Raw genomic sequence first — 54956 nt, forward strand, 5'->3', positions numbered from 1 at the left:
CCATGCCGACCTGCAGCGCCGCCTCGATGTGCCCTGCGCCCCCCCCCCCCCCCCACCCGCCCACCCCCCCCCCCCCCCCCCCCCCCCCTCCCCTCCCCCCCCCCCCCTCCCCCCCCCCCCCCCCCCCCCCCCCCCCCCCCGCCCCCCGTCGTCGTCCGGCGGCTGCGGGCACCTCGTGGTCCTGCTCGGCTGTGGGCCGCCGTGGCCGTCCCGGCTGCGGGCAGTCGTGCCGCCGATGCGGCACCGGTGGGCGCGGCGCCGGGTTGGGCGGCGGCCCTGTCACGCGACGGCTCCGAGCGCTCGGCTCACATACGCGACACGTTCCGCTCGTACACCAGCCGCAGCCCGATCAGCGTCAGCCACGGCTCGTGTTCGTCGATGACCGACGACTCGCCCAGGACCATCGGTGCGAGACCGCCCGTCGCGATGACCGTGACCTCGTCCGGGTCCTCGGACAGCTCGCGGGCCACCCGGTTGACGACCCCGTCGACCTGGCCGGCGAAGCCGTAGATGATGCCCGACTGCATCGCCTCCACGGTGTTCTTGCCGATGACGCTGCGGGGCCGGGCCACCTCGATCTTGCGGAGCTGGGCGCCGCGGACGCCGAGGGCCTCGACGGAGATCTCGATGCCGGGGGCGATGACGCCGCCGACGTACTCGCCGCGCGCGCTGACCGCGTCGAACGTCGTCGCCGTGCCGAAGTCGACGACGATCGCGGGGCCGCCGTAGAGCTCGACGGCCGCGACCGCGTTGATGATGCGGTCCGCGCCGACCTCCTTGGGGTTGTCCATGAGGATCGGGACGCCCGTCTTGACGCCCGGTTCGACGAGGACCGCGGGGACGTCGCCGTAGTAGCGGCGCGTCACCTCGCGGAGTTCGTGCAGGACCGAGGGGACGGTGGCGCAGATGGCGATGCCGTCGATGCCGTCGCCCAGTTCGTCGCCGAGGAGCGGGTGCATGCCCATCAGGCCCTGGAGGAGGACCGCCAGTTCGTCGGCGGTGCGGCGGGCGTCCGTGGAGATGCGCCAGTGTTCGACGATCTCGTCGCCGTCGAACAGGCCGAGGACGGTGTGGGTGTTTCCTACGTCGATCGTCAGCAGCATGGCCCGTACCCGCTCCCTACTCCGCCGGCCGCAGGTCGAGGCCGATGTCCAGGATCGGCGAGGAGTGGGTGAGGGCCCCGACGGCCAGGTAGTCGACGCCGGTGTCCGCGTACGCCTTGGCGTTGTCGAGGGTGAGGCGGCCCGAGGCCTCCAGGGCGGCGCGGCCCTGGACGACGGCGACGGCCTCCGCGCACTCGCCCGGCGCGAAGTTGTCCAGCAGGATCAGGTCCGCGCCGGCGTCCATGACCTCACGGAGCTGGTGCAGGGTGTCGACCTCGACCTCGATGGGGACGTCGGGGAAGCGTTCGCGGACCGCCTGGAAGGCCTGGGCGACACCGCCCGCGGCGACCACGTGGTTGTCCTTGACCAGGGCCGCGTCGGAGAGGGACATGCGGTGGTTGACGCCGCCGCCGCAGCGGACCGCGTACTTCTCGAGGGAGCGCAGGCCGGGTGTCGTCTTGCGGGTGTCGCGGACCTTGGCCTTCGTACCGTCCAGGACGTCCGCCCACGCGCGCGTGGCCGTCGCGATGCCGGACAGGCGGCACAGGATGTTCAGCGCGCTGCGTTCGGCCGTGAGCAGGTCGCGGGTGCGGGTGGTGACCGAGAGGAGCTTCTGGCCCGCCTCGACGCGGTCGCCGTCCTCCGCATGGCGCTCGATCTGCAGTTCCTCCGCGCAGACGACCGAGATGACGGCTTCGGCGACGCGGAGGCCGGCCACGACGCCCGCCTCGCGTGCGGTGAAGTCGGCGGTGGCGACCGCCTCCTCGGGGATGGTCGCGACCGTGGTCACGTCCACGCCGTGCGCCAGGTCCTCCTGGAGGGCCACGTTGGCGATGTCCTCGACCTCGACGGGGTCGAGGCCTGCGTCGACCAGGAGCTGGGCGAGTGCGGGGTCCAGGCCGCACTCCAGGTATGCCTCGTCGTCCGCGCCACAGGCGCAGCCGTCGCCGCAGCCTCCGGACGGGGCGAGGGGAAGGTCGGGGGTGCTCACGTCGGTCACTGCTCCTGGGCCTTGGGCGGGAAAGTCGTAGGGAAGTGTGTGCTGTCCGTGGTGTGCACGGCCAGCGTGCGGTCGGGGTTCAGGGTCACGACGATGTGGCGGCGCCAGCTCGTGTCGTCGCGCTCGGGGCGGTCCTCGCGCCAGTGGCAGCCCCGGGTCTCCTCGCGCAGCAGGGCGGCGGCGACCAGGACGCGGGCCACGCACAGGAGGTTGGTGGCCTCCCAGCTGTCGACTCCGGGCTCGGCCGTCTTGCCGTTCTCGGCGAGGGCCTCGCGGGCGTCGGTGTGCAGCTGCTGGAGCCGGTCGGCGGCCTCCGAGAGGGACTCCGACGAGCGCAGGACGCCTGCCCCGTTCGTCATGATCCGCTGGATCGTGAAGCGGGCCTCGGGGGTCTGGAGGGGGTGCTCGGGGGTCTCCGGGTGCGGGAGCGGCTGCGGCACGCGCGCGTGGAGGCCGGTCGCAGCGATGTCGGCCGCGATGCGCTCGGCGTAGACGAGGCCTTCGAGGAGGGAGTTGGAGGCCAGACGGTTGGCGCCGTGCACGCCGGTGCAGGCGACCTCGCCGCACGCGTACAGGCCCGGCACGGTCGTACGGCCGTGGGAGTCGGTGCGGACGCCGCCGGAGGCGTAGTGGGCGGCCGGGGCGACCGGGATGGGCCGGGTGACCGGGTCGATGCCGTGGGCGCGGCAGGCGGCGAGGATCGTCGGGAAGCGGTGCCCCCACATGTGGGCGCCGAAGTGCCGGGCGTCGAGGTACATGTGCTCGGCGCCCTGCTCCCGCATGCGGCGCATGATGCCCTTGGCGACGATGTCCCGGGGGGCGAGTTCGGCGAGTTCGTGCTGTCCGGCCATGAAGCGCACGCCGTCGGCGTCGACCAGGTGGGCGCCCTCGCCGCGCACGGCCTCGGAGACCAGGGGCTGCTGCCCCTCCGCTTCCGGGCCCAGGAAGAGGACGGTCGGGTGGAACTGGACGAACTCCAGGTCGCTCACCTCGGCGCCCGCGCGCAGTGCCAGTGCCACGCCGTCGCCCGTCGAGACCGACGGGTTGGTGGTGGCGGAGAAGACCTGGCCCATGCCGCCGGTCGCGAGGACCACCGCGGGGGCGTGGACGGCCCCCACGCCGTCGTGCTGTCCCTCCCCCATGACGTGCAGGGTCACGCCCGCCGTGCGGCCCTCGGCGTCCGTGAGGAGGTCCAGGACGAGCGCGTTCTCGATGGTGCGCATGGCCCGCGCGCGGACCGCCTCGACCAGGGCGCGGGAGATCTCGGCGCCGGTGGCGTCGCCGCCGGCGTGGGCGATGCGGCGGCGGTGGTGGCCGCCCTCGCGGGTGAGTTCCAGTCCGCCCTCGGAGGTCTCGTCGAAATGGGCGCCGGTCTCGATGAGGCGGCGTACGGCGTCGGGGCCCTCGGTGACGAGGATGCGGACCGCTTCCTCGTCGCACAGGCCCGCGCCCGCGACCAGGGTGTCGTCGAGGTGCTGCTCGGGGGTGTCGCCCTCGCCGAGGGCCGCGGCGATGCCGCCCTGGGCCCACCGGGTGGAGCCGTCGTCGAGCCGGGCCTTGGTGACGACCACGGTGCTCAGGCCCGCGGCCTCGCAGCGCAGGGCGGCGGTCAGGCCGGCGACGCCGGAGCCGACCACGATCACGTCCGCGTCGATGGACCACCCGGGCGCGGGCGCGTGCAGTCGTATGCCTGTGGTGGTCACGAGGCGGCTCCGAAGGTTCCGAAGGTGAGCGGGACGTTGTCGATCAGCCGGGTCGTTCCGACCCGGGCGGCGACGGCGAGGACCGCCTCTCCGGTGAAGTCGTCCGCGATCTCCGTGAAATCGGACGGGTCGACCAGGGCTAGGTAGTCCAGCGCGAGCGGCGGATCGAGGCGGGCGGCCTCGTCGAGGACCTGGCGGGCGGCCGCGCGTACGGCGGCCGGGCCGCCCGGGACGGCTGTCGCGACGGCGTGCGCGTCGGCCGCCGCGCGGGACTCCCCGATGGCGCTGAGCGCCTCGGCACGCGCGCGGGTGGCGGGCACTTCGCGGGCCCGGGCGCGCAGCGCCTCCTGCGCGGCGTGCCGGTCCTGGCCCGCGAACAGGGCCCTGGACAGCGCCAGGGCCGTGCGTCGCTCGCGGTCCGAGAGGTAGCGGTTGCGGCTGGACAGGGCCAGGCCGTCCTCCTCGCGGACGGTGGGGACGCCGACGATCTCCACGCCGAAGTTCAGGTCCCGCGCCATGCGGCGGATCAGGGCGAGCTGCTGGGCGTCCTTCTGGCCGTACAGGGCGACGTCGGGGCGGGTGAGGTGCAGCAGCTTGGCGACGACCGTGAGCATGCCGTCGAAGTGGCCGGGGCGGGAGGAGCCCTCCAGGCGCTCGCCCATGGGGCCCGCGGTGATGCGGACCTGGGGCTCGCCGCCCGGGTAGACCTCGTCGACGGCGGGGGCGAACACGGCGTCCGCGCCCGACTGTTCGGCGAGCTTGAGGTCGGCGTCCAGGGTGCGCGGGTAGCGGTCGAGATCCTCGCCCTCGCCGAACTGCAGCGGGTTGACGAAGACGGTGACGACGACCTCCCCGTCGGGGCCGGCGATGCCGCGCGCGGTGCGGATGAGCGTGGCGTGGCCCTCGTGCAGGGCGCCCATGGTCATCACCACGGCGCGGCGGCCCGTACGCGCGCGTACGTGCAGTTCACCGGCGGTGCGCAGCAGGGTGGTGGTCATCGGGCGTCCCCTTCGGTGCCGTCGGTCCCGTGGGCGAGTACCCCGAGGAGGTCCTCGGCGAGCTCCGGCTTCAGCAGGCCGTGGGCCAGGGCCCGGTCGGCGGTCGCGCGGGCCATCGCCAGGTAGCCGGCGACGGTCTGCGGGGCGTGCCGGCGCAGCTCCGTGACGTGCGCGGCGACCGTGCCCGCGTCCCCGCGCGCGACGGGGCCGGTGAGGGCCGCGTCACCGGAGCGCAGGGCGTTGTCCAGGGCCGCGCCGAGCAGCGGGCCGAGCATCCGGTCGGGGGCGGCGACGCCGGCCGCGCCGAGCAGCTCCATGGACTGGGCGACCAGGGTGACCAGGTGGTTGGCGCCCAGGGCGAGAGCCGCGTGGTAGAGCGGGCGGTTCTCCTCGGCGATCCACTCCGGCTCGCCGCCCATCTCGATGACCAGGGCCTCGGCGGCCAGCCGCAGTTCCTCGGGCGCGGTGACGCCGAAGGAGCAGCCGGCCAGGCGCTGGACGTCCACGGGGGTGCCGGTGAAGGTCATCGCGGGGTGCAGCGCGAGGGGCAGGGCGCCCGCGCGCAGGGCGGCGTCGAGGACGCGGGCGCCGTAGCGCCCGGAGGTGTGGACGAGGAGCTGCCCGGGTCGAACGGACCCGGTGTCGGCGAGGCCGGTGACCAGGTCGGGCAGGGCGTCGTCCGGAACCGTCAGCAGCACGAGGTCGGATCGCTCCAGGACCTCGGCGGGTGCCATCACCGGCACGTCGGGCAGCAGTTGGGCGGCGCGGCGCCGGGAGGCGTCGGAGACCGCGGAGACGGCGACCGGGCGGTGCCCGGCGAGCTGGAGTGACGCCGCCAGTGCGGGTCCCACCCGGCCGGCGCCGACGACGCCGACGGTGAGCCGCGCGGGGCGGTCCTTGGGGTCTGGCTGTGGGGTTGTGTTCACTCGACGGCGGCCTTCCCGTTCCAGTCCGCTCCGGGTACCGGACGATTTCTCGTCATGTTAACGCGATCGGTTCGAGGGGCGTTCGGTCGTCCACAGGGTGTGCATGCCCGTGCGGCGGTCCCGACAACGGCCGTGCGTGCGGAGCACGCGGATGCGCGTGCGGAAATGCGGATGCCCGGCCGCACGCGCGCGGGGGAGGATCCGGGGCATGACTGACACGGCGGAACGCAACGACCGGACGGCGGACGAGGACCGGGGTGCGGGGCTGCGGGAGCGGCGGCTGGCCGCCCATCGCGGCGCACGGCGGGTGTTCGCGCGCTTCGGCTTCCACCGGACGCTCCGGGAACGCCTTGCGGTCCTGGACGAGGCGGAGGCCTGCTACGACCTGGACGAGCTGTCCGACGTGTACGGCGACGGCGTCGTCGAGGCGCTGGAGACGAAGGTCGCGGGGCTGCTCGGCACCGAGGCCGCCGTGTTCTTCCCGACGGGCACGATGGCCCAGCAGGTGGCCCTGCGCTGCTGGGCGGGCCGCAGCGGCGACCCGACCGTCGCCCTGCACGCGCTCAGCCATCCCGAGGTGCACGAGCGGAAGGCGTTCAGCGAGGTCGGCGGGCTGCGCCCGGTGCACGTCACGAGCGAGCCGCGCCCGGTGACGGCCGCCGAGGTGCGCGACTTCGAGGAGCCCTTCGGGGCGCTGATGCTGGAACTGCCCCTCAGGGACGCCGGTTTCGTGCTGCCCTCCTGGGAGGAGCTCACCGAGGTCGTCGAGGCCGCCCGGGAGCGGGACGCGGTGGTGCACTTCGACGGGGCCCGGCTGTGGGAGTCCACGGTCCACTTCGGCAGGCCCCTGGAGGAGATCGCGGGCCTGGCCGACAGCGTCTACGTGTCGTTCTACAAGACTCTGGAGGCGTTCGGCGGCGCGGCCCTCGCCGGCCCGGGGGAGCTGGTGGAGGAGGCGAAGGCCTGGCGGCACCGGTACGGGGGCCTGGTCTTCCAGCAGTTCCCGACGGCCCTGTCGGCGCTGGCCGGACTGGAGCGGGAGCTGCCCCGGCTGCCGGAGTACGTCGCCCACGCGCGCGTGGTGGCCGCCGCCCTGCGCGAGGGGTTCGCCGCGGCCGGGGTGCCGTGGGCGCGCGTGCACCCGGAGGTGCCGCACACCCACGACTTCCAGGTCTGGCTGCCGTACACGGCGGACGTCCTGGCCGAGGCGGCGGTGCGCACGGCCGAGGAGACGGGCGTCATGCTGTTCGGCGCCGCCTGGGACCGGGGCGGCCCGGGCCTGGCGCTCACGGAGGTGCATGTGCGGGCCGCCGCGCTGGAGTGGACCGCCGAGGACGTGAAGACGGCCGTGGCCGAGTTCGTGGCCCGGCTGCCGGAGCAGGTCGGATAGGGCGGGACGTGAAGACGCCGCCAGGACCGAGCGGCCCGGTGCCGGAGCAGGCCGGATAGGGCGAGACGTGAAGACGGCCGTGGCCGAGCGGCCCGGCTGCCGGAGCAGCCGGAACACGGCGGGTAGGGCGCCCCGCCACCGGCCCGAGGCGCGCTGTCCCACCCCGTAACGGACGCGGATCTGCCGCAATCTGGCCCGCGGCGCGTACACCCCGGGCGAGCCGGCGCAGGCGCACGGCTGACGGTCCCGGAGATGTCCCGGCACCTGGCCGTGCTGAAGGAGGCGGGCCTGATCACCACCCGCCGCCGCGCACGCTACGTCCTGCACCAGCTGGACTTGACGGTGGTGGCCCGGCTCGGCAGCGATTCCTGGAGGGCGCCCTCCGGTGGCCGTACGCCGGTCAGCCGTGTCCGCCGGCCCGCACCAGACCCGTCTCGTAGGCCAGCACGACCACCTGCACCCGGTCCCTGAGCCCCAGCTTGGTCAGGATGCGGCCGACGTGGGTCTTCACGGTCGCCTCCGACAGCACAAGCCGGGCCGCGATCTCGCCGTTGGACAGGCCCTGCGCGACCAGCACCATGACCTCGCGCTCACGGCCGGTGAGCCGCTCCAGCTCGGTGTGCTGGGGCTGCTTGGCGCCCGGCAGCATCGGGGCGAAGCGGTCCAGGAGCCGCCGGGTCGTGGAGGGCGCGACGACCGCGTCACCGCTGTGCACGGCTCGGATCGCGGCGAGCAGCTCACCGGGCGGCACGTCCTTGAGCATGAAGCCGGAGGCACCGGCCTTCAGCCCGGAGAAGGCGTACTCGTCGAGGTCGAAGGTGGTCAGGATGAGGACCTTCGGCGGGTCGGTGTCCGCGCAGATCCGCCGGGTCGTCTCCACACCGTCGAGCTTCGGCATGCGGACGTCCATCAGCACCACGTCGGCCTCGGTGGCGCGCAGCTGCTGGAGCGCCTCGACCCCGTCGCCCGCCTCCGCCACGACCTCCATGTCCGGCTGGGCGGCGAGCACCATCCGGAACCCGGTGCGCAGCAGCACCTGGTCGTCGACGAGCATCACGCGGATCGTCATCGGGGCCTCTTCCGTGTCTCTGGATTCTGAAAGGCGGGTTCTGCGGAAACCGGGGGAAAGGGTCGGGCGTCAGCCCGGGCGTTACAGGTGTCAGCGAGAGGCGTGGGCCGGCGTCAGTGCGCGGGTTTGAGCGGCAGCAGGGCGCTGATGCGGAATCCGCCGCCCGGGCGCGGGCCCGCGTCCAGGGTGCCGCCGACCATACCGACCCGCTCGCGCATGCCGATCAGGCCGTGGCCCCGGCCGTCGAGCCCGCCCTCCTCGTACAGCTCGTGCGGGGCGCCCTTGCCGTCGTCCTCGACGAGCAGGCCCAGGCCGTCGTCGAAGTACACGAGGCGCACGCTGGCGCCCACGTTGGGCCCGCCGTGCTTGCGGGTGTTCGTGAGCGCCTCCTGCACGATGCGGTAGGCGGTGAGTTCGACGCCGCTGGGCAGCGGGCGGGAGGTGCCCTCGACCTTGAAGTCGACGGGCAGTCCGGACCCGCGGCACTGCTCGACGAGGTCCTCGATCTGCCGCACGTCGGGCTGCGGCACGTACTCGCCGCCCTCCTGGTGCTCGCCGGTGCGCAGCACGCCGAGCAGCCGGCGCATCTCGGCGAGGGCCTGGCGGCCGGTGGAGGAGATGGTCTCCAGGGCCGTCTTCGCCTGGTCGGGCGCGGCGTCGAGGACGTAGGCGGCGCCGTCGGCCTGGACCACCATCACGGAGACGTTGTGCGCGACGACGTCGTGCAGTTCGCGGGCGATGCGGGCGCGTTCGGCGGCGACGGCGACCTTTGACTGTGCCTCGCGCTCCTTCTCCAGGCGGGCGGCCCGCTCCTCCAGCTGCGCGAAGTAGGCGCGACGAGTGCGGATGGAGTCGCCGAGCACCCAGGCGAGGGCGAAGGGCACGGCCATGAAGACCGTCAGGACGATGTTGCCGAAGACGGACGTCTGGTCGCTCGGCCAGCGCATCTGGGCCACGGGAGCCGCGCACAGGCCGGCGCCCAGTGCGAAACGGGAGGCCCAGCGCGCGCCCTCCGCCGCGACCGTGTAGACGATCACCAGCATGGCGAAGTCGGCGGGACCGATCCCGACGTCGGTGATCACCTGTGCCAGACCGGCCACGGTGGCGAGCAGCAGCATCTTCTCCGGCATCCGGCGTCGCAGCGCGACCACCAGGCAGAGCAGCAGCGTGATCGGGACGGCGGCGGCCGGGGAGCCGTAGCCGCCCGCCACTCCGCCCACCAGCGAAAACCCGAGGAGGACGACGGCCCAGGAGCCGTCGACCCACATCGGGTGCCTGCGGAGGAAGTCATAGAGGCGCTGCACGTGACCCAGCGTAGGGAAGCGGGATAGGTGCAGGGGTCAACCGGAGGGCCGATCCGCACCGGGCGCGCGTCCTCCGCAAGGTGGAGTTGCGTTCGTTGTGTGCACTTAGCCTGGGCCGGTGGCAGCAGGGACGAGGAACCAGTGGCGCGGGTGGCGCTCGGCGGCGCACGAGGCGCTGTACGCGCCGGGGGGCTTCTACCGGCGGGCGGGGGGCGAGGGCCCGGGCGGGCACTTCCGTACGTCCGTGCACGCCTCGCCGCTCTTCGCCGCTGCGGTGGCGCGGCTGCTGTGCCGGGTCGACGAGGCGCTGGGACGGCCCGCGGCCCTGGACTTCGTCGACATGGCGGCCGGGCGGGGCGAGCTGGCCCACGGGGTGCTCGCCGCACTTCCCCCCGAGGTGGCCGCCCGCACGCGCGTGTACGCCGTCGAAGTCGCCGATCGGCCCGCGGGGCTCGATCACCGGATCGAGTGGCGGGCCGCGCCCCCGGAGGGGACGACCGGGCTGCTGTTCGCCAACGAGTGGCTGGACAACGTGCCCGTGGAGGTCGCGGAGGTGGACGCGGCGGGCGTGGCACGGCTGGTGCTGGTCCGGGAGGACGGGAGCGAGCGGCTCGGGGAGCCGGTCGGCGGGGCGCAGGCGCGCTGGCTGGAGCGATGGTGGCCGCTGAGCGGCGAGGAGGGACTGCGGGCCGAGATCGGCCTGCCCAGGGACGAGGCCTGGGCCGCGGCGGTCGCGGCCCTCGACCGGGGGCTCGCCGTCGCCGTGGACTACGCGCACACGAAGGCCACGCGGCCGCCCTTCGGGACGCTCACCGGCTTCCGGGAGGGCCGCGAGACCACGCCCGTACCGGACGGCTCCTGCGACATCACGGCCCATGTCGCCCTGGACGCGTGCACGCTGCCCGGCGGGCGCGTACTCCCGCAGCGCGAGGCCCTGCACGCCCTGGGCGTGACCGGCGCACGCCCCCCGCTCGCGCTCGCGTCCACCGACCCGGCCGCGTACGTACGCGCCCTCGCGGGCGCCGGGGAGGCCGCCGAGCTCACTGCGGCGGGCGGGCTGGGCGACTTCGGATGGCTGGTGCAGCCGGCCGGGATCGGGGACCCGCTTCCCTAGGGGTGCGGTACCACGTGGGCCTCAGGTGCCCCCACGTCGCAGGTGCCAGTGGGCCTCGTATGCCCCACGGCTCAGGCAGCCCGGTCTCCGAGATGCCCGCATGGCTCAGGCGGCCCGGCGTCTCGGATGCCCCTACTTGTCGACGTCGCCCACGACGAAGAACATCGACCCCAGGATCGCCACCATGTCCGCGACCAGCGTCCCCGGCAGCAGTTCCGTCAGCACCTGGATGTTGTTGTACGACGCCGAGCGCAGCTTCAGCCGGTACGGGGTCTTCTCGCCCCTGCTGACCAGGTAATAGCCGTTGATGCCGAGCGGGTTCTCGGTCCAGGCGTACGTATGGCCCTCGGGTGCCTTCAGGACCTTCGGGAGCCGCTGGTTGACCGGACCGGGCGGCAGCTCGGCGAGGCGGTCGAGGCAGGCGTCGGCCAGGTCGAGCGCGTTACGGGTCTGCTCCAGGAGGCACTCGAAACGGGCGAGGCAGTCGCCCTCCTGCCGGGTCACCACCTTCAGGACGTCGCCCAGTTCGCCGTAGGCGAGGTACGGCTCGTCCCGGCGCAGGTCGAAGTCGACGCCCGAGGCGCGGCCGACCGGCCCGCTGACGCCGTACGCGTGCACGGCCTCCGGGCTGAGGACACCGACGTTCCTCGTGCGGCCGCGGAAGATCTCGTTGCCGAGCACCAGGTCGTCGAAGCGGTCCATACGGGAGCGCACGTCGGCGACGGCGGTACGCGCGCGTGCGGTCCAGCCGGCCGGCAGGTCCTCCTTGAGACCGCCCACACGGTTGAACATGTAGTGCATCCGCCCGCCGGAGACCTCCTCCATGACGTGCTGGAGCTCCTCGCGCTCCCGGAAGGCGTAGAAGATCGGGGTGATCCCGCCGAGCTCCAGCGGGTACGAGCCGAGGAACATCAGGTGGTTGAGCACCCGGTTCAGCTCCGCGAGCAGCGTGCGCAGCCACACCGCCCGCTCGGGGACCTCCATGCCGAGCATCCGCTCCACGGCGAGGACCACGCCCAGCTCGTTGGAGAACGCCGACAGCCAGTCGTGGCGGTTGGCGAGCATGATGATCTGGCGGTAGTCGCGCGCCTCGAACAGTTTCTCCGCGCCGCGGTGCATGTAGCCGATCACCGGCTCCGCGTGCGTGATCCGCTCGCCGTCCAGCACGAGCCTCAGCCGCAGCACGCCGTGCGTGGACGGGTGCTGCGGCCCGATGTTGAGCACCATGTCGGTGCTCTCCGCGGCGCCGCCGATTCCGACCATGGTCTCCGTCGTAGGAGTCATGGACACAGTCTCTCCTACGTACGCTGGCCTCATGGAGACGGGGAGCCCGCACGAAGCGGGGGCGACGGGGACCGGGAGCGCAGCCGGGCCGGCGGCATCCGAGGGGACATCGGAGCCGACGAGGGCTGACGACACGGCCGGACCGGCCAGGACTGACGGCACCGCCGGACGGGCCGCCGGACCGGCCAGGACCGACGGCACCGCCGGACGGGCCGCCGGACCGGCCAGGACCGAAGGCACCGCCGGACGGGCCGGGGCCGACGACACGGCCGGACCGGCGGACTCCGAGGGGGCGCCGGGGCCGGCCGGGGCCGAGAATTCGTCCGGACCGGTGGAACCCGGTGACGCACCCGCCCCCGCAGAGCCGGAACGCCCGAAGCCCCCCGCGCCGCAGAAGGCGGCCGAGGAGCCCCAGACCCAGGCCGAACACCCGCCGGCCAAGGCTGAAGCCCCAGCCGACCCCACGGCCCCCGAAGACACACCCGCCCCCACAGAGCCGGAGCACCCGGCACCCCCCGCCCCGAAGACGGCGGCCGAGGAGCCCCAGACTCAGGCCGGACAGCCCCAGACCCCGGCAGGGCAGCCCGGGAGTGCCGTCACCGCCCCCGGGCAGGAGCGGCCCGCCAGTAGGGCCGGGGGCGCCCCTGGGCAGGAGCGGCCCGGCAGCGTGGCCGGGAGCCCCGGGCCGGCAGCCGTCGCGCCGCACGGGACGGCCGCCGGGCGGCCCGAGGCCGTGCCTCCCGCTCGCGACCTCGCCGAGCCCGTCTGGATCGCCCTGCCGCCCGGTCTGCTCACGATGCGCCGGCTGCTGCTGGTCGTGTGGCTCGGGCTGATCACCCTGGCCGCCGGGCTCGTGCCGGGGCTGCTGGCCGGGCCCGCCTGGGCCCTCTTCGCGCTGCCGCCGCTGGCGCTGCTGGTCTGGGGCTGGGTGATGGTCGAGCGCAACTGGCGTTCCTGGCGGTACGCCGAGCGCGCCGACGACCTGCTGATCAGCCGCGGCGTGCTGTGGCGCGAGGAGACGGTCGTGCCGTACGGGCGGATGCAGCTGGTCGAGGTCACCTCAGGTCCCGTCGAGCGGCACTTCGGGCTGGCCAGCGTGCAGCTGCACACGGCCGCCGCGGCCACCGACGCGACCATCCCGGGCCTGGACCCGGCGGAGGCCGAGCGGCTGCGCGACCGGCTCACCGAGCTGGGCGAGGCCCGATCGGCGGGGTTGTGACGACGCCCCGGGCCGTCGAGCCCGAGACCGGCGTGGTCGAGCGGCGGCTGCACCCCGTCACTCCGCTCAGGCGCGCCTGGGCCCCCGTCGCCGTCCTCATCGGCTGGGCCGTGCACGACCCGGACGGGGCACAGCGCCATCTGACCCGGCTCACGACGACCACACTCCTCATCGGCCTCGCCGTGCTCGTCCCGGCCGCCGCCCTCTACGGTTTCTGCTCCTGGTGGTTCACACACTTCGCGGTGACCGGGACCGACCTGCGCATCCGCACCGGGCTCGTCTTCCGCCGCACCGCGCACATCCGGCTGGAGCGGATCCAGGCCATCGACGTCACCCAGCCGCTGCTCGCCCGGGTCGCGGGCGTCGCCAAGCTGAAACTCGACGTCATAGGCACCGACAAGAAGGACGAACTGGCCTTCCTCGGCGCCGACGAGGCCCGCACGCTGAGGGCCGAACTACTCGCCCGGGCCGCCGGTTTCGCACCCGAGACCGCCCACGAGGTCGGCGAGGCCCCGTCCCGGCAGCTGCTGCGGGTACCGCCCGGCATCCTCGCCGTGGCCCTGGTGCTGACCGGCGCGACCTGGGGGTCACTGGCCGCGGCGCTCTTCGTCCCGCCGGTGCTGTGGCTGGCCACCCACAGTCTGTGGACGGTCCTCGCGGTCGCCCTGCCGCTGCTGGGCGCGGCGGGCGCGAGCAGCGTGGGGCGGTTCGTCACCGAGTACGACTGGACGGTCGGCGAGTCGCCCGACGGCCTGCGCATCGACCACGGCCTGCTGGACCGGGCCCACGAGACGGTCCCGCCGGGGCGGGTGCAGACCGTGCGGATCGTGGAGCCGCTGCTGTGGCGGCGGCGCGGCTGGGTGCGTGTGGAACTGGACGTGGCGGGCTCGTCCAACTCCGTCCTGCTGCCGGTCGCCCCGCGCGAGGTCGCCGAGGACGTCGTCGCGCGCGTGCTGCCCGGAGTGACCGTGCCCTCGCGCGCGGACCTGTCGCCGTCGCCGCGCCGCGCCCGCTGGTGCGTGCCGGTGTGGTGGCGCGGGTACGGACTCGCCGTCACCGACGCGGTGTTCGCGGCCCGGTCCGGGCTGCTGCAGCGGAGCCTCGCGCTGGTGCCGCACGCCAAGGTGCAGAGCGTACGGATGACGCAGGGCCCCTGGGAGCGGGCCCGGGGCGTGGCCGACGTGACGGTGGACACCGGCGCCAACAAATCGGTGACGGCACGGCTGCGGGACGCAGGCGAGGCGCGCGATCTGCTCGCGGCCCAGGCGGAGCGGTCGCGCACCGGGCGCAGGGACGCGCGGCCGGATCGCTGGATGGCATGACGCGAGAAGGCCCCCGGAACGGAGGCCTTCTCTCTCGCTGAGGGGCGGTGCCGAGGGTCAGGAAACCGCGCTCCGCAGCCCCTGCACATCGATGTGCTCGGTCTCGTCGTGCGCAGTCAGGTCGATGACCTGGCCGATCCCGCGCGACTCCTCGTCCGCCGGCTTGAACCGGGCCTCGGTCTCGGCCTTGTGCAGGGCGAGGGCCTCCTGGCCGACGACGTCGGCGAGGTCCTCGTTCTGCACGGCCTCCAGGGCCGCCCGTGAGGTGCCCTGCTTGGTGCCGAAGAAGTCGAACCCGCCCTCGGTCAGCGGGCGTCGCACCGGCGGCTGCGGCGCTACGGCCACGGCGGTCGGCACGGTGTAGTGGCCGGACGCCGCCTGTGCGGTCCGGGCGGGCTCCAGGAACTGCCCGGTCTCGGTCCGCGCGGCGGTGGCGGTGGTCGCGTGCTCGTGCCCGCCGACCGCCTCGGACTGCCCCTGCGGCTCGTCCTCCGGGGACTGCTCCCGCTGCTCCGCCTGCTCCTGCTTCGAGTCTTGCTTCGACTCCTGCGCGGGCTCCGCGTCATCACCCTTCGGTACGCCGTCGCCGTCGCCGCCGCCGTCCGGGTCCGGAACCGTCTCGCCGTCGAACCGGGCAAGTGCGGCCGCGGCCCGCAGGAACAGCCGGGAGCCCTCGGGCGAGAACACGGCGGGAACCGCGGGCTCCTCCTCGACGGCGAGAGCGGCAGGCGCCCCGCCCGGCTCCGGCGAAGCACCCGCGGCGGCCGACGCGTCCGGCGCCCCGGCGGGCAGCGCCGCCCGCACCGGAGCCGTCGCCTCTATCTCGAGTACCCGGCGCTCCTCCAGGACGCTCGCCCGCTCGGCCTCCGACGTGGCGTACCGGCGCAGCAGCGCGGCGTGCTCGTTGCGCAGCCCGGCCAGTTCCGTGCGCTTGGCGCGCAGCCGCTGCTCCAGCTTCCCGCGCAGCTCGCGGGACTCCTCGAGGTCGGCCTCCAGTTCGGCGACCCGCTCCTCGAAGCGCCACTCGTCGCTCGCACGCGCGCGCGTGAGGTCGGCGACGCGCTTGCCCGCCTGGGTGTCCCAACGGCGGAGTACGACCGCACCGGTGACCGCCGTCGCCGCGGCGGCCGCGGCCAGACCGCGGAGCACCGTCGGCTCCGTGAACAGCCAGGGCCCCAGGGCGCAGACGAGGGAGACGCCTGCGATCGCCGACGGGGGCAGCAGCCTGTGCAAGGGCGGGGAATGGCGATGACGTCCACGTGGCATGGCCAGAAACTTACCGCGCGTAGGCGAATCATGGTGAGTCACCCCGCAAAAACAAAGCCATACCAAGGGACTCACACGGCATCAGAACTCGGGAAGAACCGGAATCGCCCCTTCGGTCAATTGCCGGGACCATTCCCAAGATCATTCTCAGCGGTCGTCCGGCCACCCGCTCATCGATAGCCGGCCGCTCATCCACTCCAGCGCCGCCGGAATCTCGCGCCGCCAGGTGTTGAAGTTGTGTCCGCCGCTTTCGAGGATGATCGACGAGATCCGCGTCCGCCCGGTGTCCTTCACCCGCTCTATGAACCTGAGGGTGTCCTTGTAGTTGGTTTCGCCCCTCTTACTGCTGGTGACCAGCAGGGACGTGTCCGGGGCGGGCATGTGCGCGAGGTACCACCACAGATCGGCCCGATTCCGCAGCCCCTTGTCGCCCTGGAAGAGATCTCCCGTCGTGGCGTCGATCGGCGCCTTGTAGTACGCGGACAGACCCGCCCCGGCGGCATACACGCCGGGATGGTGCAGGGCGATCTTCAACGCGCAGTAGCCGCCCGTGGAGTTGCCGATGATGCCGAGGCCGCCCGGCTTTCGGACCACCCTGTAGTGCGTGCGCAACGCGTCGGGCAGATCCTTCGCGAAGAACGACTCGGCCTGCGGACCGCCCGGGATGTCGACGCACTCCGTGTCCCGGGGCGGCGCCACCGTCGGCCGCAGCATCACGAGGATCATCGGCTCCGCCCGGCCCGCACGGGCCAGTTCCAGGGCCGTGCGCGGGTAATGGAGCTTTTCCACCAGCGCCGACGCCGTGCCCGGGTAACCGGTCAGCACGACGGCCGCGGGAAACCTGTGGGTGCGGTACCGGGGCTGGAAGTACTCCGGCGGCAGATAGACGTACGCGGGCGTGGCGATGCGGGTCGTCCGGCCCACGATGTCGACCTGCTGGACCCGGCCGCCGCTCTGAGGCCGCGCCCCGCCCGCTCCCGGCACCCGCCGCGAGCCGACCACCTCCAGCGGCCCCTCGCCCGGTGTGTGGTCGACGACCACGCCCTGCTCCTTCTCCTGCCCGAACAGGTCCGCCCAGCTCGCGTAGAACCCGAAGGCCTGGTTGGCGGCCAGGCCCACCGCCGCGAACAGCGCCGCCTGCGTGGCCAGCAGCAGGCCGACGCGCCCGCACACCGCCCGCCGGCCGCGCCGGGCCAGCCGCGGCCACAGCCAGACCGTGCCGGCGAACAGCAGCACGGCGGACAGCACCGCCAGCGCCAGCACCTTGTTGCTCGTGAGACCCATGCGTTGGTTACCTGCTCGCGCTCTCCGTCCGGCGGCGCCCCGCGAGCATACCTTCGCAAGGGCTTGCCCCGGACTTTCCTCGGCCTTTGAAGCGGCTTTGACCTGGGGAGTGAACCTCCCTCCCCAAGACACCGTCCTAGAGGGCGCAATGTCGCCGGATGCCCGAATCGGCACCGGATCCAAGGTCTCTCGCGGAACTACGGGATGCGATGTCTGTCAGGACAGATGAGGAAATGTCGGGTGAGGTTCCGAGCCGCCGAAGCGGTAAGGCCCGCACGGACCGACTGGGCCGTTTGGGCCGGTTTGGCCGTATGAGCCGTATCCTGCGCGGGCCGCGCCCCGAGGCCGTCCCCCTCCTCGTCGGCAGAGCCTGCGCCCTCGTGGGCGTGCTGGACATCGCCGCGGGCGTCTTCCCCCGCTTCCGGCACAGCCGGATGCACGCCATCGCCGAAGTACTGCCCGGCGCGCTAGGCCCGTTCGCGGCCGCCCTCTCCCTCAGCACCGGCGTGCTGTTGCTGCTGCTCGCCCACGGCCTCAAGCGCGGCAAGCGCCGGGCCTGGCGGGCCGCCGTGGCCCTGCTCCCGGCCGGTGCCGTCGCACAGTTCACCTACCGGCACTCGATCGCCGGCGTCCTGATCTCCCTGGCCCTGCTGGCGCCCCTGCTGTGCCACCGCGACCAGTTCGACGCCCTGCCCGACCCGCGCAGCCGCTGGCGGGCGCTGGCCAACTTCGTCCTCATGAGCGCCGGTTCGCTCATGCTGGGCCTGCTCATCGTCAGCGTCCACTCCGGACGCATGCTCGGCGACCCCAGCCTGGCCGACCGCCTCACCCACGTCATCTACGGCCTCTTCGGCCTCGAAGGGCCCGTCGACTACCAGGGCAACACCTCCTGGACCGTCGCCTTCTCGCTCGGCGCGCTCGGCCTGCTCACCGCCATCACCACCATCTACCTGGCCTTCCGCCCCGAGCACCCCGCCGCACACCTCACCGAGGAGGACGAGTCCCGGCTGCGCGCCCTGCTGGAGCGGCACGGCCACCGCGACTCGCTCGGCCACTTCGCGCTCCGCCGCGACAAGGCCGTCGTCTTCTCCCCCAGCGGCAAGGCGGCCGTGACCTACCGCGTGGTCTCCGGCGTCATGCTCGCCAGCGGCGACCCCATCGGCGACGTCGAGGCCTGGCCCGGCGCCATCGAACGGTTCATGGACGAGGCCAGGGCCCACTCCTGGACCCCCGCCGTCATGGGCTGCTCCGAGACCGGCGGCGAGGTGTGGACCCGCGAGACCGGGCTCGACGCCCTGGAACTGGGCGACGAGGCGGTGGTGGACGTCAAGGATTTCTCCCTCGCCGGCCGCGCGATGCGCAACGTGCGCCAGATGGTCAAGCGCATCGAGCGCGCCGGTTACGAAACCCGGGTACGACGTGTCCGTGACCTCGGCGACGCCGAGCTGGAGCGCATCCGGCTCGCCGCCGACGACTGGCGCGGCACCGACACCGAGCGCGGCTTCTCCATGGCCCTCGGCCGCGTCGGCGACCCCGCCGACGGCGACTGCCTCATCGCCACCGCCCACAAGCAGGACGAACACCCCGGCCCCTACGGCGACCTGAAGGCCGTCCTGCACTTCGTGCCATGGGGCACCGACGGCGCCTCGCTCGACCTGATGCGCCGCGACCGCTCGGCCGACCCCGGCATGAACGAACTGCTCATCGTGGCCGCCCTCCAGGCCGCCCCGAAGCTCGGCATCGCGCGCGTCTCCCTCAACTTCGCCATGTTCCGCTCGGCGCTGGCCCGCGGCGAGAAGATCGGCGCCGGACCGGTGCTGCGCGCCTGGCGGGGACTGCTGGTCTTCCTCTCCCGCTGGTTCCAGATCGAGTCCCTGTACAAGTTCAACGCCAAGTTCCAGCCGCGCTGGGAGCCCCGCTTCGTCGTCTACCGGGCCTCCGCCGACCTGCCCCGCATCGGCTTCGCCGCCATGCAGGCCGAGGGCTTCGTCAACCTCGCCCTGCCGCTGCCGCGCTCCCTGCGCCGTGGGGGCCCGGCCGGCCGCCGCCCGAGCGCCCACGGCACGACGACGGAACGCACCATCCGAGCGGCCTGACCCGAGCCCTCCCCCGGGGCTCGCACGGGCCGTCTCCCGGGCCGGAGCGCCGGACGGCCCCCGCCGGGGCCTACGCTGAACATATGAGCAACCAGAGCGGACGCGGGCGCGTGCCGGGCCTGCCGGAACGGGACCGCTGCGCGGTCATGGGGGTCGTGAACGTCACCCCCGACTCCTTCTCCGACGGCGGCCGCTTCTTCGACACCACGGCCGCCGTCAAACACGGCCTCGACCTGGTCACCGAGGGCGCGGACCTGGTCGACGTCGGAGGCGAGTCCACCCGGCCCGGCGCCACCCGCGTGGACGAGGCCGAGGAACTGCGCCGCGTCGTCCCCGTCGTCCGCGGCCTGGCCTCCGAGGGCGTCACCGTCTCCGTCGACACCATGCGCGCCTCCGTGGCCGAACGGGCCCTGGCGGCCGGCGCCGCCCTCGTCAACGACGTCAGCGGCGGCCTCGCCGACCCGCGCATGATCCCCGCCGTCGCCGACGCCGGCGCCCCCTTCGTCGTCATGCACTGGCGCGGCTTCCTCCAGGGCGGCAACATCCGCGGCGAGTACGCCGACGTCGTCACGGAGGTCGTCGACGAACTCCACGCGCGCGTGGAGTTCGTCCTGGCGGGCGGCATCGCACCCGACCGCGTCATCGTCGACCCCGGCCTCGGCTTCTCCAAGGACGCCGAACACGACCTCGCCCTCCTCGCGGGCCTCGACCGGGTCCTCGCCCTCGGCCACCCCCTGCTCGTCGCCGCCTCCCGCAAACGCTTCCTCGGCCGCGTCCTGGCCGGCCCCGACGGCCCGCCCCCGCCCGCCCGCGAACGCGACGCCGCCACCGCCGCCGTCTCCGCCCTCGCGGCGCAGGCCGGCGCGTGGGCCGTCCGCGTGCACGAGGTACGTGCCTCGGCCGACGCCGTACGCGTCGCACGCGCCGTCGAAGGCGCACGCACCGGCGCAGAAGGAACCCGGTGAGCGCCCCCCACACCGACGTCGAGCAGGTCGAGGCCGCCAACACCGCCTTCTACGAGGCGCTGGAACGGGGCGACTTCGAGGAACTCGCGTCGCTCTGGCTGACCCCTTCCGACCTCGGCGTCGACGAGAGTTACCACGACCCGGCCGACACCGGCGTGGTCTCCTGCGTGCACCCCGGCTGGCCCGTCCTCACGGGCCGCGGCGAGGTCCTCAGGTCGTACGCCCTGATCATGGCGAACACCGACTACATCCAGTTCATCCTCACCGACGTGCACGTCTCGGTCACCGGCGACACCGCCCTCGTGACCTGCACCGAGAACATCCTCAGCGGCGGCCCCGCCCCCGAGGGCGACGAGGAGCTCGGCCCGCTCGTCGGCCAGCTCGTGGTCGCCACCAACGTGTACCGGCGCACGCCCCAGGGGTGGAAGATCTGGTCGCACCACGCTTCCCCCGTTCTGGCTGAAGCCGACGAGGACGAGCAGGACGACACCCCCGCCTGAGTGGGTACTCACCAGGAAGGGGCTGGAATCCGATAAGTGATGGGAATCCGGTAAGTGGTTGGAATCACCGACCCGCGGGTACGGGCGGATACCAGCCTGTGAGCCACCGGGTTCCCAGGGGAAACACCGGATGAACCCTGACGGGCCCGGCCGGTCCCCCCCACCCCCTTGGCCCGGCCCCGTCCGTGCCCGCAGGTAGATTCGACCGAGGCCGGTGTGCCGCCGCGCGGCACCCCCGGCCGAGACCGACGATTGCAGGAGTGATTCGCGTGGATCGTGTCGCGCTGCGCGGCCTGAGGGCCCGTGGGTACCACGGTGTGTTCCCGAGGGAACGCGAGGAGGGGCAGACCTTCGTCGTGGACCTCGTCCTCGGCCTGGACACCCGCCCGGCCGCGGCCGACGACGACCTGGCGAAGACCGTGCACTACGGCATCGTGGCGGAGGAGGTCGTGGCCGTCGTCCAGGGCGAGCCCGTCAACCTCGTCGAGACGCTCGCCGAGCGCGTCGCCCAGGCCTGTCTGAAGCACGAGGAGGTCCAGGAGGTCGAGGTGTGCGTCCACAAGCCGGACGCCCCGATCACCGTCCCCTTCGACGACGTGACCGTCACCATCACCCGGAGCCGACTATGACCGCGCCCTTCCTCAAGGGTCCCAGCGACCCGACCGTTCAGCCGGTGCCCGCCTCCGTCGTCGACAAGGTCGACGCCGCCGACACCACTCTCAGCAATCCCAAACGGGCCGTGGTCGCCCTCGGCTCCAACCTCGGCAACCGCCTGGAGACCCTCCAGGGTGCCGTCGACGCCCTGGGGGACACCCCCGGCGTCCGCATCAAGGCCGTCTCCCCGGTCTACGAGACCGAGCCCTGGGGCGTGGACCCGGGCAGCCAGCCCTCCTACTTCAACGCGGTCGTGGTCCTCAAGACCAGCCTCCCGCCGTCCTCGCTGCTGGAGCGCGCCCACGCGGTCGAGGAGGCCTTCCACCGCGTCCGCGACGAGCACTGGGGCCCCCGCACCCTCGACGTCGACATCGTGTCCTACGCCGACGTCGTCTCCGACGACCCGCAGCTCACCCTCCCCCACCCCCGCGCCCACGAACGCGCCTTCGTCCTGGCCCCCTGGCACGACCTGGACCCCGAGGCACAGCTCCCCGGCCGCGGCCCGGTCGCCGGACTGCTGGACGCCGTCACCCGGGAAGGCGTCGCGCCCCGCGCGGATCTGGAACTCCGGCTGCCCGAGTAGCCGTTAAGGTCGAGACGGCCACGAACCGGGCCGAAGCCGGGGGAACCGAAGGGACACCGTGAAAGAGCTGCGCATCAGGTTGCTGGCCGGCGTCTTCGTCGTGGCAGGGGTCCTGTCCTGGGCGGGCGCCCGCCTGTGGAACTCGCTCGGCACGCTCCCCAGCGTCCCCGTGGCCGCCCCGATCGTCCTGGCCCTGATCGCCGTGGTCCTGCTGGCCACGGCGCTCTCGCTCCGCGCCCGGCTGAAGGCCCAGCGCGAGCGGCTGCCCGACGCCAAGGGCGTCGACCCCATGATGGCGGCCCGCGCGGTCGTCTTCGGCCAGGCCAGCGCCCTGGTCGCCGCCCTGGTCGCCGGGATGTACGGCGGCACCGGCGTCTTCCTTCTGGAATCCCTCGACATCCCCGCCCGCCGCGACCAGGCCGTCTACGCCGGCTTCTCGGTCCTCGCGGGCATCGGCGTCATAGCGGCAGCGATCTTCCTGGAGCGGGTCTGCAAACTCCCGGAAGACGACGAGAACGACGGCACGGGGGCGGCACCGACGGTGTGACCCCGCCCCCGCTCTCCAGGGCTGACGGGCGGTATGCCCCGTGCACAGGCTGCTGGTGACCCGGTGAACCCGGTGACCTGGTGATCCGGTGATCCGGTGATCCCGGTCGACGGCTTCGCCGCGGTCGTCAGCGCGCCATGATCAGGCTCATGGCCTCATTGCGGGTGGCCAGATCACGCAGCTGACCGCGGACCGCCGAGGTGATGGTCTTCGCGCCCGGCTTCCGGACCCCGCGCATCGACATGCACATGTGCTCGCACTCGACCACAACGATCACGCCACGCGGTTCCAGGATCTGCATCAGGGAGTCGGCGATCTGCGTGGTCAGTCGTTCCTGGACTTGCGGACGCCGTGCGTACACGTCGACGAGCCGCGCCAGCTTGGAGAGGCCGGTGATCTTGCCCTCGACAGACGGAATGTAGCCGACATGGGCGACTCCGACGAAGGGCACGAGGTGATGTTCGCACGAGCTCAGGACTTCGATGTCCTTCACCAGCACCATCTCGTCATGCCCGAGATCGAACGTCGTCGTCAGCACGTCCTCCGGCTGTTGCCACAGGCCCGCGAATATCTCCTTGTACGCCCGCGCCACGCGCGCCGGCGTCTCCCGGAGGCCCTCGCGGTCCGGGTCCTCGCCGACCGCGAGCAGGAGTTCGCGGACGGCGTTCTCGGCGCGCTTCTCGTCGAACTCGCCGATCTTGCCCTCACCGTCCAGCGTCACGGGGTCGGTCATCTGGTGCCTCGTTCCTGTGTCCTCATGGCGGAAAAGCCGCGCCCCCCAGGCTAAAACCTGGGGGGCGCGGCATCCATTCCGGGGCCGGTGGGCCGCCGGGAGAGCGTCGGTCAGCTCTCGGGGCGGTCCTCCGGGGTCCGCTCGGGCGCCGGGGCGGGCTCCGCCACGGTGCTCTTCGCGGTGCTGATGGCCGGCGTCGCGCCGTTCGCCCCGTTCGTCAGGGCCAGCTCCTTGGGGGAGAGGACCGGCGGGCGGGTGGACGGCGTACGGCGCGAGGAGCCCGTCCAGGCGGGCCGCGGCGGGCGCTTGACGATCGGGGCGAAGATCTCGGCGATCTCCTCCTTGCCCAGCGTCTCCTTCTCCAGGAGGGCCAGGACCAGGTTGTCGAGCACGTCGCGGTTCTCGACCAGGATCTCCCACGCCTCGTTGTGCGCGGTCTCGATGAGCTTCTTGACCTCTTCGTCGACGAGCGCGGCGACCTCTTCCGAGTAGTCGCGCTGGTGAGACATCTCACGCCCGAGGAACGGCTCGGTGTTGTCCCCGCCGAACTTGATCGCGCCGAGGCGCTCGGTCATGCCGTACTGCGTGACCATCGCGCGGGCCAGACCGGTGGCCTTCTCGATGTCGTTCGCGGCACCCGTGGTCGGGTCGTGGAAGACGAGCTCCTCGGCCGCGCGGCCGCCCAGCATGTAGGCGAGCTGGTCGAGCATCTCGTTGCGCGTGGTCGAGTACTTGTCCTCGTCCGGCAGCACCATCGTGTAGCCGAGGGCCCGGCCTCTCGACAGGATCGTGATCTTGTGGACGGGATCGGAGTTCGGTGAGGCCGCCGCGACCAGAGCGTGTCCGCCCTCGTGGTACGCGGTGATCTTCTTCTCCTTGTCCGACATGATCCGGGTCCGCTTCTGCGGGCCCGCGACCACACGGTCGATCGCCTCGTCCAGCATGTGGTTGTCGACCAGCTTCTGGTCGCTGCGGGCCGTCAGCAGGGCCGCCTCGTTCAGCACGTTGGCCAGATCGGCACCCGTCATACCGGGCGTACGGCGGGCGACGGCCGACAGGTCGACGTCCGGGGCGACCGGCTTGCCCTTCTGGTGGACCTTGAGGATCTCCAGACGGCCCTGCATGTCCGGGCGGTCGACGGCGATCTGCCGGTCGAAGCGGCCGGGGCGCAGCAGCGCCGGGTCGAGGATGTCGGGCCGGTTCGTCGCGGCGATGAGGATCACGCCGCCCTTGACGTCGAAGCCGTCCATCTCGACGAGCAGCTGGTTCAGGGTCTGCTCGCGCTCGTCGTGACCGCCGCCGAGGCCGGCGCCGCGATGGCGGCCGACCGCGTCGATCTCGTCGACGAAGACGATCGCCGGGGCGTTCGCCTTGGCCTGCTCGAACAGGTCACGGACCCGGGAGGCACCGACACCGACGAACATCTCGACGAAGTCGGAACCGGAGATCGAGTAGAACGGCACGCCGGCCTCGCCCGCGACGGCACGCGCCAGCAGGGTCTTGCCGGTGCCGGGAGGCCCGTAGAGCAGGACGCCCTTGGGGATCTTGGCGCCGACGGCCTGGAACTTGGCCGGCTCCTGGAGGAACTCCTTGATCTCGTGGAGCTCCTCGACTGCCTCGTCCGAACCGGCGACGTCGGAGAACGTCGTCTTGGGGGTGTCCTTGGTGATGAGCTTCGCCTTGGACTTCCCGAAGTTCATGACGCGGGAGCCGCCGCCCTGCATCTGGTTCATCAGGAACAGGAACACGACCACGATCAGCACGAAGGGCAGCAGCGACAGCAGGATCCCGACGAACGGGTTCTGCTTGGACGGCGAGACCGTGTAGCCGTCCGAGATCTGCTTGTCCTGGTACTTGTTCTGCAGCGTGTTGGCGATGTCCACGCCCTGGTCGCCGATGTAGCTCGCCTGGATCTTCGAGCTGCCCTCGATCTTTTCGTCGCCCTTGAGCGTGATCTTGATGATCTGCTCGTCACCGGTGGTGAGTTTGGCCGACTCCACCTTGTTCTGGTTGATCGCCTGGACGACCTGGCCGGTGTCCACCGTCTTGTAGCCGCCGGACGAGCCGACGACCTGCATCAACACGACCACGGCAAGGACGGCCAGCACGATCCACATGACCGGCCCACGGAAGTATCGCTTCACGTCCATCCATACGGAGCGGTGCCGCCCCGTCCCTCCTGCCATAGTGAGTTTGATAAAAGACTGTTCTTCGGACGGTACCCCAGCATTGTCACCTGAAGCTGCGCGGTGCGGCTGGCGATCCGTCTACGCATGCTCCAACGGCGCGAAGCCCGCTGGGGTTCCCGATCACCGTCACGGCACCCCGGCCGGGAATTCAGCCGCCGTACACGTGGGGCGCGAGCGTACCGACGAACGGGAGGTTGCGGTACTTCTCGGCGTAGTCGAGGCCATAGCCCACGACGAACTCGTTGGGGATGTCGAAGCCGACCCACTCCACGTCGATGGCGACCTTCGCGGCCTCGGGCTTGCGCAGCAGCGTGCACACCTTGAGGGAGGCGGGCTCGCGCGAGCCGAGGTTGGAGAGCAGCCAGGACAGGGTCAGGCCGGAGTCGATGATGTCCTCGACGATGAGGACGTGCTTGCCCTTGATGTCGGTGTCGAGGTCCTTGAGGATCCGCACCACACCGGAGGACTGGGTGCCCGCCCCGTACGAGGATACGGCCATCCAGTCCATGGTGACGGGGGTGGACAGCGCCCGGGCGAGGTCGGCCATGACCATCACCGCGCCCTTGAGGACTCCGACGATCAGCAGGTCCTTGCCCGCGTACTCCGCGTCGATCTTCGCTGCCAGCTCGGCCAGCTTGGCGTCGATCTCTTCTTTGGTGATGAGCACCTGCTGGAGGTCGGCACCCATGTCTTTCGCGTCCACCCGCATCACTTTCGGTCGTCCCACCGGCTGCGGCCCCTCCTCCCGACTGCTGGGAGGGGCCGTGCGTCAGCCTTGCCGAATCACCAGTCTGCCACCCTGCCGCCGGGCCACGACCCTGCCGGGGAGGTTGATGGCTCCCTGACCGCGCCAGCCGGTGATCAGCCGGTCGACTTCCTCGATGTGGCGGGCGAACAGCGATCCGGCCGGGGAACCGGCCGCGATGGCGGCCCGGCGCAGGATGCGGCGGCGTACGGCGGGCGGCAGGGCGTAGAGCTTGGCGCACTCCAGGAGCCCGGCGGCGTCGCGGACGGTGGCCTCGGCCCGGGCGGCCCAGGAGTCGAGGGCGTCGGCGTCGTCACGGGAGAGCTGGGCCGTACGGGCGAGGGCCTCCACGACGCCCTTGCCGAGTGCCTTCTCCAGGGCGGGCAGGCCCTCGTGGCGCAGCCGGGAGCGGGTGTAGGCCGGGTCGGCGTTGTGGGGGTCGTCCCAGACGGGCAGGGACTGGACCATGCAGGCCTTGCGGGCGGTCTGCCGGTCGAGTCCCAGGAAGGGGCGGCGGTAACGGCCGCCGGCCCCCGAGACCGCGGCCATTCCGGACAGGGAGCGGATCCCGGAGCCCCGGGCGAGGCCGAGCAGGACGGTTTCGGCCTGGTCGTCGCGGGTGTGGCCGAGCAGGACGGCGGCGGCGCCGTGGCATTCGGCCGCGGTGTCGAGTGCGGCGTAGCGGGCGTCACGGGCGGCGGCTTCGGGTCCGCCGGCACGGCCGACGGTGACGGCGACGGAGTCGACGGGGTCGAGGCCGAGCTCGCGCAGGCGCTGGACGACTTCCGCGGCGCGTGCGTCGGAGCCGGGCTGGAGGCCGTGGTCGACGGTCACGCCTCCGGCCCTGATGCCGAGCTTGGGCGACTCGAAGGCCAGGGCGGAGGCGAGGGCCATCGAGTCGGCGCCGCCGGAGCATGCCACGAGCACGAGCGGCGGGGACGGGGGCACCGCGCTGCCCGAGTGCGGCCCGGAGCCCGGGGGAAGCTCGGGTGAGGGGGCGTGCGGGAGTGCGGCGGGGGTGCGGTGGTGTTCGGTGAGGAGGTCGTGGAGGACGCGGCGGACCGCCAGGCGTATCGCCGCGACCGCAGGATGGGGACCCATGTCCGGTTCCCTTCATGAAGTTTTCGGGGGGTGAGCCCGAGGGCCTGTCACGCAGAGTGTGTAGATGGTGACAGAAACGGGCCGTTCCCCGAGCATCGCACGCCTACCCCTGCCTCACGGTCCCTCGGACGGGTGATTGGAGGGGCGTTCGCCTGCCGTAGGCCGGTTTCCTTTCACGACCTGCCCGCCGTGTTCACTACTCGGCCTTGCGATGCACCCGTGCGATCCAGTCCGCCGGTTTGGCGATCTCCGTCTTGGTGGGGAGGGTGTTGGGCGAGGTCCACACGCGGTTGAAGCCGTCCATGCCGACCTCGTCGACCACGGCCCGTACGAAGCGTTCGCCGTCCCGGTACTGGCGGAGCTTGGCGTCCAGGCCGAGCAGCTTGCGCAGGGCCAGGTCGAGGCGGGAGGCGCCCTTGGCGCGGCGCTGCTGGAACTTCTCGCGGATCTCGCCGACGGACGGCACGACGGCCGGGCCGACGCCGTCCATCACGAAGTCGGCGTGGCCCTCCAGCAGGGACATCACGGCCGTGAGACGGCCGAGGATCTCGCGCTGGGCGGGGGTCTGCACGATCTCCACGAGGGAGCGGCCGTCGTCGTCCTGCTCGGCCTCGGGGCGGCCCCCGGCGAAGCTCTGGGCGGCTTCCCGGACCCGCTCCAGGACGGTCATGGGGTCGACGTCGGTCTCCGCCAGGAACGACTGGATCTCACCCTCCAGGTGGTCCCGCAGCCAGGGCACGGCGGTGAACTGGGTGCGGTGCGTCTCCTCGTGCAGGCACACCCAGAGGCGGAAGTCGTGCGGGGCGACGTCGAGTTCGCGCTCCACGTGGACGATGTTCGGGGCGACGAGCAGGAGCCGGCCGCCGCCGTTTCCGCCGCCCGGGAGTTCGCGGCCGGCGGGGGCGAAGGTCTCGTACTGGCCGAGGACGCGGGAGGCCAGGAAGGACAGCAGCATGCCGAGTTCGACGCCGGTGACCTTGCCGCCGACGGCGCTCATGACCGCGCCGCCGGGGGTGTCGCCGCGCCGTTCCTGCATCTTGTCGAGCAGGGGCCGGAGGATCTCCCGGAACCCGGCGACGTTCGCGCGGATCCAGCCCGGGCGGTCGACGACGAGGACGGGGGTGTCGTGCCCCTCCTCGGTGCCGAGCCGGGTGAAGCCGCGGACGTGTCCCTCCGAGGCCTTGGCATGCCGGCGCAGTTCCGCGACGACGGCCCTCGCCTCGTCGCGGCTGACCTCGGGGCCCGGCCGTACGAGCCGGGTCGCGGTCGCCACCGCGAGATTCCAGTCGACCATGCCGGTTGAAGCACCACCGATGCTCGTCATGCGTCAACCGTACGTGAGCGCCGGCCACTGGGGCAGGGCGGCGAGGGGCCGGCGGCTTTGGAGGGCGTCCGGCGGCCCGCCCGTCACCTGCAGCCGCACGCCGCCAGGGCCGTCGCCACCCTGTCCAGGGCCTTCTGGGTCGCTGCCGCGTTGCCCGGGTCCGTTTCCGTGGCCATGAAGGCGAAGGCCAGCAGCCGGCCCTCCTCGTCGACCAGGGTGCCCGCGAGGGTGTTCACGCCGGTCAGGGTGCCGGTCTTGGCACGGACCACGCCGGATGCTCCGTCCGTGTAACGGGCGGTCAGGGTGCCGGTGAAGCCGGCGACGGGCAGGCCGGTGAGGGCCGGGCGCAGTTCGGGGTGGGCCGGGTCGGCCGCCTTCGCCAGGAGGGCGGTGAGGAGGTCGGGCGTCAGGCGGTCGGCCCGGTTGAGGCCGCTGCCGTCCTTGAAGGCGGCGCCCTTCAGCGGGAGGCCGAGGGCGCGCAGCCGGGAGCTGATCGCCTTGTCCGCGCCGGCGAAGTCGGCCCGGTTGCCGGTGGCGACGGCGGTCTGGCGGGCGAGGGCCTCGGCGATGTCGTTGTCGCTGTGGGTGAGCATGCGTTCGACGAGGGCCGAGAGCGGGGGCGAGGAGACCGCGGCGAGGGTCTCGGCGCGGGTCGTGGCCTTGGACGGGCCGGGGGCGGTGGTCTTGATGCCGTGGGACGTCAGCAGGTCCCCGAAGCGGCGGGCCGCGTCCGCCGCCGGGTCCTTCACGCGCTCGGCCGGACCGCTCGTCGAGTCGTTCGTGCGGGCCTCGTCGACCATCAGGGGGGTGACCGGGGCGAGATTGGGGTTCTCCCCGATCGGGTGCGTCGCGGAGCCCGCGTAGAGGGTCGTGTCGTAGGACAGGATCACCTCGCGCACGCCGCGTTCGGCGAGGGCGGCGGCCGTTTCGGCGGCCAGGGTGCGCAGGCTCGCCAGACCTCCCTGGGCCTTCTCGCGGGCCGTGAGCGTGGGGTCGCCGCCGCCGACGAGGACGACTTCCTTCGTGTCGGGTTCCAGCGCGGCACGCGTGGTGAGGCGGTGGTCGGCGCCCATCGCGGCCAGCGCGGCGACGGCCGTGGCGATCTTCGTCGTGGAGGCGGGCGTGAGCGCGGTGTCCGAGGCGGCGGCGAACAGGCGCCGGCCGGTGGTGACGTCGACGACCGCCGCGGCGGGCCGGGGGCCGAGCGCCGGGTCCTTCAGCAGGGGCCCGAGGGCGTCCGCGAGGGCCTTGCCGTCCGGGGCGGACTTCACGGTGCTGACGCCGCCGAGGCCGGTCAGCACGGGCCCGGCGCTGGGGGCGGGCCGGGGCCGGCCGGGCGCGCCGGGAGCCCTGCCGTGATCTGTGCCACCCGGGCGGTCCAGGGCCACTGCGCGGTCCCGCTCGGCCGTACGCTGACCCGAGGAGTCCCAGGGACCGGCGGCGGTCACCACACCGGCGGTCAGTGCGAGTCCGGCGGTGGCGGCGCCCGCGGTGTACTGCCAGGTCTTCGGCCGTGCGACCCGCGCGACCCGCGGTTTCCCGGCTCGGGTGAGCCGCGCGACACGTGGTTTCGCGGCTCGGGTGAGCCGCGCGACCTGCGGTTTCGCGGCCGCCGCGGCCCGGGCCAGGCACGGTCGTACGGCACCCGCGATCCGCACCACATGCGGTCTCGCGGCCCGCCAAGGCCTCAGCTCTGGCACGACCACCAGCCCCTTTCGCGATCACACACCTGCGTGAGGGACACTTAACCACCAGAACTATGTGCTGATCATGGAGGAGCCACCGGTGGAGTTCGACGTCACGATCGAGATTCCGAAGGGTTCGCGCAACAAGTACGAGGTGGACCACGAGACCGGTCGTATCCGCCTGGACCGGCGACTCTTCACCTCGACCGCCTACCCGACCGACTACGGCTTCGTCGAGAACACCCTCGGCGAGGACGGCGACCCGCTGGACGCCCTCGTCATCCTCGACGAGCCGACGTTCCCGGGCTGCCTGATCAAGTGCCGTGCGATCGGCATGTTCCGGATGACGGACGAGGCAGGTGGCGACGACAAGCTGCTGTGCGTGCCGGCGACGGACCCGCGTGTGGAGCACCTGCGGGACATCCACCACGTGTCGGAGTTCGACCGGTTGGAGATCCAGCACTTCTTCGAGGTCTACAAGGACCTGGAGCCCGGCAAGTCGGTCGAGGGCGCCAACTGGGTGGGCCGTACGGACGCCGAGATCGAGATCGAGCGCTCCTACAAGCGTTACAAGGAGCAGGGCGGTCACTGACCTCTTCTGATGTTCACGGGCCGCACGCCTGCGTGTGCGGCCCGTTCGCCTGTATGTGCGCATACTGAGGCTGGGGAGGGTACTGAGGCTGACGTGTCGTACAGGGAGCGCCAGGCAGTGAAGGACGCGGAGGACCGCAAGCCGAGGTCGGACGAGGCGAGGAGCGGTTTTCTGCCGCCGCCCGGGGCTGCCATTGACGGGGACATGTCGACGACGTCGGAGTTCGCGATCCCCGAAGGGCTGGCCGTCCACAGGACGGTCGCCACGGAGTCCGAGACGACGTCCGAGTTCGCCGTGCCGGAGGGGCTGGGCGTCCACTCGGCGCCCTCCGCGGAGCAGGAGGGCTCGGCGTTCACGCCGCCGAGCACGTACAGCGCGAAGCAGGGACTGTCGGCCTTCACGCCGCCGACCGGGATCCCCGTGGTCAGTCTGACCAAGGACGTGCCCTGGCAGGACCGGATGCGCACGATGCTGCGCATGCCGGTGGCGGAGCGGCCGGCACCGGAGACCGCGCAGCGCGGCGGCGACGAGGCGGGGCCCGCGGTGCCGCGCGTGCTAGACCTGACGCTGCGTATCGGCGAGTTGCTGCTGGCGGGCGGTGAGGGCGCCGAGGACGTGGAGGCGGCGATGTTCGCCGTCTGCCGGTCCTACGGCCTGGACCGCTGCGAGCCCAACGTCACCTTCACGCTGCTGGCGATCTCGTACCAGCCGTCGCTGGTCGACGACCCGGTCACGGCGTCGCGGACCGTGCGGCGCCGGGGTACCGACTACACGCGGCTGGCGGCCGTGTACCAGCTGGTGGACGACCTCAGCGACGGCGAGACGGCCGTCTCCCTGGAGGAGGCCTACCGGCGGCTCGCGGAGATCCGCCGTAACCGGCACCCCTATCCCGGCTGGGCGCTGACCGGGGCGAGCGGACTGCTCGCGGGTGCGGCCTCGGTGCTCGTCGGCGGTGGCCTGATCGTGTTCGTCGCCGCCGCGCTGGGCGCCATGCTCGGTGACCGGCTGGCGTGGCTGTGCGCGGGGCGCGGGCTGCCGGAGTTCTACCAGTTCACGGTGGCCGCGATGCCGCCGGCCGCGATCGGGGTCGCGCTGACGCTGAGCCATGTCGAGGTGAAGGCGTCCGCGGTCATCACCGGTGGGCTGTTCGCGCTGCTGCCCGGGCGGGCGCTGGTGGCGGGGGTGCAGGACGGGCTGACCGGGTTCTACATCACCGCGTCCGCGCGTCTGCTGGAGGTCCTGTACTTCTTCGTGGGCATCGTCGCGGGTGTGCTGCTGGTGCTGTACTTCGGTGTGCAACTGGGGGCGCGGCTGACTCCGGACGCGGCGCTCGGGGTCTCCGACGATCCGCTGCTGCTCATCGGCGCGTCGATGCTGTTGTCGCTGTCGTTCGCGGTGCTGCTGCAGCAGGAACGGTCCACCGTGGTGTGGGTGACGCTCAACGGAGGCGTCGCCTGGATCGTCTTCGGAGCGATGCACTACGCGGGCGACATCTCGCCGGTGGCGTCCACGGCGGCGGCCGCGGGGCTGGTGGGGCTGTTCGGGCAGTTGCTGTCCCGGTACCAGTTCGCTTCCGCGCTGCCCTACACGACCGCGGCGATCGGGCCCCTGCTGCCGGGTTCCGCGACGTACTTCGGCCTGCTGGCGATCGCGCAGAGCGAGATCGACCAGGGGCTGGTGTCGCTGTCCAAGGCGGTGGCGCTCGCCATGGCCATCGCCATCGGAGTGAATCTGGGGTCCGAGATCTCGCGGATGTTCCTGCGGATCGGATCCGCGGAGAAGCGGCGAGCCGCCAAGCGGACCAGGGGCTTCTAGGGACCGGCGCCCCTGGGGCTCGGGGCCTGGCGTCCGTTGGCGGCTGTGGGCCGGTGGGGGGCGCGGTTCCCCGCGCCCCCGGGAATGCCGGTTCAGTAACCGCCGTTGTAGGGCTGCTGGCCGCCGCCCTGCTGCTGCGTGCCGTACGGCTGCGGCCGGCCGCCGCCCTGCTGCTGCGTGCCGTACGGCTGCGGCCGGCCGCCGCCCTGCTGCTGCTGGCCGTAGCCCGGCTGCTGCTGGCCGTAGCCCGGGGCCTGGGGGTACTGGCCGTAGTACTGCTGGTCGTTGTAGCCGTTCTGGTTGTTGTACGGAGGCTGCTGGTGGGGCGGCTGGTCGTCCGGGGTGATGCGGCGGAGCTGGGTCGTCGCGTCGTCCATGACGGGGGGCTGCTGCTCCTGCGCGAGAGCCCCGGCCGCCGCGCGCTTCTTCTTCGAGCGGTCCCGGAGGTACTCGACGATGATCGGGACGACGGAGAGCAGGACGATCAGGATGAGGATCGACTCGACGTTCTTGTTGATGAAGTCGATCTGGCCGAGCCAGTAGCCCGCGACGGTGACGCCGGTGCCCCAGACGATGCCGCCGATGACGTTGTACGTGAGGAACGTGCGGTACTTCATACGGCCGGCGCCGGCGACGATGGGGGTGAAGGTGCGCACGATCGGGACGAAGCGGGCCAGGACGATCGCCTTGGGGCCGTACTTCTCCATGAAGTCATGGGCCTTGTCCAGGTTCTCCCGCTTGAAGAGCCTGGAGTTGGGACGGTTGAAGAGCCTCGGGCCCAGGACCTTGCCGATCGTGTAGCCCACTTGGTCACCGACGACGGCGGCGATCACGATCAGCGTGCAGACCAGCCACAGCGGCTGGGTGATGTACTTGCCCTGCGCGACGAAGAGGCCCGCTGTGAACAGCAGGGAGTCGCCGGGCAGGAACGCGAAGAGGCCGGACTCCGCGAAGACGATGAGCAGAATGCCGGGCAGGCTGAACGTCGAGATCAGATAGTCCGGGCTGAGCCACTCGGGGCCGAGCGCAAGCGTGGTCACGGGGATGTGGCTCCTGCTGCTGTGGGATACGGGCTGGGGCTGACTGCCTCAAAGTATCAACGCAGCCGTCACGACCCAGGTTCCATGGGGTACTCAGGATGCACTGTGGGCCGTCCCGGTCAAAGCTGTGACCCATGGGCATCGATGAATACGGCGGTGGACAGGGCCCCCAGCCCGACGTCCTCGTCGTCACCACGAACGACGTACCCGGCTACCGCGTGCAGGAGGTGCTCGGCGAGGTCTTCGGCCTGACCGTGCGCTCCCGGCACCTGGGGAGCCAGATCGGCGCCGGGCTCAAGTCGATGGTCGGCGGCGAACTGCGCGGGCTCACCAAGACCCTCGTGCAGACCCGCAACCAGGCCATGGAGCGACTCGTCGAACAGGCACGCGCGCGTGGTGCCAACGGCGTGCTCGCGTTCCGCTTCGACGTGACGGAGGCGGCCGACGTGGGCACCGAGGTGTGCGCGTACGGCACGGCGGTGGTCCTGACCCGGGAGTGAGCCACCCCCGGGCCGGGGATCAGGAGGTGTGACGCGCCGTGTTCGCGGCGATCGCGTCCTTCAAGTGCTCGGCGAGGCCCGGGCGCATCGCGTCGTAGAACGCCTTGAAGCGCTCGTCGGAGACGTACATCTCGCCGAGGCAGCAATGCAGCTCGTAGGAACACTCGTAGAACCACGTGCAGATGTGCTGCCGGTGCTCCTCCGCCAGGGCCATGGCCGCCTCGCCGGCAGGTGGTTCGCCGGCGGCCATCAGGGCGCCGTAGCGCTCGCCCCAGTCGGCGGCCTCGCCTTGGATCCGCTGCCAGTCCTCCTTGGTGTAGCGGGCGACGCGGCGCTGCGACTCGGCGTACTCCGCCGTGTCGCCCCAGCGCGCCTCCACCTCGTCGGCGTACTGCTCCGGGTCCTTGTCCCCGAAGACCTCGAACTTCTCCTCGGGCGTGAGGTTGAGTCCCATCGTGCGTGCCTCCATGGCGTGCTCCACGGCCGCCGCCATCTTCCGCAGCTTCTCGATCCGGGCGGTCAGCAGCTCGTGCTGCCTGCGCAGATGTGCGCGCGGGTCAGCTTGTCCACTGGCCAGGTCGTCGAGCAGGGCGGCGACCTCGTCGAGCGGGAAGCCGAGCTCCCGGTAGAACAGGATCTGCTGCAGCCGGTCGAGGTCGCCGTCGCCGTAACGCCGGTGGCCCGCGTGGCTGCGCTCGCTCGGGACGAGCAGACCGATGTCGTCATAGTGGTGCAGCGTGCGCACCGTGACGCCGGCGAAGCCCGCGACCTGTCCCACGGAGTAGCTCACTTCCGCTCCCTTCTTCTTCCGTGCTTCACGGTGGGGCCTCACGCAACGTGAGGTGCAAGCGTGTTTCCGGTTTGTTCCCTTTGATCCCTTTATCGTGTGCCCGTGGTCCAGGACACCGAGCAGCAGGCGCCCTCCGTCACCCCGGCGACCCCCGCGCGCGTGCTGCTGCCGTCGATCCTGCCCGCCGTGACCGTCGGCGTGATGTCCAGCCTGCTCCTGGTGGGGGTGGAGGTCGCCGCCGAGGAGCTCCAGGGCGTGCTGTGGGAGAGCGTGCCGGACGCCCTGGGCATCGGCCGGTACTCCGTGGCGTGGATGTTCGCGGTGCTCGTCGCGACCGGTGTCGCGGTCGGGCTGGTGGTGTGGAAGGTGCCGGGGCACGCGGGCCCGGACCCGGCCACCCTGGGGCTGGACGCGCCCGTCCTGCCGCCCGTCGTGCTGCCCGGGCTGTTGCTGGTGACCGCGCTGATGCTGGCCGGCGGGCCGAGCCTGGGACCCGAGAATCCGATCATCGCCGTGAACGTCGGCCTGGCGGTCTGGCTGGGCGGCCGGGCCCTGCCCCGGGCGCCGGGCCGGATCTGGCCGGCACTGGCGGAGGCGGCGACGATCGGCGCCCTGTTCGGCACGCCCGTGGCGGCCGCCCTGGTGATCTCCGAGGTGCTGGCCCGGCAGGAGACGCGCGGGCTGCTGTGGGACAACCTCTTCGCCCCGCTGACCGCCGCCGCGGCCGGCTCCCTGACCGCCGTCCTCATCGACCACCCGAGCTTCGACCTGAACCTGCCCTCGTTCGGCCGGCCGGGCTGGACGGACCTGCTGGCGGCTGTCGTGGTCGCCGCGGCGGGCGCGCTGCTCGGCATGTGCGCCGTGCGGGCCTTCCCTTACGTGCACGGCGCCTTCCGGCGGCTGCGGCACCCGATGCTGATGCTCCCGGCCGGCGGGGTCGTGCTCGGCGCCCTGGCGGCCCTGGGCGGGCATCTGACGCTGTTCAAGGGGCTCGACGAGATCGCCGAGCTGGCACACGACCCGGACGGCTGGTCGGCCGGGGAGTTCGCCGTCATGACGGTGGTGAAGCTGGCCGCGCTGCTCGTCGCGGCGTCCTGCGGGTTCCGGGGCGGGCGCATCTTCCCGGCCGTGTTCGCCGGCACCGCCCTCGGGCTGTGCGCGCACGCCCTGGTGTCCGGTGTGCATCCCTCGGTGGGGGTGTCCGCCGGGGTGCTCGGGATGCTGCTGGCGATCACGCGGCAGGGCTGGATCAGCCTGTTCGTCGCCGCGGTGCTGGTCGCGTCGCCGGGGATCCTCGCCCTGCTCTGCGTCGCCTCGCTGCCGGCCTGGCTGCTGGTCACGGGCCGGCCGCAGATGCAGCTGCGCCAGGACGGCACACCGGTCCGCTGACCCCGACGATTCCGCACCGACCCCTGGAGGCTCCCTTGCCGCTCAACGAAGGACCCCGTCAGTCCGGCGAAGACCGCCTGTCCGTCAACCCGTTCTACGGCCCCGCCAACCCGGTCGGCGACATGGCCGAGGCCCCGCCCACGCACCGGCTCCCGGACCAGCCCATGGCCCCGGCGACCGCCCACCAGCTGGTCCGCGACGAGCTGATGCTCGACGGCAACGCCCGGCTGAACCTCGCCACCTTCGTCACCACCTGGATGGAGCCGGAGGCCGGGGTGCTGATGGCGGAGTGCCGGGACAAGAACATGATCGACAAGGACGAGTACCCGCGCACGGCCGAGCTGGAGCGCCGCTGCGTGGCGATGCTCGCCGACCTGTGGAACGCGCCCGACCCGGCCGCGGCCGTGGGGTGTTCGACGACCGGGTCGAGCGAGGCGTGCATGCTCGCCGGGATGGCGCTGAAGCGGCGCTGGGCGAAACGCAACGCCGACCGCTACCCCGGGGCCCGGCCCAACCTGGTGATGGGCGTCAACGTGCAGGTGTGCTGGGACAAGTTCTGCACCTTCTGGGAGGTGGAGGCCCGGCTCGTGCCCATGGAGGGCGAGCGGTTCCACCTGGACCCGCAGGCCGCCGCCGAACTGTGCGACGAGAACACCATCGGTGTCGTCGGGATCCTGGGCTCGACCTTCGACGGGTCCTACGAGCCGGTCGCCGAGCTGTGCGCGGCGCTGGACGCGCTCCAGGAGCGGACCGGGCTCGACATCCCCGTGCACGTGGACGGAGCGTCCGGCGCGATGGTCGCGCCGTTCCTCGACGAGGACCTGGTGTGGGACTTCCGGCTGCCGAGGGTGGCGTCGATCAACACCTCGGGGCACAAGTACGGGCTGGTCTACCCGGGCGTCGGCTGGGCCCTGTGGCGGGACGCGGACGCGCTGCCCGAGGAGCTGGTGTTCCGGGTGAACTACCTGGGCGGCGACATGCCGACGTTCGCACTGAACTTCTCCCGGCCCGGCGCGCAGGTCGTGGCGCAGTACTACACGTTCCTGCGGCTGGGCCGGCAGGGCTACCGGGCCGTGCAGCAGGCCGCGCGGGACGTGGCCACGGGGCTCGCCGGGCGGGTCGAGGCGCTCGGCGACTTCCGGCTGCTGACCCGGGGCGACCAGCTGCCGGTGTTCGCCTTCACGACCGCGCCGGACGTCACGGCGTACGACGTCTTCGACGTGTCCCGGCGGCTGCGCGAGAGCGGCTGGCTGGTGCCCGCGTACACCTTCCCGCCGAACCGGGAGGACCTGTCCGTGCTGCGGATCGTGTGCCGCAACGGCTTCTCCGCCGACCTCGCGGAACTGCTCGCGCAGGACCTGGAGCGGCTGCTGCCGGACCTGCGCCGGCAGCCGCGCCCGCTGACCGTGGACAAGGGCGCGGCGACCGGGTTCCATCACTGACGACAGGGCGGTCAGGAGGGAAAGACACCGCTCCTGACCGCCGTGACGAACGTCGACCAAGCGGAGTCCGGGAGGACGATCGCCGGTCCCTGGGGGTTCTTCGAGTCGCGTACGGGAACGACCCGGCGGTGGCCGTCGAGGACCTCCAGGCAACTGCCGCCCTGATCATTGCTGTAGGAGGACTTACGCCACCCCTCCACCGCTCCCGCGTTCGGTATGACTCGGTCGGTCATGACGTTCGCAGTCCCTTGCTGTCGCCCTGAGCAGAGCCAGGGATTCCTTCAGAGGCAAGGCGTTGCCCAACGCGAAATCGTAGCGATGCTGAAGTTCCTGGACGATGGACGGGGAGTCATGGACCCTTCCCATCCACAGGCCCTCACCGTAGGCCACTGGCGGCTGGTCCTCGAACCACATCAGCGTGAGCATGTTGCTCAGTAGTGGGTGGCTGCCCAGCGCAAACGGCAGGACGTGCACCTGGATCCGGCCGACCTCGGCAAGACGTACGAGGTGGTCGAGCTGTTCCGCCATGACATCCGGCCCGCCGATCTGGCGTCGTAGCACCGCCTCGTCCAGCAGCGCCCACACCACGGGCGTCATCGGATCATCGAGGATCTTCGCCCGCTCCAGGCGTGTGACAACGAGCCTGTCACATTCCTCTTCACTCACAGGAGGGAACGACCTGCTCAGAACCGCACGGGCGTACCTTTTCGTCTGGAGGATGCCCGGCACGAACGACAGGGCGAACTCCCGGATCATCACTGCCTGTTGTTCGAGCAGCCGGGCCGCCTCGAAGTAGTCCGCGACCGCCACATCCTCCTGCGGCAGGAAGCTGCTCAGCACGTTCCCCGTGTTCAGAGCGCTGTCCAGCCGCCTCGCGTCCTCCTTGGACGGCACCCGGCGCCCCGCCTCGATGTGCGCGATGTGCGAACGGGTCATGACGGCCATCTCGGCCAGTTGCTGCTGCGTCAGACCGGCCGCCTCGCGCTGCTCCCTGAGCCAGTCGCCGTACATGTGTCCCATCCGGATCAACTCCCCTGTGACAAATGCTCTGTCACGTCTCACCCTCTGGCGAGCCTAGCCCGAGCCCTCTCACTCTGTATGTCGATCGCTACAGACAGCGACATCGATTACGGAGTCACGCCATGCTCGGCGCCATCGCCCGCTTGCTCGAAGCATTGCTTCACCTCGTCCTCCCCGCCACGGGGCGACATCGACTCGCCGCGAGGCACGGATACGACCCTCCGCGCGCGCCGGTCGAGGGGCCGACTCCCCACCGGTTCGGCGCGCGCCCTCTACGCGGTGAGGACAACGCCCTCGTCCGCCCCTACCTCGTCGCACACGAGCGCCGGGAGCGGGAGCGGCGTCGGCGGGCCCGGCGTGGCCCCCTGCTGCTCGCCCCTCAGGGCATCGACCTGCGCCCGTGTCACTCGTACCCGCACCCGATCCACGACATGGAAATGACCGCATGACGGACAACGCCATCACACCGGCGCGGCTGCTGCCCTGGACAAGCCCCGAAGGCAAGCCCTGCTATCTCCTGACCGACGGCAGCGGACGTCTCTCCCGGGCCGCCGACGCCGTCGAGAGCGTCCAACTCGACATGGCCGGTGACCTCCTCGCCCACCTCGCCGACATGCTCGACGACGAGCACATGACCGCCGTTCAACTCCGCTACCTCCTCGCCCGCATGAGCGAGGCCCTGACCGACGTACGCCGCATCGCGGAGAGCAGAGGCGCCCGCCTCCTCGCGTACGCGGACGTCGGGGACGACATGAGAGAGGACAAGGGCCATTGACCACCCATGTCGGCCGGGCTCACCTACTGAGCCGTCCGAACCTCCGCACCGCGAGCGGGAAGAACACCGCCAGCAGGGCCAGTGGCCAGACGACCGCCGCCCACACGTGCCCGGACTCCGCGCCGGGGGTGCCGAACAAGTCCCGTACGGCTGAGGCCGTGTGGGACATCGGGTTCCACTCGACGGCCGTGCCCAGCCAGCCGGGCATGGAGCCGGGGGTGGCCAGGGCGTTGGACAGGAAGCCGATCGGCCAGACCAGGATCTGCACGGCCTGGACCATCTCCGGCTTCCCTGCCACCAGGGCCAGGTGGATGCCGATCCACAGCATGGCGAACCGGAAGAGGAGCAGCAGGCCCACGGCTGCGAGGAGGGCCGCCGGGCCACCCCCGGGACGCCAGCCGAGCGCGGCTCCCACGCCGATGAGCACGACCAGGGCCAGCGCCGACTGGAGCATGTCGGCCGCCGAACGGCCCACCAGCACCGCCCCGTTGGCCATGGGCATCGAGCGGAAGCGGTCGATCACGCCCTTGTTGAGGTCCTGCGTGACGGCGATCATCGTCCCCTCCAGGCCGAAGGCCATGGTGAGCGCGAGCATGCCCGGGATCAGGTAGTCGCGGTACTCGCCGCTCACGCCCCGGCCGCCGCCGATCAGGTAGCCGAACATGAGGAGCAGCATCACCGGGAAGACGAGGTTGACGACCAGCTGGACCGGCTGCCGTCCCCAGCGGGCGAGTTCCCGGCGGGTCATGGTCCAGGAGTCGGTCAGGGCGTAGGCGGTCACGCGGCCTCCTTCACTCGGCGGTCGTCTCCGGTGAGGTGCAGGAACACCTCGTCCAGCGTCGGGCGGCGCAGGGCGACGTCCTCCGCCTCGATTCCGGCCTCCTGAAGGGCCCGTACGACCCCGGAGAGCGCCTCCATGCGGTCGGTCACCGGGGCGCTCAGCAGGCGGCGGTCGGTGTCGACGGTGACTCCGGTGAGGGGCAACAGGGCGACGGCCGCTCCCAGTTGGCCGGCCTCCCGCAGGACCACGTCGATGCGGTCGCCGCCGGTCTCGGCCTTCAGCTCGTCCGCCGTGCCCTCGGCGATGACGCGGCCGGCGTCGACGACCGAGATGCGGTCGGCGAGCTGGTCGGCCTCCTCCAGGTACTGCGTGGTGAGCAGGACCGTCGTCCCGCCGCCGACCAGGGAGCGGACGGAGGCCCACACCTCGGCGCGGCCGCGGGGGTCGAGGCCGGTGGTCGGCTCGTCCAGGAACAGCACCTCCGGTTCGGTGATCAGGGAGGCCGCGAGATCGAGGCGGCGCCGCATGCCGCCGCTGTACTGCCGGACCGCCTTGCGGCCGGTGCCGGCCAGGCCGAAGCGCTCCAGGAGCTCGTCGGCACGCGCGCGTGCCCGCCGGGCGCCCAGGTGGTGCAGCCGGCCGAACAGCTCCAGGTTCTGCCGGCCGCCGAGCTCCTCGTCGAGCGCGGCGTGCTGGCCGAGCAGGCCGATGCGCAGCCGGACGGCGTACGCCTCGCGGACCACGTCGTGCCCGGCCACCTCGACGCGTCCCGCGTCGGGCCGCAGCAGCGTGGACAGAATCCTCACCAGGGTGGTCTTGCCCGCGCCGTTCGGGCCGAGCACCCCGTGCACCGTGCCGCGCGCGACCGTCAGGCCAAGCCCGTCGAGCGCCTTCCTGCCGCCGTACGTCTTCTCCGCGCCTTCGACGGTGATCGCCGTGTCGGCCACCGAACCTCCCTCTCTAGTCAAACTTGACTACATGCTCGAAGGTAAGCCCCTGCGAGCCATTCGTCAAACTTGATTAGTGAGCGTCTCCGGGATGCCGCTCCCCCGTCGCGTACGGGTTCTCCGCGTCCTCGGCCAGCAGGCCGACGAACGGGTCGCCCTCGTCGGCGAAGGTGTAGGCGCCGCCCTCGATGCGCTCGATGAGACCGCGGGTCCACTCGGCCTCGGAATCGGCCGTGTGGACCCACATGTTCATGATCTCGCCGATGTGGCCGAGCTGTCCGGGCCCCCCCTCGGGCACGTAGTGCTCCAGGACGGACGCCCGCCACTGCTCGATCCGCAGGGTCCGCTCCTTGAGCAGGGCGACCGCCTCGGCCCGCGGCAGGTCGACGACGAAGCCGACGGCGGCCGTCTTCACGTCCCCGCGCTGGTCGTAGGTGACCAGCGCGTCCCGCAGCAGCCGGAGGTACTCCTCCCTGCCCCGCCCGGTGATCTCGTACTCCGTGCGCGGCGGGCCGCCGGCCGTGGACGGGGCCACCTCGTGCGCGTGCAGCAGCCCTTGCTTCGCCATCTGCTTCAGGGCGTGGTAGATCGAGCCGGGCTTGGCGGTGGACCACTCGTGCGCGCCCCAGTACTCCAGGTCGTTGCGCACCTGGTAGCCGTGGGCACGGCCGTGCATGCGGACCGCGCCGAGCACGAGGAGACGGATCGCTGACATGCGGTCCAGGTTAGGACCCGGCCGCCACCTGCTGTTCCGCGGCCACCAGCTCGAAGGCCGTCGCGCCGTCCAGCGACTCGCGGATGATGTCGGCGTGGCCCGCGTGCCGGGCCGTCTCGCGGATCAGGTGCAGGCACAGCCAGCGCATCGAGAGCCACTCGTCCTTCGGGTTCCAGGACGTCCTCGGGAACTCGAAGGTGTCGTCGAGGCTGGGCACCGCGCGGATGAACGCCTCCGTCTCGGCGGCCACCTTCTCGTAGTACGCGAGCTGCGACGCCACGGTCTCGTCGCCGGTCAGCCGGAAGCACTCGTGCCAGTTCGACTCGTCCCGGTGGACGGCCGGCGGCTCGCCCTTGGCCCGGGCGATCCAGCCCTGCTCGACCTCCGCGACGTGCTTGAGCAGCCCGGCCAGGGACAGCTCGCTGGCACTGGGGCGGGAGGTCGCCTGCTCGTCCGTCAGACCCAGCAGCGCCCGCCGGACGGCGTCGCGCTGCTCGGCGATGAACGACAGGAGCGCTCCGCGCTCGTCACCGGGTGCCTCGGGTCCCACGTGCTTCACCATGACGGGCCGCCTTTCGTCGGGGTGGCTGCTGCCTGACACCGACGAAACTACGGACCCTTGCGGTCAGGTTCTGGCCGCAAGGGTCCGCCATGCCGAGAGACGTCAGAACGGGAACCGGCTCCGGCCGTGCTGCACGGAGATCCACTTGGTCGTGGTGAAGGAGTCCAGCATCGTCTCGCCGTTGAGCCGGCCGAGGCCCGAGTGCTTCTCGCCGCCGAAGGGGACGATCGGCTCGTCGTGGACGGTGCCGTCGTTCACGTGGAACATGCCCGAGTCGATCTGCTTGGCGAAGTTCACACCGCGCTCGATGTTCCCGGTGTGGACCGCGCCGCTCAGGCCGTACGGGGTGTCGTTGACCAGGCGTACGGCCTCCTCCTCGCCATCGAAGGGGACGAGGAAGACGACCGGGCCGAAGACCTCCTGCCGCAGCAGCGCCGAGTCGGCGGGGACGTCGGTCAGCACGGACGGCTCGACGAGGTTGTCGGTCCGCCCGCCGCGCACCAGGGCCGTGGCGCCCTCGGCGAGCGCCTGCTCGACCACGCCCGCGAGGGCCTCCGCCTGCGAGGAGTTGATGACCGGGCCGATGACGGTCTCCGGGTCGCGGGGGTCGCCCGTCTTGAGGGTCTTCACCTTGGCGACGAACTTCTCGGTGAACCGGTCCGCGACCGAGCGGTCGACCAGGACGCGGTTGGCGGCCATGCAGACCTGACCCTGATGGACGTAGCGGCTGAAGACGGCCGCGTCGACCGCGTAGTCGAGGTCGGCGTCGTCGAGGACGACCAGCGCGCTGTTGCCGCCGAGTTCGAGGACCGAGCGCTTGAACTGCCGGGCGCAGACGGTCGCGACGTGCCGGCCGACCTGGTCGGAGCCGGTGAAGGAGATGACCTTGGGGATCGGGTGTTCGATGAAGGCGTCGCCGATCTCGGCGATGTCGGTGATGAGGACGTTCAGCAGCCCGCCGGGCAGCCCCGCGTCCTCGAAGATCTTCGCGACCAGGGATCCGCCGACGATCGGCGTGTTCTGGTGCGGCTTGAGCACCACGGCGTTGCCGAGCGCGAGGGCCGGGGCGACGGACTTGACCGACAGCAGGAACGGGAAGTTGAAGGGGCTGATCACGCCCACCACACCGACCGGCACGCGGTAGACGCGGTTCTCCTTGCCTTCCACCGGGGAGGGGATGATCCGGCCCTCGGGGGAGAGCGCCAGATGGACCGCCTCGCGCAGGAACTCCTTGGCGAGGTGCAGCTCGAAGGCGGCCTTCAGACGCGTGCCGCCGAGCTCGGCGATGATGGCCTCGGAGATCTCCGCCTCGCGCTCCTCGATGATCCTGAGGGCCTTCTCGAAGACGGCACGCCGGGCGTACGGGTTGGTCGCGGCCCACTGCTTCTGGGCGCGGGCGGCCGCCCGGTAGGCCTGATCGACCTCGTCGACCGTGGCTATGGTGATCGACGCCAGCTTCTCGTCGTCATACGGGTTGAAGTCGATGATGTCCCAGGAACCGGTACCCGGGCGCCACTCACCGTCGATGTACTGCTGTGCAAGGTCGGTGAAGTAGGACGACGACATGTGTGACCCCTCGATCCCTGGCAGACCTCTGACCGCACCTTCACGATCTGATCACACGTCATCGTACTTGTGTTTCAGAGGAGTTGGAGGAGTCCTTCAGGAGAGCTGGAGGAGTCCCCGGAGAAGGTCCCGGCTCTCGGAGGGGCCCGGGCTGTCGCTCTGCAGCTCCTTGAGCGCCTTCTCGTACTGGGCGACGTCCTCGGCCTTGTCCAGGTACAGCGCGCTGGTGAGCTGCTCCAGGTAGACCACGTCCGACAGGTCCGGCTCCGGGAAGCTGAGGATCGTGAACGCGCCACTTTCGCCGGCATGACCGCCGAGGCTGAACGGCACGACCTGGAGGCGTACGTTGGGCCGCTCGGAGATCTCGATGAGGTGCTGGAGCTGGCCGCGCATCACCTCGCGGTCGCCGTAGGGGCGGCGCAGGGCGGCCTCGTCCAGGATGATGTGGAAGTCCGGCGCGCGCTCGTCGACGAGGTACTTCTGCCGCTCCAGCCGCAGCGCCACCCGGCGCTCGACATCGGCCTCGCTCGCGCCCTGCATGCCCCGCCGCACCACCGCGTGCGCGTACGCCTCGGTCTGCAGCAGGCCGTGCACGAACTGCACCTCGTACGCCCGGATCAGCGAGGCGGCGCCCTCCAGGCCGATGTAGGTGGGGAACCAGCTGGGCAGCACGTCCGAGTAACTGTGCCACCAGCCCGCGACGTTGGCCTCCTTGGCCAGGGAGAGCAGGGAGGCGCGCTCCTGCTCGTCCGTGATGCCGTACAGCGTGAGGAGGTCCTCGACGTCTCTGGTCTTGAAGCTCACCCGGCCCAACTCCATCCGGCTGATCTTCGACTCGGAGGCGCGGATCGAGTAGCCCGCCGCCTCGCGCGTGATGCCCCGCGCCTCACGCAGTCGCCTGAGTTGTGATCCGAGCAGCATGCGCCGCACCACCGATCCCGGCTCTCCCGCGCTCACGTTCGCCAGCCTCCCCAACGTCTTCAGGGGCCGAAGTCTGCCACTAAAACACTTCGAGCAGTACTCGTCCGGTTACAGAAACGGAATCGAGACAGCGGACGCACGCGCGCGGGCCGAAGAAGCGGACCGGGGAACACGGCACTGAACGCCGCAGGGGGGCGCGAAGATGACGGAAAAATTGACCAACAAGCGGTACGGGACATCTCATTCCGGTCACCTGCACGTGCATCTGCCCTTGCATCTGCTGTACGCATCCGAAACCATGGTCCCGCACCACCGCCGCATCGCACCGACCGCGAATTCCCGGGAGTGCCTCGCATGGGGACGAATGGATCGACCATGCTCGAGCCGTTACGGCAGGGCCTTCCGCCGCTGGATCCCGCGGCCGTGTCCGACGCCGCCTCCTGTGCGCTGCCCGCCCGCTACGAAGCGGTGCGCGAGGCACGCAAGTTCACCCGCGGCACCCTCGACCAGTGGGGCATGGGCGACCTGTTCGACGACGTCTGCCTGGTGACCTCGGAGCTCGTCACCAACGCCCTGCGGCACGGCCTTCCGGCGAACCCGGTGTGCGGCACGGGCCAGGAGCCCCCGGTACGGCTGCATCTGATGCGGTGGACCGGCCGTCTGGTGTGCGCGGTGCGCGATCCCAGTCACGACAGTCCCGTCGCCCGGGAGACCGACGACTTCTCGGCCGAGTCGGGCCGCGGGCTGTTCCTCGTCGACTCCTTCAGCGACGGCTGGGGCTGGCACCCGCTCACGGGCGCCCTCAGCGGCAAGGTGGTCTGGGCGCTGTTCCGGCTGCCGCGGGCCGGTTCCCGGCCGCACATGGAATAGGAAGCCGCAGGGCATCATCACGTCGCGGTTCTACGCGCGTCACGGCGCGTAGAACGATCGATTGCCCGGAACTTTCCGTTGTCCGGGCCCTCCCGTTGTCCGAACTCTCCGTGGCACCCGTCCGGCCGTCAGCGCGGGATCCGTCCGGATGCCGGCGCGGGGCCCGTCCGGCCGTCAGCCGCCGACCAGGTGGTCGAACTCGCCGTCCTTCACGCCCAGGAGCATCGCCTCGATCTCCGCACGGGTGTAGACCAGTGCGGGACCGTCGGGGAAGCGCGAGTTGCGCACGGCCACGTCACCGCCCGGCAGCCGGGCGAACTCCACGCACGAGCCCTGCGAGTTGCTGTGCCGGCTCTTCTGCCAGGCCACACCATGCAGCCCGGCGGCCGCCATACCGTTGTACGCGTCGTGGTCCACAGGTCGCTCCCGGGTGGTGCACTGGCTGGTGTGGCCATTGATGCAGCGGTCAACTGACCCGGATCATAGCCCTGTTCATGTGCAGATGCATGGGCAGATGCACGTGCACGCGGGGTGGTCCCGCGGTTACAGCTCTGACGACCGCTTGACCAAAGCTCTCCCTTGTTGGACGGCCCTGCCTCACGTCGCGTTCCCGGAGGCCGGCGGCGCAGTCGGCGGGTCCGGCGGCGGTCTGATGGAGGCGGAGCATCCGCTCGGCGGCGGGAGCAGGTGACTGTGCGGCTGCGGGAGGGGCCGGCCGGCGTCCATACGGAAGCGGCGGGCACCGGTCCGAGCAGGGAGAAATGCGCCGGACGCAGGACCCGGGGGTCGTACCGGGAGCCGGTGTCCGGGTCGGCCCGTCGCCGGACCCGCGGTCGGCGGACGGCCCTGTCCGCCCGCGCCGCGTGTGCCCCTGCCGGTCCGCCGGGCCCCGGCGCACGGCGGCCGACCGGGCATCCGGCTGGCCCCGGCGCGTCTCGTGGGTGTGCGCGTACCTCCGGCCGTCTCACGCACATGAGGTCCCCCACGCGTCAAGCGTGGGGGACCTCACCCGGAATGGACGCGTTCAGCGGCTGGAGTACGGCAGCAGCGCCATCTCGCGCGCGTTCTTGATCGCCTTGGCCAGCTGCCGCTGCTGCTGGGCCGACACCCGCGTGACGCGGCGGCTGCGGATCTTGCCGCGGTCGGAGATGAACTTCCGCAGCAGGTCGGTGTCCTTGTAGTCGATGTAGGTGATCCCGGCCTGGTCCAGGGGGTTGGGCCGGTTCTTCACGGGCTTGCGGTCTAGCTTGCGGGGCATGGCGGATCAGACCTCCAGGAGGGTGTCGAAGGCGTGCGGCAGCCGCTGCCAGGCATCGCGCCCGGCGGCGTACTCGGCGTCGGTGAGCAGGCAGGACTCCAGCAGCCGCTCCAAGCCGTCCCGGTCGAGGCCGGGCGAGGTGAAGACCAGGTGCTGGCAGCGGTCGCCGTGCTCGGGGTGCCAGTCCAGCGCGGCGGCGGCGCGGCGCACCGGCGGCACCATCTCCCAGGCCGCGTCCGGCAGGGAGGCCAGCCACGGCCCGGCGCTCTCCACGCACAGGGCCCCGCCCGCCGCGTCCCAGTGGAAGAGCGTGTCGGGCTTGTCGGCGAGCCAGAACCGGCCCCGGCTGCGGGCGGCCGCGCAGGTCAGGTCCTCCAGGGCGGCGTAGAGCCGCTCCGGGTGGAAGGGGCGGCGTCGATGCCACACCAGGGTGGAGACGCCGTGCGCGTCGGCCTCGGCGGGCAGCAGGGCACAGGCCGGGTGCTGCGCGGCGGCCGCCGCCTCGACGTCGAAGCCGGCCAGGGCCGCCTGCGCCAGGGGCGACAGCGGACGCCGGCGCGGGACCGGAACCGTCAGGCCGTCGTCGGCCGGGTCCGCCGGGGCGTCCTGCCCGATCGGGACCTGGCGGGCCGTCGGGTGCAGCTGCGCGAGGAGCTCGCGGTCCTCGTCGTCGGCCTCCGGGGACTCGGCGACCGCGAGGACGGGGGCGTACTCCAGCTGGCGGGCGAAGGTGTCGGCGACCGTGCGCTGGTCGGTGGTGGCGGCGGCGAGTCCGCCGTCGGCCAGGTCGTCGCCGTTGCCGAGGTAGGGCAGGACCAGGGCCGGGTCGACGGCGGTGATCACCCCGGTGACGGTGAGACCGCCGGCCGTGACGACCTCGGCCATGGCCTTGGGCTCGACGGAGTCCCACAGCTCGACGACGGCGAGCCGGGTGCCGCCGGCCGCGGCGTTCTCGGCCAGTCGCTCCAGTTCCGGTACGAGGTCCTCGCGCAGGGCGCAGCAGGCGCAGTCGTTGACGAGTGGCGCCTCCCCCGCGTCGAGGAGGCCGCCGGCGTCCCGGATGGTCCGGACGACCGTGCCCGCGGCGGCCGTCGCCAGGTCGTGGTGGAGGGCGACGCTGCCGGGTACGTCGGCGAGCAGCCGCGCGACGGCCGCCCTGCGGGCGTCGGCGTGCAGCCCGCCGACGATCACGACGGAGAGCCCAGGGGGGACAGCCACCGGCTCAGCCCTTCCTTCCGTACCGGCGCTCGAAGCGCTCCACGCGGCCCGCGGTGTCCAGGACGCGGGCCGTGCCCGTGTAGAAGGGGTGGCTGACGTCGGAGATCTCGACGTCGACGACCGGGTAGGTGTTGCCGTCCTCCCACTCGACCGTCTTCTCGCTCGTCATGGTCGAGCGGGTGAGGAAGGCGTAGTTCGCGGCACGGTCGCGGAAGACGACGGGGCCGTACTCCGGGTGGATTCCCTCGCGCATGGTCAGCGCTCCTCTCGGAAGTCGACGTGGCGGCCGACGACCGGATCGAACTTGCGCAGGGTCAGTCGGTCCGGGTCGTTGCGGCGGTTCTTGCGGGTCACGTAGGTGAAGCCGGTCCCGGCGGTGGACCGGAGCTTGATGACCGGCCGGAGTTCGTTGCGTGCCATGCCGCTATGCTACTGAAAATGAATTCCATTTACATCACCTGAGTCAGAGAGGTACGTCACCACCCATGTCCGCGCACTGCATGCTGACCGGCACCCAGCCGGGCTTCGGCAACCGCATCTCGCACTCCCACCGGCGCACGTCCCGCCGGTTCGACCCCAACATCCAGTCCAAGCGCTACTGGCTGCCGAGCGAGGGCCGGTACGTACGGCTCCGGCTCAGCGCCAGGGCGATCAAGACCGTCGACACGATCGGGATCGAGGCGGCCGTCGCCCGGATCCGGGCCCGAGGGGTGAAGGTCTGATGGCGAAGAAGAGCAAGATCGCGAAGAACGACAGGCGGCAGGAGGTCGTCGCGCGGTACGCCGCCCGGCGGGCCGAGCTGAAGGAGATCATCCGGCGGCCGTCGTCGACGGAGGCCGAACGGCTGGCCGCGCAGGCGGAGCTGCGCAGGCAGCCGCGCGACGCGAGCGCCACGCGCGTGCGCAACCGCGACCAGGTGGACGGGCGGCCGCGCGGGTACTTCCGGGCGTTCGGGCTGTCCCGGGTGAGTCTGCGGGAGCAGGCGCACGCGGGGTATCTGCCCGGGGTGCGCAAATCGTCCTGGTAAGAGGCCGCCCGGGGGCTCTTGACGGGCCCTGGTAACTTGCTGCGATCGTTCCGGTCACGGGGCCGGCCGGGTCCTTCCGGACCGGTCGGCCGACCGGTCGGCCGGTTACAGCTTGGGGGCTTGCAGTGACTTCGGTGATCTTCTCGCGCCGCTCCGGCGCCGTGCGCGTCGCGGCGGCGGCCGCGGGGCTGGCGGGCGCGCTCGTGCTGACCGCGTGCAGCGGCGACGGCGGCTCCGGGGACGACTCGGCGTCCAGCCCGTCCCCGACGGTCTCGGCATCGGCCGAAACGGCCGGTGGCACCGGTTCAGACTCCGGCTCCGGTTCCGGCTCCGGTTCCGGTTCCGGCGGGTCGGCCGCGGGCGAGCTGGCGGGCAACTGGCTCGCGACGACCGGCGGCAAGGCCGTGGCGCTGGTGATCACCGGCAAGCAGGCCGCGCTGTTCGCCACCGGCGGGAGCGTGTGCAGCGGCACCGCGGACGAGGAGTCCGGGACGCGGATGATCCGCCTGAAGTGCACGGACGGTTCCAAGGACCGGACCACCGGCACGGTGGACTCCGTGACCGGGAGCAGCCTGAAGGTCACCTGGGAGGGCGGCCTCGGCGAGGAGACGTACACGAAGGCGGAGGGCGGGAAGCTGCCGACGGGGCTGCCGACGGCGAACCTCGGCTGACACCCGATCCGTCACGGACGGGCCGGGCATCGCCCGCCTTCGTTCCTCGGGTGTCGCGGCCCGTCCGGCGTTCGGGGGAATCGCAGGGGGTGCGTGCCCGTCCGGCACGCGTGTGCGTGATGATCCAGAGGCCCGAAGCCGCGCCCGTTCGACACGCCCAGAGGACCTCATGCGCACCTTGCCCCACACCCTGGCCGCCGCCCTCGCCGCGACGCTCCTGCTGACCGGCTGCGCCGACGCCAAGTCCGGTGGCGACGACGTCAAGAACGCGGACCGGCCGAGCGATACGGCCTGCGCGCTCGGTGACATGGGCGTGGAGGTCGGCGCCGGCGCCGCCCCGGCCGCCGGCGACACCGGCACGGTCACCGTCACGCTCACCAACCAGGGCGCGCCGTGCACGCTGAAGGGCTTCCCCGCCGTGGACCTCCTGGCCGACGACAGCACGACGTCAATCTCCCCGGAACAAGACGCGAAGGCCCAGCCGCTCACGCTCGGCAAGGATGGCACCACGTCCTTCACCATCACCTACGTCCGGGGCGAGGCGGGCTCCCCGAAGAGCCTCCCCGTGCGGAAGGCGTCCTTCACCCTGCCCGGCGCCACCACGGACTCGCACGACCTGACCTGGTCGTACGGTGAGGTCTTCCGGAGGGACGGGGGAGGCGGCGCCGCGCAGGCCTCGGTGAGCGGCTTCGAGTCCTCGGGCGACTGACGGGAGGTCAGCGAAGCGGCGGACGGTGCCGCATCTGCGCCCGGTCCGCCGCCCGCGCGCCCTCCGTCCAGCCCGCCGCGTCGCGCACCCCGCGCAGCCGGGTCGTGGTCGTCTCCGGGAACATGCGGTCCAGCCGCCCGGCGACGGCGACCTCACGGGAGGCGAGGACCGGGAGCAGGTCGTCGGTCGCCTGCGTCTCGGCGGCTGCCGCCAGCCGGGTGCCGAGGCGGTGGGCGTAGGCCGCGAGGAAGGACTGCCGGAACGTCTTCGTACGCTTGCGGCCACCCGCCCGCTGTTCCGCCTCCGCCTTCGTCATCGCGGTCGTGGCCTGCACCAGGAGTGAGGTGTAGAGGAGTTCGACCGCTTCCAGGTCGGTTTCGAAGCCGACGACGGTGGAGAAGCCGAGCGACTCGTTCCACACCGCCCGGCAGTGGTTGGCGTGGGCGACGGCGTCCAGGAGCACTGCCTTGGCCTGCTCGTACGGCGGCTCGACGCCGATCCGGCAGGCCCCGGGCGTCCCCGGTGACGGCGCCCGCGCCGCGAGCAGCGCCTCGTCGACGCTGTGCCGGGCCATCAGCTCCTGCGCCTTCGCGCTGAGCGCCTCGGCCTCGTCCGGGAAGCCGGTCGCCTCCGCCTTGGCGAGCAGGGCGCGGATGCGGGTGAGCATGCGCGACTCGGTCCTGGCTTCCCCGGGCGACTCGTCGAGGGCTTCGAGGGCCGGCAGCCGCAGCAGGAGGCGGTACAGCTCCAGCACGGCGGTGGCGTGCGAGAAGCGGTCGGTGCGGGGCGGGGCGTCGGCGGGCAGCTCCGCGAGCTGGGCGCTCCAGCGGCGGCCGCGGGGCCCGTCGCCCGGTGCCTGAGCCCGTATCAGTGCCGCCACGAGGAGCGCGTGGACGTCGTCCAGCTCGCGCCGCACGACGCGTACGACGTCGGCCGGCTGCCAGCCGCGTCGCCAGGCGGCCGCTACGAACTCCTGCCCGCGCCGGGCGAGTTCGGCGTCCGCCGCCGGGTCGGCGGCGAGCAGGGACGCGCCGGTGTCGAGGGCCGTCTCGCCGGTCTCGTAGAGGGCCGCCGCGAAGGCGCGGTCGACGGTGGTGGACGTGCTCACGGGCCGATGGTGCCACGCCCTCGCGGGCCGCCCGGCACCCGCGGCCTTCCCCCGTCTCAGTCCCCGGAATTCACTGGCCCCCTCGGGACGCGGCTTCGAGCATGGCCCGCATGGTGGACATGTCTCTGTACGCGGCGTTCCTCGTCGCCGCCTTCGCGCTCTGCGTGACCCCCGGCCCCGACATGATGTTCATCGTGGCGATGGGCGGACGGGGCGGGCCCGCCGCCGGGGTCATGGCCGCGTTCGGGGTGGCCTGCGCGATGCTCGTGCACTCGGTCGCGGCGGCCCTCGGCCTGTCGGCTCTGTTCACGGCGCTGCCGACGCTGTACCACGTGCTGCGCTGGGCGGGTGCGGCCTATCGCGCGGGCGCAGGAGAACGTGCTGGACGAGTCCTGCCCCCCGTCGGGCGGCGGCTGGGGGCGTTGTCAGACCCCCCTGGCACACTCGCAGCATGGCCGACCGGTGGGCGCTCGCTCCGGCCGAGGACGGTGGCGTGGACGTCGCCCCCCTCGGGCCTGACGGGCTGCCCGCCGGGCCGGTGCGGCGGGAGGCGGATCCCGCCGCGGCCGTGCGGAGCCGTCCCGGCGTCACGCGGTGGGTGTGGCGGTCCACCGCCGAGGTCTACCGGCGCCTGCTCGCCACGGGGGTGCGAGTCGAGCGGTGCTACGACATCGAGGCCGCCGAGACACTCCTCCTCGGCCATGAGGGGAGGTACGGGGAACCCCGCTCGGCCGCGGCCGCCCTGGCCCGGCTGCGCGGCGGCCCCGTACCGCCCGATCCGCCCCAGCGCCCCGCCGAACCAGGATCCCAGTCCTCCCTGTTCGAGCCGCAGGGCGTCCCCCTCCCCCTGCCGGACCTCCTCGCCGTCTACGCCGGGCAGCACGAGCGGCACGAGCGGGCCGGGCACCCCGGCCGGATGCGGCTGCTGACGGCCGCCGAGTCGGCGGGCATGCTGGTGGCCGCCGAGATGAACCGAGCCGGTCTGCCCTGGAACGCCGAGGTGCACCGCGCGGTACTGCACGACCTGCTGGGCGAGCGGTACGCGGGCGGCGGCGAGCCACGCCGCCTGGCCGAGCTGGCCGAGGAGGTGTCCGCCGCGTTCGGCCGCCGCGTCCGCCCCGACCTGCCCGCCGACGTGGTCAAGGCCTTCGCCCAGGCCGGCATCAAGGTCACCTCGACCCGCCGCTGGGAGCTCGAGTCCGTCGACCACCCGGCCGTGAAGCCCCTGATCGAGTACAAGAAGCTGTACCGCGTCTGGGTCGCCCACGGCTGGTCCTGGCTCCAGGACTGGGTGCGCGACGGCCGGTTCAGACCCGAGTTCCTCGCGGGCGGGACGGTGACCGGGCGCTGGGTGACCAACGGCGGAGGCGGGCTCCAGATCCCCAAGGTGATCCGGCGCGCCGTGGTCGCCGACCCCGGCTGGCGGCTGGTCGTCGCCGACGCCGACCAGATGGAGCCGCGCGTCCTCGCGGCGATCTCCCGCGACCCCGGGCTGATGGAGGTGGCCGGCCGGGAGAGCGACCTGTACCAGTCCGTCTCCGACCGCGCCTTCTCCGGCGACCGCGCCCAGGCCAAACTCGCCGTGCTCGGCGCGGTCTACGGCCAGACCTCCGGCGACGGCCTGAAGAACCTCGCCGCGCTGCGCCGCCGCTTCCCCCGGGCGGTCGCCTACGTCGACGACGCGGCCCGGGCCGGCGAGGAGGGCCGGCTCGTACGGACCTGGCTCGGCCGGACCTGCCCGCCCGCGGCCCGGGGGACGGACGACGCGACGGAGGAGGCCGGCATCCCGGCCGCCGACGAGGAGCGCCCCGACAGCGGACAGTGGGTGCCCGGGTACGCCTCCACCAACGCCCGCGCCCGAGGCCGCTTCGCCCGCAACTTCGTCGTCCAGGGCAGCGCCGCCGACTGGGCCCTGCTGCTGCTCGCGGCGCTGCGGAGGACCTGCGCGGACCTGGCGGCCGAACTGGTCTTCTTCCAGCACGACGAGGTGATCGTGCACTGCCCCGAGGAGGAGGCGGAGGCGGTCGTCGCGGCGATCCGCGAGGCGGCGGACCTGGCCGGGCGGCTGACCTTCGGTCAGACGCCGGTGCGGTTCCCGTTCACGACGGCGGTGGTGGAGTGCTACGCGGACGCCAAGTAGGGACGCCACCCTGCCGCACATAGCAGGCACATAGCAGGCACGTAGCAGGCACGTAGCAGGCAAAAGGCCGGTACGAAGGCGGTACGAAGCCGTCAAAAGGCTGGACAAAGGCGATGTCAGTCGCCGGGAGCCAGCAGCTCGCGGAGTTCCGTGACCACCGCCTGCTCGTCCGTCCCCTCCAGCGTCGCGGGAGCCGAGCCCCACTCCGCCCGTGCCTCTCCGACACGCCCCCGTTCCCGTAGCAGCAGCCCGTACTGGTGGCGGGCGAGACCGCCGGTGCAGCGGTCGGCGCGGGCCTCGGCCCGGTCCAGCAGCTCGGCGCACTCCCGGGCGGCCCGCCCGGTCCGGCCCAGCAGCCGCAGGGCCCGGACCAGACCGAGCCGGGTCCGGGACTCGCCGTGCCAGTCGCCATGGCCGCCCAGGATGCGCAGGCTCTCCTCGAAGTGCGGCAGGGCGGCGGCCGGTTCACCGAGCCTCAGATGGGCGAATCCGATGTTGCGGTGCGCGGAGTGTCGGACGATCACGGCGCCGAGCTCGTCGCCGAGGGCGAGCGAGCGCCGGTGCTGCTCGATGGCGGCCCGCGGGTCGGTGTGCTCGGAGAGGTTGCCGAGGTGGCCGCGGGTGACGGCCTCGCCGTACGGGTCGTTCAGCCGCCGCGCGTACTCCAGGCTCCGCGTCAGCGCCTCCCCCGCCTCGGCGTGCCGACCGAGCCCGTCGAGCAGCAGGCCGCGGTTGCTGAGGCAGCGCCGGATCCAGGAAGGGTGGTCCAGCCGCCGCCAGATGGCCAGGGCGCGGTCGTTGAGGTCGAGGGCCTCTTTCCGGCGGCCGGTGAGGCAGTGTGCTCCGGCGAGGTCGACCAGGGCGCACGCCTCGGCGGCCTCGTCGCCGAGCCGCCGCGCCACCCGCAGGCCGGCCCGTCCGAGCACCTCCGTCTCGGCGACGCACCCCCGGCGGTGCGCGTACGGGAAGATCAGCCGCACGAGTGCGGAGACGAGG

Annotated in this window: 56 protein-coding genes and 2 pseudogenes (1 of these 58 running past the window's edge); 25 read left to right on the forward strand and 33 right to left on the reverse strand. The window is 72.2% G+C overall.

Going from position 1 to position 54956, the window contains the following annotated elements; all coding sequences use genetic code 11:
• Positions 1–305 precede the first annotated feature (305 nt).
• From ACZ5TL_RS24305 to ACZ5TL_RS24325, 5 genes are read right to left on the reverse strand one after another with little or no spacing between them, the layout of a single operon-like run.
• Positions 306–1103 (reverse strand): type III pantothenate kinase, encoded by a 798-nt coding sequence (locus ACZ5TL_RS24305; RefSeq protein ID WP_468592311.1) that lies wholly within the window; start codon positions 1101–1103, stop codon positions 306–308.
• A 16-nt stretch (positions 1104–1119) separates the two neighbouring features.
• The gene (gene nadC / locus ACZ5TL_RS24310; RefSeq protein ID WP_468592312.1) at positions 1120–2094 is read right to left on the reverse strand and encodes a carboxylating nicotinate-nucleotide diphosphorylase; all 975 of its coding nucleotides are present in this window, start codon (positions 2092–2094) and stop codon (positions 1120–1122) included.
• A 5-nt stretch (positions 2095–2099) separates the two neighbouring features.
• Complete coding sequence (locus ACZ5TL_RS24315) at positions 2100–3806, reverse strand: L-aspartate oxidase (RefSeq protein ID WP_468592313.1); 1707 nt, start codon at positions 3804–3806, stop codon at positions 2100–2102.
• Positions 3803–4804 carry a pantoate--beta-alanine ligase gene (gene panC, locus ACZ5TL_RS24320; RefSeq protein ID WP_468592314.1) on the reverse strand — a complete coding sequence of 334 codons (1002 nt, stop codon included), beginning with the start codon at positions 4802–4804 and terminating at the stop codon, positions 3803–3805. The genes ACZ5TL_RS24315 and panC overlap by 4 nt, the downstream gene beginning before the upstream one ends.
• Positions 4801–5730, reverse strand: coding sequence for a Rossmann-like and DUF2520 domain-containing protein (locus tag ACZ5TL_RS24325; protein ID WP_468592316.1), 930 nt, complete (start codon positions 5728–5730; stop codon positions 4801–4803). Before ACZ5TL_RS24325 ends, panC begins: the two co-directional genes overlap by 4 nt.
• A 208-nt stretch (positions 5731–5938) precedes the next feature.
• Between ACZ5TL_RS24325 and ACZ5TL_RS24330 the strand changes: the two genes are divergently transcribed.
• Positions 5939–7120 carry a threonine aldolase family protein gene (locus ACZ5TL_RS24330; RefSeq protein ID WP_468592317.1) on the forward strand — a complete coding sequence of 394 codons (1182 nt, stop codon included), beginning with the start codon at positions 5939–5941 and terminating at the stop codon, positions 7118–7120.
• 150 nt (positions 7121–7270) lie between these two features.
• Positions 7271–7560, forward strand: a pseudogene (locus ACZ5TL_RS24335) (ArsR/SmtB family transcription factor); the annotation flags it as partial.
• On the opposite strand, the gene ACZ5TL_RS24340 reads toward ACZ5TL_RS24335, so the two are convergent.
• Together ACZ5TL_RS24340 and ACZ5TL_RS24345 are read right to left on the reverse strand one after the other, a co-directional pair.
• The gene (locus ACZ5TL_RS24340; RefSeq protein WP_468592318.1) at positions 7521–8189 is read right to left on the reverse strand and encodes a response regulator; all 669 of its coding nucleotides are present in this window, start codon (positions 8187–8189) and stop codon (positions 7521–7523) included. The pseudogene ACZ5TL_RS24335 and the gene ACZ5TL_RS24340 sit on opposite strands and share 40 nt — an antisense overlap.
• Before the next feature lie 113 nt (positions 8190–8302).
• Positions 8303–9493 carry a sensor histidine kinase gene (locus ACZ5TL_RS24345; RefSeq protein ID WP_468592319.1) on the reverse strand — a complete coding sequence of 397 codons (1191 nt, stop codon included), beginning with the start codon at positions 9491–9493 and terminating at the stop codon, positions 8303–8305.
• Between the two features lie 118 nt (positions 9494–9611).
• On the opposite strand from ACZ5TL_RS24345, the gene ACZ5TL_RS24350 reads away from it, so the two are divergent.
• Positions 9612–10607 carry an SAM-dependent methyltransferase gene (locus ACZ5TL_RS24350; protein WP_468592321.1) on the forward strand — a complete coding sequence of 332 codons (996 nt, stop codon included), beginning with the start codon at positions 9612–9614 and terminating at the stop codon, positions 10605–10607.
• Positions 10608–10739: 132 nt separating this feature from the next.
• Here ACZ5TL_RS24350 and ACZ5TL_RS24355 read toward each other — a convergent pair whose 3' ends face one another.
• On the reverse strand, positions 10740–11891 hold the full coding sequence (locus ACZ5TL_RS24355) for an NADH-quinone oxidoreductase subunit D (protein WP_468592323.1): 1152 nt from the start codon (positions 11889–11891) through the stop codon (positions 10740–10742).
• Positions 11892–12687: 796 nt separating this feature from the next.
• Here ACZ5TL_RS24355 and ACZ5TL_RS24360 point away from each other — a divergent pair.
• Positions 12688–13110 carry a PH domain-containing protein gene (locus ACZ5TL_RS24360; protein ID WP_468592559.1) on the forward strand — a complete coding sequence of 141 codons (423 nt, stop codon included), beginning with the start codon at positions 12688–12690 and terminating at the stop codon, positions 13108–13110.
• Positions 13107–14432: a PH domain-containing protein gene (locus ACZ5TL_RS24365; protein WP_468592325.1), complete on the forward strand. Its 1326-nt coding sequence runs from the start codon at positions 13107–13109 to the stop codon at positions 14430–14432. Before ACZ5TL_RS24360 ends, ACZ5TL_RS24365 begins: the two co-directional genes overlap by 4 nt.
• Positions 14433–14489: 57 nt before the next feature.
• On the opposite strand, the gene ACZ5TL_RS24370 is transcribed toward ACZ5TL_RS24365, so the two are convergent.
• Positions 14490–15698 carry a hypothetical protein gene (locus ACZ5TL_RS24370; RefSeq protein WP_468592326.1) on the reverse strand — a complete coding sequence of 403 codons (1209 nt, stop codon included), beginning with the start codon at positions 15696–15698 and terminating at the stop codon, positions 14490–14492.
• A gap of 147 nt (positions 15699–15845) precedes the next feature.
• A complete protein-coding gene (locus tag ACZ5TL_RS24375; protein ID WP_468592327.1) occupies positions 15846–16982 on the reverse strand; it encodes an alpha/beta hydrolase in 1137 nt (378 codons plus the stop codon).
• 233 nt (positions 16983–17215) lie between these two features.
• On the opposite strand from ACZ5TL_RS24375, the gene ACZ5TL_RS24380 reads away from it, so the two are divergent.
• The 6 genes from ACZ5TL_RS24380 (at position 17216) to ACZ5TL_RS24405 (ending at position 22327) form a co-directional block, all read left to right on the forward strand.
• A complete protein-coding gene (locus tag ACZ5TL_RS24380; protein WP_468592328.1) occupies positions 17216–19078 on the forward strand; it encodes a phosphatidylglycerol lysyltransferase domain-containing protein in 1863 nt (620 codons plus the stop codon).
• An 83-nt stretch (positions 19079–19161) separates the two neighbouring features.
• Positions 19162–20043 carry a dihydropteroate synthase gene (folP, locus tag ACZ5TL_RS24385; protein ID WP_468592329.1) on the forward strand — a complete coding sequence of 294 codons (882 nt, stop codon included), beginning with the start codon at positions 19162–19164 and terminating at the stop codon, positions 20041–20043.
• Positions 20040–20543, forward strand: coding sequence for a nuclear transport factor 2 family protein (locus ACZ5TL_RS24390; RefSeq protein WP_468592330.1), 504 nt, complete (start codon positions 20040–20042; stop codon positions 20541–20543). Before folP ends, ACZ5TL_RS24390 begins: the two co-directional genes overlap by 4 nt.
• Before the next feature lie 269 nt (positions 20544–20812).
• A complete protein-coding gene (folB, locus tag ACZ5TL_RS24395) occupies positions 20813–21172 on the forward strand; it encodes a dihydroneopterin aldolase (RefSeq protein WP_468592331.1) in 360 nt (119 codons plus the stop codon).
• Positions 21169–21780: a 2-amino-4-hydroxy-6-hydroxymethyldihydropteridine diphosphokinase gene (gene folK / locus ACZ5TL_RS24400; protein WP_468592332.1), complete on the forward strand. Its 612-nt coding sequence runs from the start codon at positions 21169–21171 to the stop codon at positions 21778–21780. The genes folB and folK overlap by 4 nt, the downstream gene beginning before the upstream one ends.
• A gap of 58 nt (positions 21781–21838) precedes the next feature.
• Positions 21839–22327: a DUF3180 domain-containing protein gene (locus ACZ5TL_RS24405; RefSeq protein ID WP_468592334.1), complete on the forward strand. Its 489-nt coding sequence runs from the start codon at positions 21839–21841 to the stop codon at positions 22325–22327.
• Between the two features lie 127 nt (positions 22328–22454).
• Here ACZ5TL_RS24405 and folE read toward each other — a convergent pair whose 3' ends face one another.
• The 6 genes from folE to dacB form a co-directional block, all read right to left on the reverse strand.
• The gene (folE, locus tag ACZ5TL_RS24410) at positions 22455–23060 is read right to left on the reverse strand and encodes a GTP cyclohydrolase I FolE (protein WP_468592335.1); all 606 of its coding nucleotides are present in this window, start codon (positions 23058–23060) and stop codon (positions 22455–22457) included.
• Positions 23061–23170: 110 nt separating this feature from the next.
• The gene (gene ftsH, locus ACZ5TL_RS24415; protein WP_468592336.1) at positions 23171–25210 is read right to left on the reverse strand and encodes an ATP-dependent zinc metalloprotease FtsH; all 2040 of its coding nucleotides are present in this window, start codon (positions 25208–25210) and stop codon (positions 23171–23173) included.
• A 187-nt stretch (positions 25211–25397) separates the two neighbouring features.
• A complete protein-coding gene (gene hpt, locus ACZ5TL_RS24420; protein WP_094057060.1) occupies positions 25398–25958 on the reverse strand; it encodes a hypoxanthine phosphoribosyltransferase in 561 nt (186 codons plus the stop codon).
• A 60-nt stretch (positions 25959–26018) separates the two neighbouring features.
• Positions 26019–27095, reverse strand: coding sequence for a tRNA lysidine(34) synthetase TilS (tilS, locus tag ACZ5TL_RS24425; protein ID WP_468592338.1), 1077 nt, complete (start codon positions 27093–27095; stop codon positions 26019–26021).
• Between the two features lie 196 nt (positions 27096–27291).
• Positions 27292–28419 carry a zinc-dependent metalloprotease gene (locus ACZ5TL_RS24430; RefSeq protein WP_468592339.1) on the reverse strand — a complete coding sequence of 376 codons (1128 nt, stop codon included), beginning with the start codon at positions 28417–28419 and terminating at the stop codon, positions 27292–27294.
• 83 nt (positions 28420–28502) lie between these two features.
• The gene (dacB, locus tag ACZ5TL_RS24435; RefSeq protein WP_468592341.1) at positions 28503–30125 is read right to left on the reverse strand and encodes a D-alanyl-D-alanine carboxypeptidase/D-alanyl-D-alanine endopeptidase; all 1623 of its coding nucleotides are present in this window, start codon (positions 30123–30125) and stop codon (positions 28503–28505) included.
• 79 nt (positions 30126–30204) lie between these two features.
• Between dacB and ACZ5TL_RS24440 the strand changes: the two genes are divergently transcribed.
• Together ACZ5TL_RS24440 and ACZ5TL_RS24445 are read left to right on the forward strand one after the other, a co-directional pair.
• Positions 30205–30696 (forward strand): inorganic diphosphatase, encoded by a 492-nt coding sequence (locus ACZ5TL_RS24440; RefSeq protein WP_468592342.1) that lies wholly within the window; start codon positions 30205–30207, stop codon positions 30694–30696.
• Positions 30697–30813: 117 nt separating this feature from the next.
• Complete coding sequence (locus tag ACZ5TL_RS24445; RefSeq protein WP_468592561.1) at positions 30814–32511, forward strand: threonine/serine exporter family protein; 1698 nt, start codon at positions 30814–30816, stop codon at positions 32509–32511.
• Positions 32512–32603: 92 nt separating this feature from the next.
• On the opposite strand, the gene ACZ5TL_RS24450 is transcribed toward ACZ5TL_RS24445, so the two are convergent.
• The gene (locus ACZ5TL_RS24450; RefSeq protein ID WP_468592344.1) at positions 32604–33551 is read right to left on the reverse strand and encodes a DedA family protein; all 948 of its coding nucleotides are present in this window, start codon (positions 33549–33551) and stop codon (positions 32604–32606) included.
• Between the two features lie 134 nt (positions 33552–33685).
• Between ACZ5TL_RS24450 and ACZ5TL_RS24455 the strand changes: the two genes are divergently transcribed.
• A complete protein-coding gene (locus tag ACZ5TL_RS24455) occupies positions 33686–34051 on the forward strand; it encodes a YbjQ family protein (RefSeq protein WP_468592345.1) in 366 nt (121 codons plus the stop codon).
• A 19-nt stretch (positions 34052–34070) separates the two neighbouring features.
• On the opposite strand, the gene ACZ5TL_RS24460 is transcribed toward ACZ5TL_RS24455, so the two are convergent.
• On the reverse strand, positions 34071–34841 hold the full coding sequence (locus ACZ5TL_RS24460) for a MerR family transcriptional regulator (RefSeq protein ID WP_468592347.1): 771 nt from the start codon (positions 34839–34841) through the stop codon (positions 34071–34073).
• Between the two features lie 102 nt (positions 34842–34943).
• On the opposite strand from ACZ5TL_RS24460, the gene ACZ5TL_RS24465 reads away from it, so the two are divergent.
• The gene (locus ACZ5TL_RS24465; RefSeq protein ID WP_468592349.1) at positions 34944–36230 is read left to right on the forward strand and encodes an ion channel protein; all 1287 of its coding nucleotides are present in this window, start codon (positions 34944–34946) and stop codon (positions 36228–36230) included.
• A 35-nt stretch (positions 36231–36265) separates the two neighbouring features.
• Complete coding sequence (locus ACZ5TL_RS24470; RefSeq protein WP_468592350.1) at positions 36266–37672, forward strand: glutamate decarboxylase; 1407 nt, start codon at positions 36266–36268, stop codon at positions 37670–37672.
• An 11-nt stretch (positions 37673–37683) separates the two neighbouring features.
• Here ACZ5TL_RS24470 and ACZ5TL_RS24475 read toward each other — a convergent pair whose 3' ends face one another.
• Positions 37684–37905 (reverse strand): DUF397 domain-containing protein, encoded by a 222-nt coding sequence (locus ACZ5TL_RS24475; RefSeq protein ID WP_468592352.1) that lies wholly within the window; start codon positions 37903–37905, stop codon positions 37684–37686.
• Positions 37856–38692 (reverse strand): helix-turn-helix domain-containing protein, encoded by an 837-nt coding sequence (locus ACZ5TL_RS24480; protein WP_468592353.1) that lies wholly within the window; start codon positions 38690–38692, stop codon positions 37856–37858. The genes ACZ5TL_RS24475 and ACZ5TL_RS24480 overlap by 50 nt, the downstream gene beginning before the upstream one ends.
• 122 nt (positions 38693–38814) lie before the next feature.
• On the opposite strand from ACZ5TL_RS24480, the gene ACZ5TL_RS24485 reads away from it, so the two are divergent.
• Together ACZ5TL_RS24485 and ACZ5TL_RS24490 are read left to right on the forward strand one after the other, a co-directional pair.
• On the forward strand, positions 38815–39141 hold the full coding sequence (locus ACZ5TL_RS24485; RefSeq protein WP_468592355.1) for a hypothetical protein: 327 nt from the start codon (positions 38815–38817) through the stop codon (positions 39139–39141).
• Positions 39138–39467, forward strand: a complete 330-nt coding sequence (locus tag ACZ5TL_RS24490) for a hypothetical protein (RefSeq protein WP_468592356.1) — start codon at positions 39138–39140, stop codon at positions 39465–39467. The genes ACZ5TL_RS24485 and ACZ5TL_RS24490 overlap by 4 nt, the downstream gene beginning before the upstream one ends.
• Positions 39468–39486: 19 nt before the next feature.
• On the opposite strand, the gene ACZ5TL_RS24495 is transcribed toward ACZ5TL_RS24490, so the two are convergent.
• The 6 genes from ACZ5TL_RS24495 to ACZ5TL_RS24520 all read right to left on the reverse strand — a co-directional run bounded on the left by ACZ5TL_RS24495 (position 39487) and on the right by ACZ5TL_RS24520 (position 44959).
• A complete protein-coding gene (locus ACZ5TL_RS24495; protein WP_468592357.1) occupies positions 39487–40248 on the reverse strand; it encodes an ABC transporter permease in 762 nt (253 codons plus the stop codon).
• Positions 40245–41195: an ATP-binding cassette domain-containing protein gene (locus ACZ5TL_RS24500; protein WP_468592359.1), complete on the reverse strand. Its 951-nt coding sequence runs from the start codon at positions 41193–41195 to the stop codon at positions 40245–40247. Before ACZ5TL_RS24500 ends, ACZ5TL_RS24495 begins: the two co-directional genes overlap by 4 nt.
• A gap of 73 nt (positions 41196–41268) precedes the next feature.
• Positions 41269–41910: a PadR family transcriptional regulator gene (locus tag ACZ5TL_RS24505; protein ID WP_468592361.1), complete on the reverse strand. Its 642-nt coding sequence runs from the start codon at positions 41908–41910 to the stop codon at positions 41269–41271.
• Positions 41911–41920: 10 nt separating this feature from the next.
• On the reverse strand, positions 41921–42472 hold the full coding sequence (locus tag ACZ5TL_RS24510; protein ID WP_468592363.1) for a DinB family protein: 552 nt from the start codon (positions 42470–42472) through the stop codon (positions 41921–41923).
• Between the two features lie 102 nt (positions 42473–42574).
• On the reverse strand, positions 42575–44038 hold the full coding sequence (locus ACZ5TL_RS24515) for an aldehyde dehydrogenase family protein (protein ID WP_468592364.1): 1464 nt from the start codon (positions 44036–44038) through the stop codon (positions 42575–42577).
• Positions 44039–44134: 96 nt separating this feature from the next.
• Positions 44135–44959 (reverse strand): helix-turn-helix domain-containing protein, encoded by an 825-nt coding sequence (locus ACZ5TL_RS24520; protein ID WP_468592562.1) that lies wholly within the window; start codon positions 44957–44959, stop codon positions 44135–44137.
• 354 nt (positions 44960–45313) lie between these two features.
• On the opposite strand from ACZ5TL_RS24520, the gene ACZ5TL_RS24525 reads away from it, so the two are divergent.
• Positions 45314–45829, forward strand: coding sequence for an ATP-binding protein (locus tag ACZ5TL_RS24525; protein ID WP_468592365.1), 516 nt, complete (start codon positions 45314–45316; stop codon positions 45827–45829).
• 174 nt (positions 45830–46003) lie between these two features.
• On the opposite strand, the gene ACZ5TL_RS24530 is transcribed toward ACZ5TL_RS24525, so the two are convergent.
• From ACZ5TL_RS24530 to rpmG, 5 genes are all read right to left on the reverse strand, one after another.
• The gene (locus ACZ5TL_RS24530) at positions 46004–46222 is read right to left on the reverse strand and encodes a DUF397 domain-containing protein (protein WP_045296613.1); all 219 of its coding nucleotides are present in this window, start codon (positions 46220–46222) and stop codon (positions 46004–46006) included.
• Between the two features lie 631 nt (positions 46223–46853).
• Complete coding sequence (gene rpsR, locus ACZ5TL_RS24535) at positions 46854–47087, reverse strand: 30S ribosomal protein S18 (protein ID WP_451110351.1); 234 nt, start codon at positions 47085–47087, stop codon at positions 46854–46856.
• A 6-nt stretch (positions 47088–47093) separates the two neighbouring features.
• Positions 47094–48305 (reverse strand): CobW family GTP-binding protein, encoded by a 1212-nt coding sequence (locus tag ACZ5TL_RS24540; protein ID WP_468592367.1) that lies wholly within the window; start codon positions 48303–48305, stop codon positions 47094–47096.
• Positions 48306–48309: 4 nt separating this feature from the next.
• Entirely contained in the window at positions 48310–48558 is a 249-nt protein-coding gene (locus tag ACZ5TL_RS24545) for a type B 50S ribosomal protein L31 (protein ID WP_468592369.1), read from the reverse strand.
• A gap of 2 nt (positions 48559–48560) precedes the next feature.
• Positions 48561–48725: a 50S ribosomal protein L33 gene (gene rpmG, locus ACZ5TL_RS24550; RefSeq protein WP_030235952.1), complete on the reverse strand. Its 165-nt coding sequence runs from the start codon at positions 48723–48725 to the stop codon at positions 48561–48563.
• Positions 48726–48790: 65 nt separating this feature from the next.
• On the opposite strand from rpmG, the gene rpmB reads away from it, so the two are divergent.
• From rpmB to ACZ5TL_RS24570, 4 genes are all read left to right on the forward strand, one after another.
• Positions 48791–49027 (forward strand): 50S ribosomal protein L28, encoded by a 237-nt coding sequence (rpmB, locus tag ACZ5TL_RS24555; RefSeq protein ID WP_031115922.1) that lies wholly within the window; start codon positions 48791–48793, stop codon positions 49025–49027.
• Complete coding sequence (rpsN, locus tag ACZ5TL_RS24560; protein ID WP_062928325.1) at positions 49027–49332, forward strand: 30S ribosomal protein S14; 306 nt, start codon at positions 49027–49029, stop codon at positions 49330–49332. Before rpmB ends, rpsN begins: the two co-directional genes overlap by 1 nt.
• 134 nt (positions 49333–49466) lie before the next feature.
• On the forward strand, positions 49467–50003 hold the full coding sequence (locus ACZ5TL_RS24565; RefSeq protein ID WP_468592371.1) for a hypothetical protein: 537 nt from the start codon (positions 49467–49469) through the stop codon (positions 50001–50003).
• A 169-nt stretch (positions 50004–50172) separates the two neighbouring features.
• Positions 50173–50712 (forward strand): DUF4232 domain-containing protein, encoded by a 540-nt coding sequence (locus ACZ5TL_RS24570; RefSeq protein ID WP_468592372.1) that lies wholly within the window; start codon positions 50173–50175, stop codon positions 50710–50712.
• Positions 50713–50719: 7 nt separating this feature from the next.
• Here ACZ5TL_RS24570 and ACZ5TL_RS24575 read toward each other — a convergent pair whose 3' ends face one another.
• Entirely contained in the window at positions 50720–51820 is a 1101-nt protein-coding gene (locus ACZ5TL_RS24575; protein WP_468592374.1) for a DUF2786 domain-containing protein, read from the reverse strand.
• Positions 51821–51930: 110 nt separating this feature from the next.
• On the opposite strand from ACZ5TL_RS24575, the pseudogene ACZ5TL_RS24580 reads away from it, so the two are divergent.
• Together ACZ5TL_RS24580 and ACZ5TL_RS24585 are read left to right on the forward strand one after the other, a co-directional pair.
• Positions 51931–52179: pseudogene (locus ACZ5TL_RS24580) on the forward strand (LysE family transporter); the annotation flags it as partial.
• Between the two features lie 92 nt (positions 52180–52271).
• A complete protein-coding gene (locus ACZ5TL_RS24585) occupies positions 52272–53960 on the forward strand; it encodes a bifunctional 3'-5' exonuclease/DNA polymerase (RefSeq protein ID WP_468592376.1) in 1689 nt (562 codons plus the stop codon).
• 116 nt (positions 53961–54076) lie between these two features.
• On the opposite strand, the gene ACZ5TL_RS24590 is transcribed toward ACZ5TL_RS24585, so the two are convergent.
• A protein-coding gene (locus tag ACZ5TL_RS24590) for an AfsR/SARP family transcriptional regulator (protein WP_468592378.1) crosses the window boundary here: on the reverse strand, positions 54077–54956 show its end. It continues 2108 nt past the right edge of the window; the window shows 880 of its 2988 coding nt (coding positions 2109–2988); its start codon lies off the right edge, out of view; it ends in the stop codon at positions 54077–54079.

This window comes from Streptomyces sp. NPDC033136, from assembly GCF_055578235.1.

Bases quoted from the DNA above. Each gene is read 5' to 3' on its own strand.
- ACZ5TL_RS24330 (WP_468592317.1), top strand. From the start codon at position 5,939: ATGACTGACACGGCGGAACGCAACGACCGGACGGCGGACGAGGACCGG.
- ACZ5TL_RS24375 (WP_468592327.1), bottom strand. From the start codon at position 16,982: ATGGGTCTCACGAGCAACAAGGTGCTGGCGCTGGCGGTGCTGTCCGCC.
- ACZ5TL_RS24530 (WP_045296613.1), bottom strand. From the start codon at position 46,222: ATGGCGGCCGCCGGGCTGCATGGTGTGGCCTGGCAGAAGAGCCGGCAC.
- ACZ5TL_RS24340 (WP_468592318.1), bottom strand. From the start codon at position 8,189: ATGACGATCCGCGTGATGCTCGTCGACGACCAGGTGCTGCTGCGCACC.
- panC (WP_468592314.1), bottom strand. From the start codon at position 4,804: ATGACCACCACCCTGCTGCGCACCGCCGGTGAACTGCACGTACGCGCG.
- ACZ5TL_RS24455 (WP_468592345.1), top strand. From the start codon at position 33,686: ATGGGCATCGATGAATACGGCGGTGGACAGGGCCCCCAGCCCGACGTC.
- ACZ5TL_RS24360 (WP_468592559.1), top strand. From the start codon at position 12,688: ATGCGCCGGCTGCTGCTGGTCGTGTGGCTCGGGCTGATCACCCTGGCC.
- ACZ5TL_RS24525 (WP_468592365.1), top strand. From the start codon at position 45,314: ATGGGGACGAATGGATCGACCATGCTCGAGCCGTTACGGCAGGGCCTT.
- ACZ5TL_RS24370 (WP_468592326.1), bottom strand. From the start codon at position 15,698: ATGCCACGTGGACGTCATCGCCATTCCCCGCCCTTGCACAGGCTGCTG.
- ACZ5TL_RS24515 (WP_468592364.1), bottom strand. From the start codon at position 44,038: ATGTCGTCGTCCTACTTCACCGACCTTGCACAGCAGTACATCGACGGT.
- ACZ5TL_RS24430 (WP_468592339.1), bottom strand. From the start codon at position 28,419: ATGACGAGCATCGGTGGTGCTTCAACCGGCATGGTCGACTGGAATCTC.
- ACZ5TL_RS24480 (WP_468592353.1), bottom strand. From the start codon at position 38,692: ATGGGACACATGTACGGCGACTGGCTCAGGGAGCAGCGCGAGGCGGCC.
- rpmB (WP_031115922.1), top strand. From the start codon at position 48,791: ATGTCCGCGCACTGCATGCTGACCGGCACCCAGCCGGGCTTCGGCAAC.
- ACZ5TL_RS24490 (WP_468592356.1), top strand. From the start codon at position 39,138: ATGACGGACAACGCCATCACACCGGCGCGGCTGCTGCCCTGGACAAGC.
- ACZ5TL_RS24545 (WP_468592369.1), bottom strand. From the start codon at position 48,558: ATGCGCGAGGGAATCCACCCGGAGTACGGCCCCGTCGTCTTCCGCGAC.
- ACZ5TL_RS24475 (WP_468592352.1), bottom strand. From the start codon at position 37,905: ATGACCGACCGAGTCATACCGAACGCGGGAGCGGTGGAGGGGTGGCGT.
- rpsN (WP_062928325.1), top strand. From the start codon at position 49,027: ATGGCGAAGAAGAGCAAGATCGCGAAGAACGACAGGCGGCAGGAGGTC.
- ftsH (WP_468592336.1), bottom strand. From the start codon at position 25,210: ATGGACGTGAAGCGATACTTCCGTGGGCCGGTCATGTGGATCGTGCTG.
- ACZ5TL_RS24485 (WP_468592355.1), top strand. From the start codon at position 38,815: ATGCTCGGCGCCATCGCCCGCTTGCTCGAAGCATTGCTTCACCTCGTC.
- ACZ5TL_RS24305 (WP_468592311.1), bottom strand. From the start codon at position 1,103: ATGCTGCTGACGATCGACGTAGGAAACACCCACACCGTCCTCGGCCTG.
- ACZ5TL_RS24570 (WP_468592372.1), top strand. From the start codon at position 50,173: ATGCGCACCTTGCCCCACACCCTGGCCGCCGCCCTCGCCGCGACGCTC.
- folE (WP_468592335.1), bottom strand. From the start codon at position 23,060: ATGACCGACCCCGTGACGCTGGACGGTGAGGGCAAGATCGGCGAGTTC.
- ACZ5TL_RS24380 (WP_468592328.1), top strand. From the start codon at position 17,216: ATGTCGGGTGAGGTTCCGAGCCGCCGAAGCGGTAAGGCCCGCACGGAC.
- folP (WP_468592329.1), top strand. From the start codon at position 19,162: ATGAGCAACCAGAGCGGACGCGGGCGCGTGCCGGGCCTGCCGGAACGG.
- hpt (WP_094057060.1), bottom strand. From the start codon at position 25,958: ATGCGGGTGGACGCGAAAGACATGGGTGCCGACCTCCAGCAGGTGCTC.
- ACZ5TL_RS24520 (WP_468592562.1), bottom strand. From the start codon at position 44,959: ATGCTGCTCGGATCACAACTCAGGCGACTGCGTGAGGCGCGGGGCATC.
- tilS (WP_468592338.1), bottom strand. From the start codon at position 27,095: ATGGGTCCCCATCCTGCGGTCGCGGCGATACGCCTGGCGGTCCGCCGC.
- ACZ5TL_RS24505 (WP_468592361.1), bottom strand. From the start codon at position 41,910: ATGTCAGCGATCCGTCTCCTCGTGCTCGGCGCGGTCCGCATGCACGGC.
- ACZ5TL_RS24510 (WP_468592363.1), bottom strand. From the start codon at position 42,472: ATGGTGAAGCACGTGGGACCCGAGGCACCCGGTGACGAGCGCGGAGCG.
- ACZ5TL_RS24585 (WP_468592376.1), top strand. From the start codon at position 52,272: ATGGCCGACCGGTGGGCGCTCGCTCCGGCCGAGGACGGTGGCGTGGAC.
- ACZ5TL_RS24355 (WP_468592323.1), bottom strand. From the start codon at position 11,891: ATGACTCCTACGACGGAGACCATGGTCGGAATCGGCGGCGCCGCGGAG.
- folK (WP_468592332.1), top strand. From the start codon at position 21,169: ATGACCGCGCCCTTCCTCAAGGGTCCCAGCGACCCGACCGTTCAGCCG.
- rpmG (WP_030235952.1), bottom strand. From the start codon at position 48,725: ATGGCACGCAACGAACTCCGGCCGGTCATCAAGCTCCGGTCCACCGCC.
- rpsR (WP_451110351.1), bottom strand. From the start codon at position 47,087: ATGCCCCGCAAGCTAGACCGCAAGCCCGTGAAGAACCGGCCCAACCCC.